We start from the raw sequence: 53778 nt of genomic DNA, 5'->3' as shown, positions 1-53778 counted from the left end.
CTGGTGTTTCCTCCTGAACTATTTGCAGGGCAGCCTGCAATTTTTCGGCATGAAACAATTCACGAATGGGTAAACCGGTTAAACGAAGGTACTCTGTGAACAGGAAATAGTCACTCGGGTTATCCTCCACCACCAAAATGCTCAACGGATGTGTTGAAGTGATCATAATAGGGATTTTGTAATGCTGGTTTGTGCTACTTCAAACCGGCATAAACGAAATTCGATTCATTCAGAGCCTTCGATTTAGGGGCGCCCATGGTTGCCGGGCATCACTGCTGTTAACCACAGCAGGCAAGGGACACGATGCAAAACTGACAAAATGAACGGTGCAGAACGTGCTAAACATGATCAAAAGTAACAGCGCATAGACAAAGAAAAGGTACTAAATCCTTTATTCAGAAAAAAATTAAGGCAATTTCTTTTTTTTTTTTTTTAGGTTATGGGCCCGGCTATTTTTGATGCCCGAAACCTTCTTTCTTTTACTGTTATTTTTTGCGGTTTTCATTTATGGCACAAGCACCCAAAAAAGTTATTGTGAGGCCGTTTGGGAGATGGAGCCTGGTAATGTGCATATTCATTACCATGACGATGAATATGGCTTCTCCATCGGGAGTGACAATGAATTGTTTGCCCGGCTTGTATTAGAGATCAATCAGGCTGGATTGAGCTGGCTTACAATCCTGAAAAAGAAGGGGAATTTCTATAAGGCTTTTGATGATTTTGATATTGATAAGGTGGCCAGGTACACGGATAAAAGAATAGCCAAGCTGCTACAGGACGAGGGCATCATACGCAACCGGCTAAAAATTAATGCCGCGATAGAAAATGCCAAACGCATTCGGCAGCTACAAAAGGAATTTGGGTCTTTTCAGCAATGGCTAGGGGCGCATCATCCGCAAACGAAGGAAGAATGGGTGAAGTTATTTAAAAAGACCTTCCTTTTACGGGAGGAGAGATCGTACATTCCTTCCTAATGAGCATTGGTTACCTTCCTGGTGCACATATTGAAGCTTGCCCCATTTATAAAAGATACTGAAAACAAAACCCGCCTGGCTGGGCAAATAGGAACAAGCACGCAAACCCATGTTGAACAAGCTCCGCATCATTACTCTTATTTTCCTTGCCTGGTTCTTTTTGCACTGTATATGGGTGGTAAAAGATGGGTTCCAGGAATTTACGGGTAAGGCAGGTATCGCCATTGTTTTTGGCAGTACGGCTTTTGCCGATGGCAGTTTATCGCCCTGGCTGCAGGGAAGGGTAGATGAAGGGCTAAGACTCTACCGCAATAAGCAAGTGAAAAAAATAATGGTTAGTGGAGGGATCGGCACTTCCGAATACCCGGAAGGAGATGCCATGCGGAATTACCTGTTGCAGCAAGGGGTTAGGGAGGAAGATATCTGGGTAGATAATGAAGGGGACAATAGTTACCTGACGGCAGTTAATTTCCTTTCTTTGAATCGATCTGCTGGATATAGGGCGGCTGTTGTTGTAAGTAGCTACTACCATATTACCCGGTGTAAATACATTGTTAAAAAGCTAGGATTTCCGGAGGTAGAAGGCGCCAGCTCTGGCTACAGGGCAATAAAAGACTGGTATGGACTTGTAAGAGAATTTCCCGCATTATATAAATACTGGTGGTTGTATTGATCGGCAGTGGTGAATCGGCAATGGAAGTGTCGAGAAACTTTGTACAGCTTTTGGTTGTCAAAGACGTTTGACCTCCTAATTCAATTGTACAGCCGGGAGACGGTAATGTTGGCCATCATAGATAAAGAGCTCATCAATTTCATAGCTCAATATTTATGAATGGGAGATTTAACGAGGTATTCTTCTATTTCTTCCTTGTTTTGGGCGGTAAAAGTGATCCATACACGCTGGGTTTCCATAGACACCACATACTGATCTATGATGCCCTTCTCTATTAAAGTATCAATGTACACACGGTGGGAGGGAACCAGGGACATGAATTCATCGTCCATTTCAAAATGTATCGTAACCTGGAATTTCTTCATACTATCCATTTCAAGTAACACATAACAATTCATAATTGTTTACAATCTGCAGTCGGTTACCTGGTTGGCATATTCGGCTCTGTAAGGCATGGTCACTTTAATATAGTTGTCGGTATAGCCTTCCATCATACCATTTTTTTCATGCCTTTCAAATAACACTTTACGTGTTTGACCAGCATGGAGTTGGGTAAAATACTGCATTTTCATATAGGATAAGTTACGCAGTGTTTTATTTCGATCATTCCGGATATTGACAGGAACAACAGGTTCTATTTCTAATGCCCTGGTATTATCTCTTTCTGAATACGTGAAAACATGGAGATAAGTTACGTCAAGGGCATGCAAAAGTCAAAACTTTCTTTGAAATGGTCATTTGACTCGCCGGGAAAGCCTACAATGACGTCCACACCTACTGCACAATGCGGCATGAGGGTCTTGATCAGGTTTACCCGATCGACATACAATTCGCGTTTATAACGCCTCCTCATGAGGCCTAGAATGTGGTTACTGCCACTTTGAAGGGGCATGTGGAAATGAGGCATGAATTTATCGCTATTAGCTACAAATTCTATGATCTCGTTGGTGAGGAGGTTGGGTTCTATCGAAGAAATACGGTAACGGTCAATGCCCTGCACTTTATCCAACTCCTTTATCAGATCCAGGAAGCTCTCTTTATAGGGCTTCTTTCCACCTTCGGCAATAGCCATTCCATCGTCCCCTTTGCCAAAATCGCCCAGATTTACCCCTGTTAAAACGATCTCCTTTACACCGGTGGTGGCCAACTCCTCTACATTGCACAACACATTGGTTATGGTATCGCTACGGCTTTTCCCCCTGGCCATGGGAATGGTACAAAAGGAACAATTGTAATCACAGCCATCCTGCACCTTTAGAAAAGTACGGGTTCTGTCATTAAGAGAATAAGAAGCATTGAACCCAGTGATGGTTTCGATATCGCAACTGCAAATTTTGGCTGAGTCGCCTTTGGCCAGTTCGCGGATATGTTGGGCAATATTGAATTTTTCAGCAGCTCCCAATACCAGGTCTACGCCTGGAATTTCGGCAATTTCCTGGGTTTTAACTGTGCATAACAACCTGTGATCACCACCAGGCTTTCGGGGAATTTGCGTTGAATACGGCGTACCAGGTGGCGGCACTCTTTATCGGCATTATCTGTTACGGAACAGGTGTTGATAACATACACATCTGCCTGATTATCAAAATCAGTCTTCTCAAAACCTTCATTCTCCAATAAACGGGAAAGGGTGGAGGTTTCTGAAAAATTAAGTTTACAACCGAGTGTATGAAATGCTACTGTTCTTTTTCTGCCATGTCGGGGCAAAGATACGGGGGATTAAGGATTTAGGGTTTAGGGGTGGGATTTAGAATTTGCTAAAGTGTATTTTGCAGCAAATTATGTTATGAAAAAGTCCCAGGGACCTGTTTCAATAGTCCTATTGGTTTTAGTAGTTGTGCTGGGTATCGTATTGAAAAACAATCGCTCACGCGAAAAGGAAGGCCAGAAACCACAGCAAGAGCAAACTGACCGGAGAGATACCGCCGTGCCTCGATCCAGGGAGGATAACCGCCGGAACAACCCGCCCAGTGATGGCCCTGGCCGGGAGGGTGGTTTTGACCGCCGGGTGGGTAAACTGATCTATACCAAACATGCCCGTTGCAGGATGGCCTGCCGTCAAATTGATGAAACGGAGGTGCAGGAGATCCTGGAGCAGGGAACGGTCAATGAGCGGAAAAGTGAACCTGCGGCCCGGCCCGATCCCAAATATGCACTGGAAGGACGTACGCATGATGGTCAGCAGGTACGCATCATCTTTGCCCCCTCCGACCGGGGAATGGTGGTTATTACGGTAATTGACCTGGGTAGGGATTGGAGCTGCGATTGCAAATAGGGTCGTGAAGGCGGAAAGTCTGAATGACGGTAAGAAAATCTTAATTGCTTACTGAGTTTCCGACTTCCGGACTTTCTGACTTTCGGACTTAATGCTTACTTTCCCCGATTCAAATTAGGAAACTGCCCCATGAAATATCTTTTTGCCCCATTCCGGTGGTTGTATTGTTGTTATGCATACCTGGTATTCATTGTCATAATGCTGCTGGTGGTTATTCCTGTTATCATAGCTTCTTTTTTTGGCAAACTCAAAGGAGGCAATTTTATTTATAAAATCTGTAGTTTTTGGGGAGACAGCTGGTTTTTCTCATTGGTATAAGGCATCGCAATATTTATGATGTGCCGCACGATAAAAACAGCAGTACATTTTTGTAGCAAACCATATCTCGTATCTTGATGCCCCGGTCATTGTGACTACCCTGCGGCAACCTGTGCGTGTATTGGGAAAGATAGAGATGTCGAAGATGCCCGTTTTTGGCCTTATTTATAAAAATGCGGTGGTAACGGTTGACAGGAGTAGTGCGGAAAACCGGGCGCGTAGTGTGCGGGTGTTGAAATCGGTCATCAAAAGGGTATCTCTATTTTTATATTCCCGGAAGGCACGTTCAATGAAACGTACCAACCCGTAAAGGATTTTTTTGATGGGGCCTTCCGTATTGCGATTGAAACGCAAACGCCCATCAAGCCGGTCCTGTTCCTGGATGCGTATACCCGGATGCACTATACAAGTATATTCTCACTTAACCCCGGTCGGTCGAGGTCGGTATTCCTGGCGCCTATTCCGGTAGAAGGGTTAACCAGTAAAGACCTGCCTGCGCTGAAACAACAGGTATATAGCATCATGGAAAAAGGCTGTTGGAATACAAAGCTGATTGGATTGATGGAAGGTACGAGGGGAAATAGGGTGATGGTAATAGCGTATCTTGCGCCTTAATTTTTTTGATTTGTTTGCAGAAATAATCATACCGCTGGCTTTGCCCAAGAACTATACCTGGGCGGTACCTGCCCATTTGCTGGAACAGGTAAAGGTGGGGGTACGGGTGGAAGTAGGGCTCAAACAAACGAAACGGTATGCGGGGGTTGTAAAAAGGCTGCACAATGAAAAACCGGAGTTTTTGAGGCCAAGGATATCCTTAATATACTGGATGCAGAGCCGATCGTATATCCTGAACAACTAAAACTCTGGGAATGGATTGCGGGATACTATATGTGCAGCGAAGGAGAGGTGATGGCTGCGGCATTGCCCTCGCATTTTAAGCTAAGCAGTGAAACGCAACTGGTGTTTAATGAGGAGTATGGAGACAATTTTGATCAATTGGACCATGACGAATACCTGGTGGGAGAGGCGCTGTTGTTGAAAAAGAATTGAAAATTGGGAAGTACAGCAATTGCTGGATAGTTCGCATGTATATCCTGTTATTAAAAGGCTCATTGATAAAAGGTTTGTTTTGTATGGGAGGCCTTGAAAGAAACGTATACGCCCAAAAAAAAGAGAGTTTTGTATTGTTGAATCCGATCTATGACAATGAGGATGAACTGGCCAGATTGCTGAATGAAGACAAAAAACTACAGAGGGCAGAAAAGCAGTTGGAGTTGTTATTGAGTTATCTGCACCTTATGAAGACGGAAGGAGAGGTAAGCAAGGCGCAACTGCTCAAAAAAGCAATGCATCGGATGCACAATTAAAGGGACTGGTAGATAAGAATATTCTTTTCCTGGAGAAAAGGCAGGTAGACCGGTTGATGTACCTGCCCCGGAATATCAATATTGATTTCACGCTTACACCGGCGCAGCAAACAGCGCTGGAACAAACGCTGACCTCGCTGACGGAAAAACCTGTTTGCCTGTTGCATGGTGTGACCTCCAGTGGTAAAACACAGGTATACATTAAGCTTATTGAGGAATATGTACGCAAGGGAAAACAGGTGCTTTACCTGTTGCCGGAAATAGCCCTTACTTCGCAGATCATCCGCCGCCTGCAAAGGCATTTTGGTGGGTATATAGGTATCTACCATAGTAAATTCAACCAAAACGAGCGGCTAGAAATATGGAATAAAGTAAAAACGGGGAGTTGAAGATCGTATTGGGCGCCCGCAGCTCGTTATTCCTGCCTTTTAGTGACCTTGGTTTGATCGTAGCAGACGAGGAGCATGATACCTCGTATAAGCAACAGGACCCCTCACCACGCTATCATGCAAGGGACGGAGGAGTATATTATGCCTCACTTTTTAATGCGCAAGTATTATTGGGCAGCGCCACGCCCTCGATAGAGAGTTATTACAATGCAAAAACCAACAAGTATGGGTTGGTAACGCTACAAGAGCGGTTTGGTGGGGTGCAACTGCCGGTGATCAATATCATTGATACAAAAAAATACTGCGCCCCGATAGGGATAAAGTGATTATTTCGCCCGAACTACGGGCAGCTATAGACCATTCATTGCAAAGGAATAAACAGGTGATCCTATTCCAAAATCGCCGTGGTTATTCACCTTACCAAATATGTCAGGCTTGTGGTTGGATACCGCAATGTAAATATTGCGATGTTTCGCTCACCTTTCACAAGAATACGAATAAGCTGCATTGTCATTATTGTGGTACAATCTACCCGCCGGTGTATACTTGTATGGCCTGCGGGAGTGACCGGTTCCTCACCCGCAATTTTGGTACGGAAAGATAGAGGAACAATTGGAGGAAATGTTCCCCAAATACCGGATCGCGCGTATGGATGTAGACAGTGTAAAAGGGAAAACAGCGCACGACAACCTCATTCAGCAGTTTGAACAACAAAAGCTGGATATGCTGGTAGGAACGCAAATGGTTGTGAAAGGGCTGGACTTTGAACATGTAGAACTGGTAGGGATTCTTGATGCGGACAGTCTTTTGAGCTTTGCCGATTTCAGGGTCAATGAACGGGCGTTTCAATTAATGGAACAGGTAAGCGGCCGGGCAGGCCGCAAAGACGAGCAGGGGCATGTAATGATACAGGTATCCAATACACGTCATCCGGTGTTGGGATATGTACAACAGCATGACTACCATTCTTTTTACCTGTATGAGATGGAAGGCCGGAAACAATTTGCTTATCCACCATTCTCGCGTTGTATCCTGCTTACATTTAAACACTATGTCAAAGATGCGGCAGAAGCAGCAGCGAATAGTATTGCAGCATCACTGAAAACTGAATTTGGGAATTACCTGGTGGGGCCGGCAGAACCCGTTGTAAACCGGGTACGCAACCAATATCTGATGGAGTTGCTGATTAAATTACCGAGGGAAGCCCGGATCATTCAACGCTGCAAACAACAAATACAAGAACAAATTGCGATCATGCACCAACACCAGCGGTTTAAGAAAGTAGTGGTGATTGTGGATGTAGATACGATGTAGGGGATGCACGAAATTTCCGTACTTTACTTTTTACTATTTTATGATTATTCTCAATAATTATTCCTTACTCGCTTTCAATACAATGGGTATTGATGTTAAGGCCAGGACATTTGCGTCTTTTTCGGATGCTGATGGATTGATTCAATTATTGGAAGGAGGGGCAGCAAACAATCAGCCATTGGTATTGGGTGGAGGCAGCAATATCCTTTTACGAAAGATTATGACGGGTGGGTATTGAAGAATGAGGTAAAGGGTATTGAAGTAGTAGCAGAAGATGACGATTATGTATATGTAAAAGCAGGGGCAGGGGAGAATTGGCAAGGCTTTGTCATGTATTGCCTGGAAAGGAATCTGGCTGGCGTAGAAAACCTATCGCTCATACCTGGCAACGTGGGTGCCAGTCCCATGCAAAATATCGGAGCTTACGGCGTGGAGATCAAAGATGTGTTCCAGGAGTTGGAAGCCTTTCACCTGCACGATAAAAGGTACAATTGTTCAGCCTGAATGATTGTGGATTTGGCTACCGGGAAAGTGTATTCAAACATCGGTACCGCAACCAGTTTGTAATACTCAACGTAACTTACCGCCTCTGTAAAAATCCCCGTTTCAATACTACCTACGGCGCTATTGAGCAAGAACTAGAGCGTATGGGAGTATCGCAACTAAGCATTCAAGCTATTTCACAGGCTGTGATCAATATACGTCGTTCAAAATTGCCCGATCCGCAAGAGATTGGGAATACGGGTAGCTTTTTCAAAAACCCATCTATAGAGACCTCCTTCTTTAAAGAATTGCAAGTAGCCTTTCCAGGAATTGTTGGTTACGGCAATGCAGATGGGTCTACTAAATTGGCGGCAGGATGGCTCATTGAACAATGTGGCTGGAAAGGAGTACGTAGGGGGATGCGGGCTGTCATGTAAAGCAGGCCCTGGTATTGGTGAACTATGGGCATGCTACGGGAAAAGAGATATACGACCTCAGTGAAGATATTGTGCAAAGTGTGAAAGCAAAATTTGGTGTAACACTGGAACGTGAAGTGAATATTGTCTGAACCATGATTCATTGGACTTTGAGGATGAAGAGGAAATAGCACGCAAGGAATAAACAGGGCATATAGTAAAAAGGCAGCTTGATCAGGCTGCCTTTTTGCATGATACTATACGGTAATAAAGTAAACTACATACTAAATAATCCATCAAATCCCCGGTTCAGGCAATTAATTAAAATCTTCTTCCCCTAACTCTTCATCGGAAAATGAGCTGGCATTACCCAGGTTGAGCATGGAACCCATAAGGTCTTTGAACTCCACCTTATTTTCCACGATCTTTTTACTGATCAAGGAGAAGGAGGCCAATCCATGAAGTACAAATTCCATTAATAAGGCGGCTTCTTTTTCATTGGCCTGTTTGAAGAACTTCTTTACCAGGGCATGCAGGCCATCTACACGATACAATTGCTGGATCTTTTCGGCATCGGTGGTATTGAACAGGATGTTCAGGGAATTGCCTTTATCGAACCAGGCCTGTATGGAACGGTAGGGGTTTTCATCAGGCTGTTGTTGGTTACGTTTCTTCTTTAGGGATTCGGGATTGGGAAAGTAATGAACAAACTGGGTGCGGATGGCTTTGTCCAGCAGGTTCATAGCTACCTGGTAAGGGCCTTCCTGTTCACCTTCATACACCAATTCGATCTTACCGGTAATGGAAGGGATAACACCAATCATATCACTGATCCAGACCTGGGTATCTTTTTCCTGGTTAATGATGACTCTTCTTTCAGCAGCACTGACAGCATTTTCAAATGCGGATATGCTTAACCGGGCTGATACACCGCTCTTCTTATCTACCAGCTCACTACTGCGTGCTTCAAAAGGTATTTGCTCGATGAGCCTTTTTATGAGGTCGCTGATGCGCACCTTTTCTTTTGTTCTGCCGGCACATCGGCCTCTTGTTCGGTAATGCTCAGTGCTGTTTCAATATTTTTCGGATAGTGTGTTAATATCTGGCTTTCAATGCGGTCCTTTAAAGGGGTTACAATGGAGCCCCGGTTGGTGTAATCTTCAGGATTGGCTGTAAATACGAACAGGATATCCAGGGGCATACGGAGCTTGAAACCCCGAATCTGTACGTCGCCTTCCTCCAGTATATTGAACAAGGCTACTTGTATGCGGGCTTGCAGGTCGGGAATTTCATTGATCACGAAGATGCCACGGTTACTGCGGGGGATGATACCATAATGGATCACTCTTTCATCAGCAAAATGGAGTTTGAGGTTGGCCGCTTTAATGGGATCGATATCTCCAATCAGATCGGCCACACTTACATCGGGAGTGGCCAATTTCTCTCCATATCGCTCGCTTCGATGCAGCCAGGTAATCGGGGTTTCGTCGCCCTTTTCCTCAATCAGGTCTTTTGCATAACGGGAAACTGGCAACAAGGGATCGTCATTGATCTCGCTGCCATAAACGACGGGAATGTATTCGTCCAATAGTTCTACCATTTGCCGGGCCATCCTGGTTTTAGCTTGCCCACGCAAGCCCAGGAAAAGGATATTGTGTTTGGAAAGAAGGGCTCTTTCTACATCGGGGATCACGGTTTCTTCATAACCCACAATACCATTGAAAGTATTTTCCTTCTTTTGCAAGGAACAGATCAGGTTTTTACGGATCTCTTCCTTCACCGACAAAGGTTTATAACCACTTTTCTTTAGTTCTCCTAAGGTTGCTGCTAATCTTTTAGTCATTATTATTTGTTCAGTTATGTTATTTAATTATCGGGGATATCCTCCATGCTGAAATTGTATAAATCCAGCTCTTTCATAGCGTCTATCAGCGTTTTAAAAACCGGATAACGTGTATCCTTTGGCGCCCTGATGATGAAATTCATACTAACCTTGGTTCCACCCAGGCTATTCTGACAATCAGCTATTACTTTCTTAATATTTTCTTTTGTTGCAGGCTTGATCTCCTCGGGGTCAGCAACTTTAATTAGATTGTCTATCTGCCAGCTTAAAGTTTTGTCTTGAATAGTGATGATGATCCCCTTCCTCCGAATACGGGAGGAGGAAGGTGCTATAGTCCGGGGTGATATGTTCACTACAGGTTCAGCAGTATCCTCACTATTCTGAATGCCAGGTTCATGCAGAATAACCCTTTTTTTCATTTTCTGTTAAGTCGATCAGTGCATATTTCTTTATGTCATTTACTGTCATTTCATCCAAAGCATCCACAGTGTTTTTATAAGTAGCATTGGGATGAGGTTTTATCAAAACCAGCATTGCATCTCCCAACTTGTTTTTAACATCCAACAATACAGTCCGAAGGCCTTTATAATCAACCCTTCTTACTACAGCCCGATCATTCAGAGGGCCTTTATAATAAAACACATTGTCGCGCGGAGCTAATATAAGCGTTAACACGCTGTCGGAATAAACGATGGAATCAGGGAGCTCTTTTTCGTCTTTGGGCAAGAACAGCTTTTGGGTTTTAACACTGAGTGAGTCATCCCCGCAAGCTGTCACCAGTATAATTGCCAACATAATACCAATAAAACCATTCATCAGGAGGGTTTGGTTAATAAACAGTTTTTCTCCGGCCACTTTCAAAATCCTTAAATATAAAGGCGCCCAGTTTGTCTAAGGAGGCGAAGAAAGCCTTACCATTATTCGTTTCTGTAAACTCCTGTACAAACCTTTGTAAATAAGGGTCTGTGGCAATCATGAATGTGGTAATGGGTATTTTAAGCTTTTGCATTGAGCTGCCAGGTTCAGGCAGCGGTTGGTAATCTTCCTGTCCAAGCCAAAACTGTTCTTATAATATCGCTTACCTATTTTGAGGCAGGTAGGTTTCCCATCAGTGATCATAAAGATCTGCTTATTGGGATTCTTGCGCCGGCGCAATAAGTCCATGGCCATTTCAAGCCTGCTACTGTATTGGTATGGTAAGGGCCTACCTGCAGGTAGGGCAGGTCTTTGATCTCCACTGGCCAGGCATCATTGCCAAATACCACAATGTCGAGGGTATCCTTGGGATACTTAGTGGTAATAAGCTCGCTGAGGGCCATAGCCACCTTTTTGCTGGTGTAATGCGGTCCTCCCCATACAGGATCATGGAATGGGAAATGTCGATCATAAGCACGGTAGAGGTCTGTGCTTTGAAATCGGTTTCCCGGATAGAAAGATCATCTTCCTGCATACTAAAACTCTCAATACCATGGTTGATCTGTGCATTGAGGATGGAGGTGGTAAAGTCTATCTGTTCCAGGGTATCTCAAACTGGTAGGGCCTTGTATCGGGACTGATCTCATCGCCCTGGCCTGGTTTAAAGGTATGGTGCTGGCCCTGTTTGGTCTTTTGAGCTTACCAAAAATCTCTTCCAGTGACTTCTTCCGAATGCCCTGCTCGGTCCTGGAAGTAATGGATATTTGCCCGTTCACCGGGTTTTCCTGTATATATCCCTTCTCGCGCAGATCTTCTATAAAATCGCCCATACCGTACTCATTGTCTGTGAGTTCGTATTCCTTGTCCAACTGGCTCATCCAGTTGAGGGCTTCATTAATATCGCCATTGGTATAAGCCAATAACTGCATCAGCACATCCAGCAACTGGTCAAACCGGCTCTTTCCTTCGCTATTGGGATCAAATTTTGTAAAATAATGACCTATCACAAATTATGTTTTATACTATATAAAGGGTTCTCTCAATTTAAGGATTATTGCCGACTATGGGTATAACAATCCCTATCAATTTCAATAACAAATTGTTAAGTGAAATTGTTGGCGTTCGAGGATAAGGTAGGGAGGCTACAGGGCAGCGAGAAACATAAGAAACGGTCACTCTTTCAGGAAACTTGTTGTTAGCCGGGTGTTGCCTGATTTAACGCGCAGTAAATACATACCCTGTTTGAGCCCACTTACATTGAAAGAGGTAATGAGGACATAACCAGCCGATTCTACATTCATTGTTCTCACATGTTTTCCTGAAGCGTCAATTATCTGTAAGGCTAGGTTTCCTTTCATACCGGCCGGTAGTTGTACTTGTAACAGGCTGTGAACAGGATTCGGGAACACCTGCAGCTTTGTATTGAGGTAATTGAGTTTGATGATGAGTATTTTGCTGTATTGTTTTTTACCATCTGCATCCTTTATAAGCAACCGGTAGTAATTGGTGACGGATGCGGGGTGGGCATCGGTAAAGGAATAAGACTTATTGAGTGCAGGGGTATTAAGCGGCGGCAGTGTTCCTATGGAAACATAGTTTTTCCATCTTCACTACGCTCTATCACAAACTGAGCCACATTTTGCTCATCGGTGGTTTTCCATTGCAATAGCACTTCATCATTACGTTTTTGGGCCGAAAACTGCGTTAACAGCAGGGGCAGGGCAGAAGCATCGTTTTGAAAAGCAGCCAGAGCAACATCCTGATTACCGCCTTGGGATATCCATCCGACAACATAGATGGTTTGGGCACTTAGCCTTACTTTACGGGCATTATCGTTTTGACCAAAAGCCAGGTCGGCTGTGGCAATGCCATCGCTATTAAAGGTTAGATCCAGGTCTCCATTGGTCAGGTAACGAACGAGGGTAAAATCGCCATTGTCGCTATTGCCAGCCAACAGGATCTTGCCATCATTCTGTATAGCAGCGCCAATTGCCTGGTCGTTGGTAATACCGGGGCCGATATTGGTAGTCACGATACCATCGCTGTTAAAAGTAACATCAGGAGTACCATTGGTATTTAATCGAATGGCAGCAAAATCATCCTGACCAGCCAAATCTGCCCATCCACCCAGGAGGATCTTACCATCGGCCTGCAATGCAGAGGCATAACAATGGTCATTGCCACCAATAGAAATGGTTACAATTCCTGTTCCACCACCAAATCCATTATCCAGTGTGCCATCGGTCATGTAGCGTACAGCAGCAAAGTCATACACCTGGCCGCCTGCACCACTGGAACCCGTTGCTACCAGTTTACCATCAGGCTGTAATAATAACCCGGAAATAAAATCTTCGGTACCTCCATTCAGGTCAGTAGTTACGATACCATCCCCTCCACCAAAAGCGGGATCAGGGGCCCCATTGGTAAGGTATCGCACCAATGCAAAATCGCCATTGCTGCCTGAATTCCGGTATCCACCCACCACGATCTTTGTATCGGGTTGGATCACTACATAGGAACCATGATCGTCAGACAGTGTACCAGTAATATCGGTAGTTACGATACCATCGCCATCAAAGGTTGGATCAAGGGAGCCGTTGATATTGTAACGCACTACACCAAAATCCTGGCTATTTGTAATTCCTACTGTGCCCACTACCACTATTTTTCCATCGGCTTGCAGTGCTACGCCAAATGCATCGTCATCACCCGGAGTAATATTGGTTGTTACTTTGCCTCCGGTACCAAAGCTATTATCCAGGGTACCGTTTGTATTGTACCGGACGACAGCAAAATCAAGATCGGTTCCATTAAAGCTATTACCCACGACGACTAATTTTCCGTCGGGTTGTAACACGAGATTTCTTCCAAAATCCTGACCAGCCCCGATGGGGGTAATAGCTACACCACCAGTACCAAATGCGGGGTTGAGAGCACCAATTTGAGCGTGAGAATAAATGCAGGAGAATAGTACGGCAAGGAGGCAAGCAAGCTTACTCATAACATTAGTTTTGAAAGGTGAAGAATTGAAATAGTCGGGGATAGTGGACTAGATTCCTAAGAAATTGGAGATTGTATGAGGCTCACAGGGTGGGTTAGGCTAACCTAATTTAATAAAAAAAAATCATGTATGAAAGTATTATGCCGCTTATTTTGACGAAAAGGGAGGTCGTTAACCAATGGCTAACAGAGAGGTAATAAAAAAAGCATCCATGATGCGATCTATGGATGCCTTTAGCAGGGTACGAATATGAATAACTTACTGGTCAACAGGTCATTATTCAGTTGAATAAGTACAGGGCGAAAATGACAGCTTTAGTTATAGCCGGGATTCTGTTGCAGAGCTCGCTGCTTGTCTCTTTCACCCTGTGGAATGGGGAAGAGGTCAAAAGGTGGGAGCATGCTTCGGCTGTAGAAACCAATAATGGTTGTCGATATCCAATTGCAGGGGCGCGAGCGGATACGCCATGAACGCAGGATTGAGCTGGCATTTGAAGGCCAACGATTCTGGGACATTAGAAGGTGGCGCATAGGCGGATTACCAGCTTCTACAGATGCTTATGGAATGGAGATCACTAAAACCGGCACCACTTTCAAGTTTGAAAAATTCCTGCTGGAAAAACGCGCTTACCAGCCACACCCAGATGAACAGATCTTGCACCAGGTCATCGGCCAGGTGGCGGTCATTGGTTTTCTGAAAGGCAGTTTGTAATAAGGAGGGTGCAAACCGGTAATACAATGCATCAAAAGCCCCTGATGGCGCTGCTGAACCAGCTGCCATTACTGTTCGCTATAGGCTTTCAGATCGTTCATGCGGGGCATTTACTAATGCAAGCTATATTACCTACGTTACGCGATTATTAAGAATGACCGATAACAATGTATCATTTTTTTATTGTTCGCCATGGAGTAATAGGCTAATTTAAATGAGCAAACTTTTGCGCAGGTAAGTACTGACGCTGTAGATAATGGCACTAAGAAACCCGTCCCGACAAAAGCCGGGACGGGTTTCTTATATAGCAGGATGAACCTGTTTATTTTTTGGTAGTATCCTTAGGTGCCGCGCCTTGAGAATCCTGTGTAGAGATATCCGAATTGGGATTATCGGTATTGCCGGCAGGTTTAGCACCTCCTTTGAATTGTTTTTCCCATTCACCCAGTTGCATCAGCATCTGGAAAGAGGAATAGATATCCTGGGCAAATACTTCCTGTGAACCTGCCAGGCTATGCCCCCTGTTATTGAGATAAGCCATAGCCTGCATGGCCAACTGTTCGTTGCTCATATCATCACCCAGGGTGCGGTAATAACGCATTTGCTGCTCCAGGTCGCGCTTCATGGAAGTGTTGACTTTAGCAGCCAAAGTCATATCGCCAGCCTCATAAGCTGCCAGCAGGAATGACATGGATACACGGTTATGGAAATTACCACGGTTGGAGGTCATGCCATAAGGCACATTACTTTCCAATACATTGTTGTCATAACGTTGCAGTACTTTTTGGCTGAATCTTTCAGGTTCAGGTTAGCCAGGTTTAACCCCAGGAGGGCATGAGCCTGACGGATGCTGTTGATATGACGACGGTTTTCTTCATCATAATATACACCACCTCTGTTGGCGCCACCATACTTAAACTTCTCCATCACCACTTTAAACATCACGTCGGTAGCAATATTGTTGGCATTTTCGATGGGTACGAGCCTGTAAGACAAACCTTCCATACGGGTGTACTTTTCCAGACCCAGGTTTTCCAACTCCTGTGTAGAAGTGAAATAGATAGGTCTTTTCCAGTTATTGGCGGCAATCAGGGCCAGTACAGCCAGGTCGTTCTTATCAATAGAATTGCGGTTAATATCCAATTTCAGTTCGCTTACGATAGTATCGCCTGGATTCAGTTTCAGGGTCTTTCTCACGGCTTCTACATCTACAGGAATACTGAATTTCTTCACTGGGAATACGCTTGGACGCTCTTCATCACCTTCCATGGGGGCCATTTTAGCCGGGTCTTCACTGGCTATTACATCTTTAAACACTTTGTATAGATCGTAATAATCAGTTTGGTTGTAGCCAGGCAGAGGATAGTAATAGATCCTGTCGCGCCGACCACCTTGTATCTGCTCAGGTGTTAAGATTACATCAGCAGGTTCGCTTTCGTTTACTTTATAGCGCAATTGGTTGATGTACCAATCAGTGCCCAATAAGCTATAGTTTACTACCCGCAGGTCTTTGCGTACACCTTCTACTTCCTGGGTATACCAAAGGGGATAGGTATCATTATCGCCAAATGAGATCAAGATGGCATTCTTCTCACAACTTTCCAGGTAATCGGAACCCAGGTCGCGGGCCAACAACTTTTGGCTACGGTCATGGTCATCCCATTCCTGTGTTGCCATTAAAACAGGCACGGCCAGTAAGGTAATACCAAAAGCAGCATAACCGGCCATGGCACCCTTAAGGTATTTACTCAGCAATTCCCTTACCCACAATACACCAATACCAATCCAGATAGCAAAAGCATAGAAAGAACCCACGTAAGCGTAGTCTCGCTCACGAGGCTGATAGCCTGCCTGGTTGAGGTAAATAACAATGGCAAAACCGGTAAAGAAGAACAAGGCGGAGGTAACCAGCCAGTCCCTGCGGTTGCGGTACTGGTAAATGAGACCGATCACTCCCAGTATCAGGGGCAGGAAGAAGAGCTTATTATTGGCTTTATTCTTTGAGCCGGCTGTTTCCGGTAATACATCCGGGGTACTGTGGCCAAAGAATTTATCTACAGGACTGATACCACTATTCCAGTTGCCATCGCGGCGATTACCGAAGCCTTGAGGTCGTTTTGTTTACCGGCAAAGTTCCACATAAAGTAGCGCCAGTACATCCAACGGAATTGGTAATTGAAGAAATAACGTATTTCAGAAGCCCTGGTAGGTTCTTCATCCTGTTCAAGGCCGCCAAAATTGCGGTATACCTGCTCTTGTTGCCTTTCGTTGTTGGGGTCCCAGGCGCGGGGAATAAGTGAGCGGTAGGCATGCTACCATAATCAATACCGCCATTTTTACCTGCTACTTCATACTTGTCTTTTCCTTTCACGTAGCGGTCGCCTGTAATGACAAAATTCTCTTGGGAGGGCTTATCAGAGAAATAAGGGCCGTAGAGAATGGGCCAATCGCCATATTGTTCGCGGCTTAGGTACCCTACAAGGCTCACAGGGTTGTCTACATTGTACATATCCACAGATGGGTTGGCTGAAGAACGTACCAACGTAGTGAAATAAGTAGAATAGCCCAGGATAACAAATATGGCCGACCAGATGCCGATCTTCAGGAAAGAAGAAACACCTGATTTATAGAAGTAACAAAGTGCGATCAAACCACCCAAACCAAGCAAGAGGATCACAAAGGAGCCTGGGGATTTGATAAAGGGAAACAGAATAATAAGATAATGGCAGAGAGCCATACAGGGAAAAGAGTAAATTTTTTGATCTGTGTTTCGCCAAAACGAAGGCCAATGATCAGCAAGGCTGCCAGTAAGATAAAATAGGTGGCAAAACCACTGAAGAAGGGCAGGCCAAAATCATTCACAAACAGGATATCAAATGCGCCGGCGCCCTTGATAGACCATTGTATGATGACCACTTGTACCAGGCCGGTGATCACGCAACCGAGCATGAAGGCAAAGAAAGTGCCCCAGGCAGTAACCTTATAGCGTTTGAAATAATATACCATTACAATGGCGGGAATGGTCAACAGGTTCAACAAGTGAACACCGATAGACAAGCCCATCATGAAGAAAATGAAGATGATCCAGCGGTCGGCGCGGGAAAACTTATGGCCGTCGGTCTGACTTTCCTTATCTACCTCGTGCTCCCATTTCAGGATAGCCCAGAAAACAATGGCTGTAAATAAGGAGGAGAGGGCATATACCTCACCTTCAACGGCGCTGTACCAGAATGAATCGGAGAAGGTATAGGCCAGGGCGCCCACCACACCAGCAGCCATTACGGCAAAAGTTTGTTCGCCAGTAAGTTCGGCGCCTTTTGCATCAGCTTACGGGCAAAGTGGGTAATGGTCCAGAAAAGGAATAATATAGTGAAGCCGCTGGCAATAGCATTCATAAAGTTTACACCCCTGGCTGCATTGGAGGGATCATCGCCAAAAAGAACAATGAAGAAACGGCCAAGTAATACGTACAAGGGGGCTCCAGGGGGTGGGGTATCTGTAACTTGTAGGCACTGGATACAAACTCGCCGCAGTCCCAAAAACTGCCGGTAGCTTCCATCGTGAGAACGTAAACAGTACAAGCAATCAAACAAACCAGCCAACCTACAATGTTATTGACACGGCTAAAATTCATATTGTATTGATTTTATTAAACTTGGCAAATATATAGAGTTTCGGGTTTCGTGTTACGGGTTTCCAATCTTTATATTCCAGGATTTCAGGCCACACATAAGAGCTTTTAATCATGTCTTTACAGTTGCCACAGGCCCGATTAGGGCTAATTACGTTCGATTATAGCAGAAGGTGGGGAAAACAGGAAAAGAAAAGACGAAAAGTTACGTAGAACAGCCTTCATTTTAGGCAGTTGGTGCAAGTCAATTACCCAAAATAGATTCGCACAGTTTGATAAAACAGGCGGTTTTGCATGTTCTGGGATTTTTCGGTAAATCCCTGGAGGCCAAAGAGGCCGGCGGCATTGCCCTTATTAATGGCAATTTCGAGGTATCCGGCAGCATTGAAAAGGGCCAATTTTTCGCCCTCGGGAACATCAGCATAGGTTTCGCTGATGGCAGCTATTACCTCATTGCGTTTGAAAACGATCTTAAAGCTCCTGCCTTTGCGCTGCTCCTCAAACTGGGCATGGGTAATATTGACTACTATATTCTCAAAATTGTCAATAAATATGATCTGGCCTTCAATCCAATTCTCATTTAATAGGGGGCGCAGGTGGTTGGTTTCGGTAAAATGTACATCAGGCGTACCTATATCGAGGAGGCTGGTACCTGCCTGTAAGGCCTGGACCGCATTGCCCATGATCCGCGCGCAATACAGGGTGTTCTTATTGGCGGTTTTGTCGAGGGGCAGTCCGATCACCATTTCGGGCTTGCCTTCCAGGATCATAGTTAGCAGGCCATTGTCGGCACAAAGAATATATTGTTCCTGGTGGTAGGCCAACAACAATTGCTCTGGCTTTTTTCAAAGAGGTTTACAAGCAGGAGGTGAAAGGTAAAGGGAGGGAAATTGTTAATGGCATTACGGCAAACATAGGCAGCCTGGGGATAGTTGAAAGGGGAGAGGGTATGGGAAATATCAATGAGTGTAAAAGCAGGATTGATCTGTAATAGCTGGCCTTTTAATGCCCCTACCAGGTAGTCCTGTTGTCCTATATCTGATGTCAGGGTTAATAATGCCATTCTATTTAACGAGTTCTCCATTTTTGAAGAAGAACTTATGTACCAGCTTATCGGTCCAGGAAGGGAAGAAACGGTTCATGAACACCGTTCTCTTACCGGTAAAAGTAAGTACGAGGGTGCGTTTCCTCAGTTCAATGGCTTTTACGATATGACTGGCCACTTCATCAGCAGTCATGAGTGAGCCTTCGTCCATGGGTGATTCGCCTTGTGGGTTGCCGTCTTTGTTGAGGGCAGCATTGCGTATATTGGAGGCTGTAAACCCGGGGCATACCCACATTACATTTACACCTGTTTGCAGCAATTCGGTACGCAAGGCTTCCATCCATCCTTGCAGGGCAAATTTTGAGGCTGAGTAACCGCTGCGGCCTGGCAGGCCTCTATAACCAGCAATGGAGGAAACACCTGCAATGGTTCCCTGACGTTCTATAATGGAATTGAGGGCATATTTGGTACAGTGGACTGATCCATAAAAATTAATGTCCATCACTTTTTTAATCACCTCCACATCGGTATCGCGGAATAGTGCCCGCATGCTTACACCGGCATTATTAATGAGAATATCGATACCGCCAAAGGTTTTGATGGTGGATTCAATAAAACGCCGGCAGTCCTGCTCCTTGCTAAGGTCGCAGGTCATCGTATGCAGCATCACGCTGCTATGTTGTAACTGAAGCGTGTAGAGTTTGTCATAATTCCGGGCGCAGGTGGCCACCTTAGCCCCGGCATCAATAAAAGCATTAACAAGCGCCTTTCCTATCCCTTCGGTACCACCAGTAACGACAACTACCTTATCTTTAAAAACGACATATCTGTTAATTATAATTGCAAAAATAATAAATGGGTGACGGATTTACGAAATAACCCTTACCCATTTCTAGCCAACAATGCAAATGCCGGAAAAATTCCGGCATTTGCATGACCCGCTACGGGGTAAAAGGCTTTTTCGGGTAGGTATGGCCTGGCCCTATGACGTTATTTAGGCGTGGTGATCCACCACACATTGCCAAAAGGATCATTCACCCCACTGGTTCTGCCATAGGACTGGTCAACCGGGGCCATAATGGAGGTAGCGCCTTCCGACAGGGCTTTTGATAGGTAGCATCTGCATCGGCCACATTAATGTATAGTCCGGCAGTAACGACAGGCCATTGGGGAGTACTATCACCAAACATGATGGTACTATCGCCAATCTGCACTTCTGCATGCATAATACCCGGGGCATCATCCCGTATTACCTTCCTCAATTCCTTTGCTTCAAAAACATTTTTCATGAATTGATCAAATAAGGCGGCATTGTCCACGATCAGGTAAGGCATTACGGTTTGATAATTTGCTGGCAAAGTGATTTTTTCATGGTGCTGTTGTTTATTTTTGGGTGTTAGCTGTTAGGTTTTACTGGCCGGTTATTGTCGGCCATGAAGCTGGATGTGGTTGTTATTGGGATCGCAGAAGCCGGCATAGAAGCCATGCCCTCCGTCGATGGCTGTTTTAGGAAAATCAATGCGTCCGCCGGCATGTACAATGGTGGCCAGGGTAGTATCAATATCCTCCACATCGATCACCACCTGTACCCCTTGCTTTTCAAGCGCAGGCTGCAGGGAGGGGTCCAGGCCGCCGCCGGAATTGGTATCCCCAATACGGAAGAAAGCATAATTATCACCCTGGCGTATGATTTCCCATTGAAACACTGTGGCATAAAATGCCATGGCAGCGGCCAGGTCGGGAGCCGGTATCTCAATATGGGTAATGGTTTGTTTGTTTTGCATGGCTATACTTTTAATAACCCAAAACTAATTACGTGCCGGGGGCCGGAATAGGAAAAATGCGACATTATTCCTTCACATACAAACTCCGGTAGTTCACCTACAATTACTCCCATTTTCTGGCCAGTGCCGCTATTTTGCAGTTAATTCCTATTCCAACCTTGAGTCCAATTCCTGTCATATAAAAACAATGGATATGCAACCTTTATACAAATGGATGCTGGTGATAACAGGTGTACTATTGCTCAATGTCACCATACTCCGTGCACAAAATGTTGGCATTGGCACTAACCAGCCGGATACCAGTGCTGCGCTTGATATTAGCAGTAATAACAAAGGATTGTTGATCCCAAGAGTGTCGTTGATTAGTAACCCTATTCAGTTTCCCGCTACTGGGTTGATGGTATTCAACCCCAACAATAGGTTTAGAGATGGTATGGGTATCTACATCAATATGGGGGTACCAGAACTGCCTTTATGGCGCCAATTGGTGTCTGAAAGTTCAGGCCTCTTTATCCGTAATCAAACCACACAACAACCAGGTAGTAATTTTAGTATTACAGGTAATGGGGCCATTGCAGGAAACCTCGACGCAGGCAGTGTAAGTATGAGGCCAGAAAATACAGGCACTTCTACCGTGTTTGGGGCCTGGAAGTTGCGGCATTTAGGCCCCAACAGTGCAGCGTCTGGTAGTTTTACCATCAGCATCATACCCAACACACCCGCCATCAGTATATTGCGCAATGGTTTTGTAGGCATCAACCGGGTGGATATGCCTACGGAGGCACTACAGGTAAATGGTAATATCAAAGCCTCGGGCAATGTGCTCATTGATGTGGAGTATGTGAGAAGGGATGCTACAATTGGCAGCCATTCCCGGCGGTCCTTTACATGGAATGCCCGGAGGGCAAAAAGGTTATTGGCGGCGGTGGCGGTCACCGTGATCTTAATACGGCGATGTATGATATACAGATACATTATTCAGGCCCCGATCCCAGTGCAGGAGGTAACCGTTGGCGCTTTTTTATACATAACACCAGTGGCGATAGCCGGGCTTTGTTGCTGTATTGCATATGCGCTAAGGTTCAATAGGAGGCCAGCTAGGGTGAAAGCGAGGGAAGGTCAGAGGCCAATAAATGGTTCCTTTTAAGATAATATAGGTGATGCAACAGTCACGCGTTTTTCTGGTCACCTGGAAAAATGATTCTGCGTATTATTTCTACCTGCTTCATATTTATAGTTTTATTAATTGCTGTTGGAGCTTGCTCCAAAGATGACAATAAGAAAACGGATGGTTGTTATCCTGGCGCCCCCACCGGCCGTGTGATTACAAACAAAAAAGCCACAGTCCATGTATCCGGCGGACTTAAAACAAGTACCTACTTGGTGGAAGACGGTACCGTTGATACTAAGTTAGTGCCCTGTAATCCACTGACCAGTGAATTTCTGCAAAATGACCTGAAAGTTTTTATTAGCGGCGAGGTTAAAGCTACCCCTTACACCTCCGGCGAACCCTGTTGTATATACAGCTTTGTGATTACAAGCATCACTAAACAATAGGATGATCTTGTTTACTGGAAAGGTCCGGAGGATCATCTTTTACCCAACCCTAGCAAACCACAACGCAGGTCGGGCAATTTTGAATAATTTTGCCGTATGAGCCATGATCGTTTCGCTTCACTGGACAACCCGGCCTGGTGGGCCCTTAATGGGGTACAGCAATCCTTCGCTATAGGCGCCCCGCATATCAAAAGATATCAACGCGGCATTTTACCCTTCGCTGCTTACGAATATGGAACAACAGAAAGTATCACAGCCTTAGATACGTGGCTGCAACCCAATGAGGTATTTTTCCTGATTGGAGATCTAACGTCACTGCCCGCACACTGGACTATACTGAATGAATTGCCCTGTGCCCAGATGATCAACCAGACAGCAGTCACTCCGCCTGCAGGCAATGTGATGATCGCTACACTAACAGATGACCACAGTGGGGACATGTACCACCTCATTCAAAAAGTGCAACCTGGATATTATGAACCCGATACCCATCGACTGGGCAGCTATTACGGCATCTGGCAGGAAGATAAGCTGGTAGCTGTTGCCGGCGAACGTATGCGTCTGGAAGAGTTATCAGAGCTCAGCGCCATCTGTACCGATCCTGCTTATACAGGCCGCCAATACGCACAGCACTTAATTGCACATCTTTGTAATACCAATCTTGACAAGGGTATTATTCCTTTTCTCCACGTACTGGAAACGAATGAGCGGGCCATCAGGCTATATGAATACATGGGCTTCACCCGGCGCAGGACCATCTCTTTTGGAAGCTGATCAAAACAGCCGATTAATACCTGACGCAATTATCCCCTTATTGTCGTACTCACACCCTCCGGAAGCAGGATGGATCAGCTAATTTGCAGGCAACAAAAATATACGCATGAAAAGGATTGTATGGTTTATGCATGTGTCGCTGGATGGTTTTGTAGCCGGACCAGCCGGGGAAATGGATTGGATTAAAGTCGATGATGATATGTTTGAATATGCACATATCCAAACCGAACAAGCTGATACCGCTTTGTATGCCAGGGTGACCTACGAGTTGATGGACAATTACTGGCCTACCGCCGCCGATCGGCCCAACGCCACAAAACACGACAAAGATCACAGCGCTTGGTATAATAAGGTCAATAAGATCATAATATCGAAAACGATGGAAGGGCAGCGCCTAACCAACGCAAGAATTATCAGCAACAATATTTCCGACGAGATCAAAAAGCTGAAGCAAGGACCAGGAAAGGGCATGGTGATATTTGGCAGCCCATCGCTGGGGCATATCCTTTCATCCGAAAACCTGATAGATGATTACTGGCTATTTGTGAACCCAATCATCCTTGGCCAGGGTATCCCTTTGTTCAAAGGTGCCAAAAACAGGACCAACCTGAAACTGGAATTATCGAAAACCTTTTCTTCTGGCGTGGTAGGGCTTCATTATGAAGTAATCCGGTAATCAAACTAGCCATGGCAACAACAAAGAAAAACCTAAGGAATAGTACGGTGGATTGTTTCCCATTATTGGAAAACCACTTGTTCCGTTTTGTACAATTTCAGGATTTTTCCGCAGGCTACTTTTGTATTCAATAACAAAATCACTGTTAAAGAAAACAAAACAAGTTATGAAGCCGATCAGTTTTTTCAATTTGCTGTTAAGTGTTACCCTGTCGCTGCTAGTATATAGCTGCGGTACATCCGATGCAAAACCAATCTCCAACCTGGAGGAAGCCAAAAAAAGCAATCGCCGCCAGCAATGCTATCTATTTTGAAGCTTTTGCAAAAGGTGATTCCTCGATATTCATTGACCGTTATACAGAAGACTGTTGTATTATGGCACCCGAAGCGCCACAGTTATGTGGGCCCATTGCACCGCTTGAATTTTTCAGGATCGCCTATTATGGAATAGGATTACGCAATGGTAAGTTTACCACCACAGCTGTTTATGGAGACGGCGTAGAGTATGTTACGGAAGAAGGATTATGGGAATCGTTCGATGCCAACGGAGTAAGGTTTGATAATGGAAAGTTCCTGGTATTATGGAAGAAAACAGCCAAAGGCTGGAAAATGTACCGGGATTCATTCAGTAGTAACAATAAAAAGCAATAATCGATTTCAGGGGTATAGCCATGAACACACACAGCCAGGGCTGTGCACATTCGACTTGCTCACCCGGCAGGTTATCTTACCTCAAAAGCATATGCACATGTTGCTTTTTGGGGTATTTTTTTGCAAACAATACAAGTATATGATCACTAAAAGGGGTTGAAAAATAAAAGCATTACAAAACAAATGTGAAAGCGAGTATGGATGAAGATCGTGCGTAGAACTACTTAAGGTAGGGGCAAAAAAAGGGCCAGCATAAAAATACAGCCCCGTTTTAAAATCCAATATCCTATGAAAAACCGAGGCAAAAGTAAGGGTTTCATGCAGACTACCAATACCCCTTTAGTGGTATTTTAAATAAAACTGTTAAAATGATGATGCAAATGGAATAAGGGGCTTAATAAGGAGTACTCATAAGGGTAAGTTTACATATATAATCTTCTTAATTTCTCCTACAGGTCTTGAGAATACAATCATCGATAATTACTTTATAATCTCCGTGAATGGGTGTAAATTCACCTAAGGGATATTGATATCCTCACCCAACCCCATGCTCATTTACACCACTGCCAGAAAAATAATTGGCCGTATATATTGAAACGATGGTCGGTATCCATCGCTTTCTTTTTGATCATTGTTGTGTATGATCAATTTTTCTCCAACAACTTTCTCGATATCACAGATACATTTTATTGATAGCTGTTGGTTTATTACTCATGCAATTTGTAGACCTCATCAGTAAGCCAAGGATCAAGAAAATAGTTATTGATGAAAATGCCAGGAATATTACCCAGTATTATCGAAGTCCATTTTCAGGTGAGGGAGAAAAAGTCCATAACCTGGATAAAGTACAGTTGTATGTAAAAAGCAAAGCATCAACTGGCGCCATCACCACTCAATCACTGGAGTTGTATAAAAGCTGGCGGCTAATATTGACCTGGATACAAAACACGATGGTTTTTCCGCAGCCACTTTACAGGAAATAAGGCAAGTACTGGAGCAGTTACTCGTTTCTGTAACCAGTACAAAATAAAAAAGCCTGCAAGGTATTGTTACCTTACAGGCTTGCAGGGTATAGACAACCACTTACCGTCTTTCATTAAACACGCCGAACTCTGCAATTTGCGGCGGAGCATCAAAGCCATCCAGTAAGATGCGCACACGTTCGCCATATACCCGTTCAAACCGATGTACTTTTATGCGACCTGTTTTTCTCCGGTAAGTAAGAGTTGCCATTTACCATTCTGGTAATACTCCAACCGGTATTTTTGAATGTGGGGTTTCCGCGATTCTGCAATAACCACCATATTAAATGGCCTTTCGCCTTTGAACAAAACTTCGAACCAGGGATTCTTAACAATGGGATTGGAAATCCAGGATTTACCAAAATCATCATCGGTAGCAAAGTCCATGATCCACATATCATCACTCCAACTAGCATTGGTCGCTTGAATTTGGCCAGGTTGGTAGAGATGATGGGCGCATCTGCAGCTGGTAATTTGGTTGTAGAGCCCTGGTGCTTCCAGGTTTGCCCAATTTGCTTCAGAGCAGCCAGGGCATTGTCGTCAATAAGTCCATCACGGTTAGGTGCCACATTTAATATAAAATTGCAATAGGCATTGTTGAATGGAATAATATTATCATTCACCAGGCTGTTTACATCTTTCACGGGCCGGGTAGGGAAGGAGGTTTTCCAGAACCAGGCATCATTGATGGGCAAGCAGGAAAGGGCCGGCAGTTGATTGCTTTCCTTTGAAATATGCTGGCCTGCTCCTTGTTCATAAGATTTGATATCGGTATAATATAATGCCTCTGCCGGATATTTGGCCGCATTGAGGTCCATCACCAAACAATTGGGCTGAATGGATTTTACCAATAGATACACTTCCTCAAAAGGAATATCATCGTAGGATATCCTGGACCAGGGCGCATCCCATCCATCAATAACCAGGGCGCTAATTTCACCATAGTTTGTGAGGAGTTCAGTAAGCTGAGCCTTCACCATGGCGATATGCTGGGGTGTGATATGGCCGGGCCTTAATTTGTGGTGGGTATCCAGGATGGAATAATACAACATGACCTTTAATCCATTGGCCCGGAAAGCATTGACGTATTCTTTCACCACATCTTTCTTATAGGGGCTGTTCATCACATTATAATCAGTGGTTTTGGTATCCCAGATCGCAAAACCACTGTGGTGCTTGGTGGTAAGACAACCATAGCTCATATTGGCCGATTTGGCAGCCTTGGCCCACTGATCACAATTCAGTTTGGCAGGGTTAAACAGGATTGGTGACGCATCAGGATCAGCCCAGTCCTGGTCCATAAAAGTAGGGATATTAAAATGGATAAACATCCCAAAGCGAAGGTCTACAAAGGCTTGCTGGAGAGACGCCAGATCCTGTTTAGATTTGCCTGTAGCCTGTGCCCCAGTCAATACTGGTAATAAAAGGGAAGTAGTAATTAATAGATAGCTGAATACATTCCTTGTTCTACTTAGTTGCCTCATGATTTTTGTTATGGGTTTAATTCAATGCAGCAACTAAATATATCAAATAATGTGATTAGCAAAAACGGTACTATGCAAACAGACCCGAATGTTACCCTTATATGGATGTCGGCCGGTATCGCTGTCGCATAGTACCGTAAGATCCTCAGAAGTAAGGAGGTTTTGACCGGGAGGTAAGGCATTTTTTAAGTACCGTAAAACGTAAGGAACCAAGGGCCTCCTTTTTATAATCTAACACCTTTCTCATAGGAATATGCAGTTTTTCCGCTATCTCGGAATTGTTCATGTCATGGAAAAATGAGCTTAAATACAGTTTTACAAAGGCCAGGCAGCCTTTCAATTTCATCATGGATCTCTTTCAGTACAAAGGTTTCGATCATAGCATGCTCCCCGTTTGTGGCAGATTCAGTTGACTGGAGCAGAAGGTGGGTATTATCAACAGGGAAGTTCCCGATAGGCTGCAGGTGGTCAGGTGAATGGTTTCTCATATACTAAGACCTACGAAAATAGATTTACCGGTAGATTTTGTTCTCTGCATTTACTTTTTATTATTGCTTTGAGTCAAGCAAGCATCTATTTTCTTTGATCTGTGACAAGGCATTTTTCCTTTTTAGATGATTTTTCCAATTAAACAGCGTAAAATAATAGAACAATCACGACCCATAATAGACAATTCACGAGTGCTGTTTCCGCAATTCGTAATAATTGCTGTAATTCCGGGATTATCTTTGCCACTCCAAAGCAAAAAAATGATAGAAAATCCATCCATAGGTGCTACCCCTGCCCTGGTGAACCAGTTGATCCGCACCCGGCGCAGTGTTTTTACCCAACAGTTTGAGCCCGGCAAGGCCATTCCCGATGAGGTCATCCGGCAGGTATTGAAAATGCCAATTGGGCGCCTACCCACAAGCATACAGAACCCTGGCGTTTTACTGTATTCAGCGGAGAAGGTCGCAGTAAATTAGCGCAGCAACAAGCGGCTATCTATAAAGAGTTTGCAGGCGCCAAGTTCAAGCAAGGTAAATATGAACAAATGCAAACAATGCCCTTGCTGGCCTCGCATATTATTGCCATTGGCATGAAACGGCACGCTGATATACCCGAAATGGAAGAAATAGCGGCAGTAGCCTGTGCTGTGCAAAACATGCACCTGACAGCCCATGCCTACGGTATTGGCGCTTACTGGAGTACAGGCGGCATTACATTCATAGAAGAAGCTAAAGCCTTGTTCAACCTGGGGCCAGATGATAAACTCATGGGATTCTTTTACCTGGGTTATATCCGGGTACCTTCTACCGAAGGCCGAAGAGGTAGCATGGAAGAAAAAGTGAATTGGGTAAAATAAATAGGTATATAGACCCCGGTCTTAATACTTTAATATCCACCCAATCCATTGAATCCTTTAAATCAGGGCCCAGACGTTATTATATATTGTGGCCCTTCCGTTACCAACGGTATGGAAACAGCCTCATTGATTACTGGTAAGTCAATTCTCGTCCCTTCTTCCTTTCCAATGGCCATGGTTACCAGGGTTGCTTTGGCGGCCTTGCCAACGTTCACTTTATAGTTTGCTGAAGTAGAACCATCATAGGTACCCCGGCATACATAGTATACTTTTAGCCGGGGATTGGTAGTATGATCATACCGGGTTATAGTTACACCCGTACTATCACCATTTTTCATCATGGTTGACCAGCCTCTATAATCATGTAATACATTCATCCGCGTGGCATACCACCACCAGATGGGCATCCTGTGTGATCCCTGGTATACATAAGTAGTGGGATCAAATAGTTCCTTCACCATGTACATACTGCCAAATACGCCCGATCCATCGGAGGTATGGAAATAATTATACACCACTTCCAGTCCATTGGGTACAGCCGCTGCACGCTCCAGGGTACGCACCATGAAATTAGCAGCCACTACCGTATCTGGAATTCCAGGCACTGATCTTACGTTGTAGTCACTATTGCCAACAGCGTAGCCAATCTCCGTCCACCGTAGCCCCTTGCCCGGAAAATACCGGTCGCGGAAACGGCTGTAGGCCGCTACCTGTTCCGTTACCTGGAATTGTTCAGGACTTACCGCATCGGCATCCGTATTGTGGCTTTGGCCGCCATAGCGGTTACTGATATATTGGTTAAAACAAAGGCCGTCGGCAGGGAAAGGTTGACCGGGATACAACCAATAATTCAGAAAATACAGGGCTTTCCATTGTACCGTATCAGCGCTCAGCAGGGCACCCAGATATACCTTGGCAGATGGATCAACCGATTTGATGGAGTCCCAGGCTACTTTCAGTTTTTGTAACAACACAGTGGGGGAGTGGTAACCCGTAGTTCCCATCCAGTTCTTGTCATCTTCATTGCCTATTTCAAATGCTTTGATCTTATCCTGGCCTGGGGTGAGATTGGGATGTGAGCTGCCATATACACGGTAGCTGGCTGGCAAAACCGACCGGTAGTTATTGGCCCACAAATGCGCGATCACTTTCCACAGGCGGCCATGATTTTTGGTCCAGGGTTCATAAGCCGTACTGTCAGACCCTGAGGGAATATCTTTGAAAGCATTGCTTTGGGTCATCGCATTATAATCATCCGTACTTTTCAGGCTACTCACGGTTTTAATATTGGCGCCATTTATATAAAGCATAACAGGTGTGCCCATTTTCTTTTGAAAGCTGAGCATACTTTTATCGAAATCGCCATATTTATCGATCTCAAAAGCCTGCTGATCGATAGGAGCATTCAGGTCATGTACCCAGTGAAATACATTGCTGGGCGAACGGAAGGAACCATACAACGGCAAGCCGCTGCTCAATTTCATATAATTAACATCCTTGCCGCCAATTGCCGATCCACCCTGAAACCAATGCCCGGATCGGGCAAGTACCGGATAGTTTGGGCCGGTACCAGGGGCAAACATTTTGCTACGCCATGGCCATAGATGCGCAGTTCCCGTACATCAGACGAAGGATCGGTCGATTGGAAACGGATAAAACGGATGGGGTTGCTAAGTGTACTTAAATTTCCCTGTAACAGGTCCCAGCGATTGCTGCCACCGGTAATTTTATATTCCCCTTTCTGCACCCGGTTACTATCGTATACTGTAATGGTCCAGTTGCTGGCCCCATAACCATGGAAGTAGTCAATGGATAGTTTATCATAGCAGCTATCACCCAGAGATATATAGAACACCATGGGTTTAGCATAATCATTGTTCATAAAGTATTCCTGGTCCATCTTATTCCCTTCCGCAACACTTCTGTCGAACAACAATTCGGGGTTCTTCCTGCCGGTGGTATTCCAGAGATCCCGCCCTGGCGAAATAGAGATCAGGTAGGTACCGGCGGGGGATTCGGTTATCGGCTGATTCAGCGGCACAGCCAGCTATAGTAACCAGGAGGATAAGACAAAACAATCTGTACTTCATTAATTAATATTAATTATATGTCCAATGTATGGAGGGCGGTTCCGGACAAATATAATCCAAGTTTTTCCCCCTGCCAGTCCCCAATCTTTTAGGTATTGGGTATCAGTTAACCCAATAGTTTAAAATCAGGCATTCAAATCTCACATTTCACGTCTCACATCTCACTCCATTTCATCGGCACAATTGCTCCCCTTGCCGCAAATTAGCGCCTGCTTGTCTGTATTCCCTTGTAACTGCCTTGAAAAGGGTATTTTTGTTGTTACGCTATGCAAATATCACGCAAACGATTGGTGAATATCCTCTTACATGTACTGTTTACTACGTTGATAGTAATGGTGCCTATTTTTCTGATGCCCTTAAAAGATAACCAGGAGGGTTCAACCAGGAGTTTCTATAACATACCTGTTTTCATTATGACAGGTATGGCTACTATTTCCTGTTATGTCAGTGCTTACTGGCTCTATCCCAGTTTTTATTAAGGAAAAAGCTCATGCTCTACCTCACCATCACGTTACTTATCAGCCTGTTTGTGGCTATCGTAGCTGGTTATGTAACCAACCTGTTTTCCGCCATGCCTGGCCCCATCATCTGGGCGCATATCGCCACCAAATTCTTTGTGGTGCTTTTTGTGATGGGAACGGGTACAGCTTACCGATTTATCATGGATGTGATGAAGCAGGAGTATAAACAAAAGGAAAGTATGACTATGGAACTATCCTTTCTGCGGTCGCAGGTGAGCCCCCACTTCATGTTCAATACCCTTAATAGTATGGTGGCCCTGGCCCGCAAGAAAAGTGATAAGTTGGAGCCTGCATTAATTGAGCTCAGCAACCTCATGCACTATATGCTGTATGAATCGGATCAGGAGAAGGTCAACCTTTCGAAGGAGATAGACTATATCCAAAGTTATATTGATCTGCAAACCCTTCGCTTTGGCTATAATGTAAAGATCCAGTTTTCGGTAAACCGGCCATTGCCTTCCGATCCCTGCATAGAACCCATGCTACTGATCCCAATAATTGAAAATGCTTTCAAACATGGCATTGGCCTCATCAACGATCCCGAAATTGATATCCGGCTCCACGTTGAAAAAGGGCAGGTACAATTATCTGTTCAGAATAAATACAATGATAAACTACTTGAAACAAGAGATAAAACATCCGGCATTGGGTTGGTGAACCTGGAACGGCGGCTCAAGCTGTTGTATCCACATAATCACACCATGAGTGTGTCGAAGAACGGTGCTTATTTCAAAGCTTCACTTAAACTTAATTTGCATGATTCGGTGTTTGGCTGTTGATGATGAAATGTTGTCGCTGGAATTGCTGGAAGACAATATCCGACGCATACCGTTCCTGCATCTGGTGGGCCGTTGCACCAATGCCATTGAGGCCCTGGATGTATTGCGCCTGGAACCGGTAGACCTTATTTTCCTTGATATTCAGATGGGGGCATTACGGGCACGCAATTCCTGCAAAGCCTGTCGGGTATGAACAATAGACCCATGGTGATCTTTGTAACGGCCTATAAGAAATATGCACTGGATGGTTTTGAACTGGATGTATTGGATTACCTCGTAAAACCGGTGGCCTTTGAACGGTTCCTGAAAGCCGTTAACAAAGCTGCTGAATACCATGCATTGCGCACTACTCCTGTTGCTGCAACAAATGCCGGGATAACTTCGGCCCCTGCCGCCGCCGTGGCAGATTACTTCTTCGTGAACGTTGAATACAACCTGGTAAAGATTACCATCAGCCATATTTACTTCATTGAAGGGTTAAAAGATTATATAAAGATCTATCTCCAGGGTACGGATAAACCAGTGATCACCCGCCTGCCCATGAAAGCTGTTGCCGAAAAACTACCGGGAAACCGGTTCATACGCATACACAAATCTTATATCGTATGTATCGACAAGATAACTTCCATTCGTAAGAATCGCATCTATATACAACAGCATATTATTCCCATCAGTGATTCTTATCGTGAAGATCTCTTCCGCATTATTGACCCGCAGAAGTTAATGTAAACACGAGCTGCGGGTTTCAACACATAGACTACAGTCCATATACCTACCACCAGTGATGTGTGTTATTTTTCTATGAAAGAATGCCTGCAACATACTTTCATAGCAAGAGGCTTTGCTCGAAGCTTTTAAATGATCTCCATCTTAAATTCTAAATTCAGATAGGGGTAACCTTCATTCACGTTGTCTACACATACAGTAGACACGTCGCATAGTTTCAGACACTGGTATACTTCGTTTTTACATTCAGTAGAGAGGAGGCAATTTTATACCAGTAATACAACCTACATTATGAAATATTCACTTATTGTGATGCTGCTATTCATTAGTGGCCTTTACTCTTACGCTCAAAACAATTCGCAAACGGTAACCGGTACCGTTATTGATAAAGCATCGGAAAGGCCCCTGGCCAATGTATCCGTAAGTATTGTGGGCACACGCATTGGCGCCACCACCGATTCCCTTGGTCGTTTTGTACTACCAGTTGTACCACTGGGCCGTCACCATGTATCCTTTACCTATATCGGATACAAAACTGTCACCATTCCTGAAGTACTGGTTACCTCCGGCAAGCAGGTGATTTTGGATGTGCCACTTGATCAACAGATTGCCGCCCTGAACGCGGTAACCATCACCGCTGGCAGAACCAGAAAAGGCATGGCTTCCAATGAATTTGCCGGTAGCAGTTCCCGCTCCTTCAGTATGGATGATGTAACGCGGTATGCCGGTGGGCGTAATGACCCAGCCAAGCTAGCCAGCAACTTTGCGGGCGTGGCAAACACCAACGATTCGCGTAATGATATCGTGGTACGCGGCAATTCGCCCACGGCTGTATTGTGGCGCATGGAAGGCATCCCCATTCCCAACCCCAATCACTTCTCTACCATGGGAACTACCGGCGGTCCTGTGAGTGCTTTAAATACCAATGCCCTGAAGACCTCCGACTTTTATACAGGAGCCTTCCCGGCAGAATTTGGTAATGCTACCGGTGCCGTTTTTGATATTGGATTGCGTAATGGAAATAAAGACAAGTTTGAAAAGACCATTCAATTGAATATGTTCAGCGGCCTGGAAGCCATGCTTGAAGGTCCATTAAATAAAAGCAAGAATGGGTCATCCTTCCTCATCGGTTACCGCTATTCCTTTGCACAAATTGGCCAATCACTGGGATTTGATATCGGTACAAAAGCAGTACCAAAATACCAAGACATTATTTTCCACATCAATTTCGCCAAATCCAAATGGGGCAAGTTCAGCATCTTTGGAATGGGTGGTACCAGCAGTATCGATATGGTAGGCGCTGACCTAGATTCCTCTGACCTCTTCGCCAATAGAGATGAAGACAATTATTTCAAATCAAATATTGGTGTGCTCGGCCTCAAACACACGCTTGATCTGGGTCGCAACAGCTACCTCCGTACGATGGTATCTTATTCTTATGTCAGCAATGAAGGAACCGGTTACCAGCATTTTGATTCCCTGCCCGCACGCGTGTTCATGTCGGAGCAGTCTACCAAGAACACCGGATGGCGCTTCTCATCCTTCATTAATTCCAAAATAAATACCCGCTTCACCATGCGCAGTGGTATTCTGGCCGAACTGAATGGTATAGATACCTGGCTGCGCACCCGCGAAGACAAGCCTGATTGGGAAACCATTCGCGATTATGATGGCAGCGCCTGGTTAATACAGCCCTATGCACAAGGTAAATATAGGTTTACCGATAAATTATCACTCAATGCCGGACTCCATGGCATATACTATGGATTGAACGATAAGGCAGCTGTGGAACCACGTGCCTCCTTGAGTTATGCGATTGCCGGGAATCAAACGCTTACTTTCAGCTATGGAATGCACCATCAGCAACAACCATTGCCCGTATATCTTTACCAGGAAAAATTGCCGAATGGCAGTTATGACCAGTCCAATCGCGATCTCGATTTCACCAGGGCACACCATTATGTTATTGGATACGATTGGTTCTTTGCCCGCGATTGGCGACTAAAAGCGGAGGTTTACCACCAATCCATTTCACATGCGCCAGTTGAACGGAAGGCCAGCGGCTTCTCCGTTCTCAACAGCGGGGCCGATTTCACCTTCCCCGAAAAAGCAGGACTGGTAAGTAATGGTACAGGCTCCAATACCGGTATTGAGCTCACCATAGAGAAGTTCTTCAGCAAAGGATATTACCTACTTACCACGGCTTCTATTTTCGATGCCAAATACAAAGGCAGTGATGGTATAGAAAGAAATTCCACGTTCAATAATAAAGCCGTGGTGAATGTACTGGCAGGCAGGGAATGGAAAATGGGACGTGATGGGCGTAATGCTTTTACCATCGACATCAAATTCACCCAGTCGGGCGGTCGATATTATACACCGGTTGACATAGCAGCTTCCAATGCATCGGGCTATGAGCAATTGGATGAGAACCGGTACAATGAACTCCAGTTTTCCAACTACCTGCGTTTTGATACCCGTTTTGGTATCCGGCTCAACAGCGCCAAACGCAAACTGTCGCACACTTTTTACCTCGATATACAGAACGTAACCAATAGAGACAATGTATTCATTCAGCGATACAATCGCCAAAGGAAAGAGGTAGGCGCAGTAAACCAGGTAGGCTTTTTCCCGGACATACTGTACCGGTTACAGTTTTAAGAAGCTAAGGCTGCATATGGCTGACATGGCGGCATTGGACTAAGGAAGGACAGAAGAACCACAAAGCCCGGGTAGGACCTTTTAGCTGGAGTTGATTCAAAGGTTAGGGTTAACCAGGTTTCCTGGTCTCCGGGCTTTTTAAAAAAGTGACGATGAAAAGTATTCCTTTTTATATCGGTGTACTGTTGATCATTCCGGTAGTGATGCAACCCGATAAGCACAAAAAATTACTCAATGGATATGGCGTAGGCGCCCTCCTGCACAGTGATCAGGCCATTCTTCATGAAGGCATTAAAGATGACATCCGTCAGCAGGCGATGTTGGTTTGGGTGGATGGACAAGGGAAGCAGCGCAGTAATGCACCGTCGCCCATCCTGGAAAGCATCATGGATCAAATAAGGTATGTTTCTATTGAAAATACCTGGTTTAAGATCATAAAGGAAGTAAGTAAAATCAGCTTACTACAAAAATCAATAGCCGGCACAGGTGCTGTGGTTAAGTACAAGGGGAGTAGTTTGGTCAAAGATGCATTAAGATTAGGTATGCATTCCGATCATGATACAGCACCTGTTGCCGGCACCGATTTACCAGGTTTTGTCATTAGTGCAAGCGGGAAAGTAGTTGTAACGGTTTTTGCCGGTTCTCCTGGTTTATTACAGGAGGATAAAAACTCCCAATCAGGTCAGCAAGAATGGGCCCTGGTGATAGAACGGTACCAATCCCTGTAGCGATTGAAACTCCAGCATAAAGGTTCAAATCAGTTCATATGCATTTTTTGTTTTACCACCGCCCCGTTTCTACGGGGCGCTTGTTTTTAGGCCATTGGGCCCAACCGGTCACAATTCTTATCGTTTTCTAATGTCAATGCTGTGAAATAGGGGTTATTTTTGCACCTTCTAAACAGGCGCCCATGAAAGTGTTATTGGTTGAAGATGAAGCAACTGTATCGGCTATGATCCGTAAAGGATTGAGCGAAAGCGGATATTCCGTTTCCGTGGCTCCCGATGGCAAGGCAGGATTGGACATGGGTACGGGCCACAGTTTTGACGTAATGATCCTGGATATCATGCTGCCCGGTATCAATGGCCTGAACTGTGCAAAGGCTGCGCCGGGAAGGTATTGATACACCCATACTCATGCTTACCGCCCTGGGCACCACCGAAAACATTGTTGCAGGGCTGGACAATGGCGCCGATGATTACCTGGTAAAACCTTTCAAATTTGCCGAACTGGAAGCGCGGCTGCGCACCCTAAGTCGCCGGAAATCAAGTACTGCTGCCCGGGCAATCGATCTATTACAGATTGGCGATATCACTGTCAATACAGCTGCCAAACACGTCATCCGGGATGGACGTGAAATAGCCCTTACTTCTACTGAATACCGTTTATTAGAATTCCTGGTTCGTAACCGTGGCCGGGTTTTGTCGCGTATTGAACTGCTGGAAAATGTGTGGGGCATCGACTTCAATATGGGTACTAATGTAGTGGACGTATATGTAAACTACCTTCGCAAAAAACTGGGTAATGATCATGACCGTAAACTGATCCATACAGTGATTGGCATGGGCTATATTATTAAAGAACAATAGGCATGAAGATCCAGGTAAAAACTGCCTTGCTTTTTACAGCTGTCACAGCGGGCATTATTTTATTCCTTAGCCTGGCAGTGTACTATTTTGCCAGCCGGTTTACCTTCAATGACTTTCTCAAAAGGCTGGAGTTACGGGCCAAGATATCGGCCCGCATACATTTTGAAGATGACGAAACCTCTACGGCTGCCTTTAATGAATTACGGGAACAATACCTGACCGCTTTGCCCAAGGAAAAAGTATATATCCTGGAATATGATAGCCTGGCCAGAAAACTAAAAACGACACGGGTCCTAAACTGCCTCAAACCTTTTACAATTCGATCATACTGCAAAATGGGAAAACAGTTTTTACAGCTGTCAAGCATACCCAATATGCCGGCATCCTGTATCGGAATGCACACAATAGGCAATTTCTGGTGATCAGTTCGGCTGTCAATGTATATGGCGATCAAGTTGTAAAAATCTTGGTAATGTATTGATAATCACTTTTATCATGTCAATTATCGCTATTTTTACTGTTGGTACATTTCTTTCCCGGAGCATCTTTGCACCAGTAAGAGAGATCACGCGCCGGGTGGAAGACATCAGTGCCCATAACCTGCACCTGCGCTTGCAAGAGGGGATTGGTAAAGATGAGATCACAGCCCTGGCGCAAACCTTCAATAATATGCTGGACCGGCTAGAGACCTCCTTTGAGACCCAGAACAATTTTGTAAGCAATGCCTCCCATGAACTACGCACTCCGCTAACTACCATTATAGGAGAAGCCGAAATTGCCCTGTCAAAAGCCCGTTCTGAACAGGAATACCAACAATCTCTCCAGGTCATTCTGCGCGAGGCAGCCCGGCTGCAACACCTGACCGCCAGTTTACTCAAACTGGCCCAGGCCGGATTTGACGGCCGAAAGCAGGAGTGGGGCATCCTGCGAATGGATGAGTCCTTGATGAACGTTAAAAACAGTGGATGAAATAGAGCCCAATAACAGGGTCAGGGTCAGCCTCCACCTACCTGAAGATGAACGTTTGGTTTCCGTTCAGGGCAACGATCAGCTCCTGCATCTAGCCTTAAGCAATATTGTATTAAATGCTTGCAAATACTCTGATAATAAATCAGTTTTACTTTCCTTAGCCGCTGCTGAAAAGAAGATCATTATTGCAGTAGTGGATGAAGGGATTGGCATTCCGGCTGCTGAAGTGAAGTATATTTTCGATCCTTTTTCCGGGCCTCCAATACCTTTGATTATGAAGGATATGGCATTGGACTGCCCTTAACCCATACCATCATCCGGCTGCACAAAGGTGATATCCGGATCAATTCGCAGGTAGGGAAAGGGACCACCGTGCTGGTGAGTTTACCCGTTGCTAGGTTAAGTTGAATTCTCTTATCGTATTCTTATTTCATTTATCAGTTTCTAATCATCATCTCACTGGATTCTAATCTGTGCCTTAAACCAGGCTAATGGGCGCGGGCCAATTTTGTATCCGATAATCAATTAATGATACAAAAAAGAACCCATGAGAAATGTATTGATCCCTACAGATTTTTCTGTGGCCTCACTGGAACTGGCTGATAAAACAGCACAGTCATTGGAAGGAGAGTCGCTTAACATTATCCTGTTCCATGCTTTTGAGATCCCGTTTTTGTAAGTGATGTATTCGACATCCGGGGTAAGTTGCCTTATGCAGAGCTGGTTACAGAAGCATTTCGGAATGCCTGTAAACGGGTAAAACTACAACACCCCAAAACCATCCGCAGCATTGTGATCCGCCACCAGTATGGCGATACGGCAGCCGTTTTCCGGAATTTTGTGGACGCCAATGATATTGACCTCATCGTGTGTCCCGATCATTATGTATTTCATTCAGTACACACGGGCAGTGTAAACCCTGTGCCTTTGTTCAATAAAGGCGGCGTGCCTATGATGAAGGAATTTAAGCTCAAAAGGAAGCAGGCAGAAGCAGAAACGCCTGTACAGGAGCTGGAAATTTCGAGGAAGAGAACCAATGAAACATTAGTCACAAAAGAAAAAAATTATGCTGTTAAAGAAGAATATCCCATTCCGTTACATATTCGGCAAGATACAGTATGAGTTACTGATCATCCTGCTGTATACCACAGTTATAGCCATTTTGCATGAAACTAACCGGGTGTTACCCATTTCGATTCCTTTGGCCATCCCTGCCTTGCTGGGTACAGTGATCTCGCTGTTGTTGGGATTCCGCAGCAACCAGGCCTATGACCGGTGGTGGGAGGCAAGGCATATCTGGGGGCCATAGTCAATGAATCGCGCACGCTGGCCCGGCAGGTGCTTAGTTTTACAGATAACAGGGATGAAGACGATGATGTATATTTTTTCAGGGAGCGGGTCATCCGCCGGCAAATAGCCTGGAATTACAGCCTGGGGCAAAACCTGCGTGGCACACCGGCCACACAGGGACTTGACAGGTACCTGAGCAAACGAGAGCTGGAAATGGTGAGCCAATACAGCAATGTGCCGGCAGCTTTGCTGGAGCAGCATGGCCGTGACCTGAAACGGGCGCTGGAAAACGGCTGGGTAAACCGCTACCAGCAAGTAGAGCTGGACCGTACCATATCCCGGCTTTGTGAAGCCATGGGAAAGTGCGAACGCATCAAGAATACTGTGTTTCCGCACACTTACAGTCTGTACATTCATTTTTCGTTGTTGCTGTTCATCGCTCTGTTGCCCTTCGGCGTCATTGAGTATTTTGGGTTCTTGAAATCCCGCTGGTGATGGCCGTTTCAGCATCGTTCCTGCTGATCGAGAAAATGGCCATCCATTTACAGGATCCTTTTGAAAATAAGCCCACGGATACACCCATGACCACCATAGCCCGCAACATTGAGAGGGACCTGCGGCAAATGCTGCGCGACCAGGAATTCCTGGAATATGAAAGGCCAGCGAAGGCGTTCTACGTGCTGTAAAACGGAATAAGAATTCGATAGGGAGCTTACGGCTGCTGTCTGCGGGCCAACAAAGTTGGTGTTTTATACGTTGTAAAATAAGTCGCTTTTAGGCTGTGAAATTTAATACGCTTAGCATCTTATTTGAATGTAACCTCCAGTTGGTTTGAGTTAATAGTTTAGCTCAAACCAACTGGAGGTTCTCTTATAATTGATATTATGTTAAATATAAGTAGACACTAAAAGGGCAACTTTTGCCCCCTGCTTTTGCAAATTTTTCCCCTACTGATTATTCTAAATTTCAAACATATAACCGATACTGGACAACGACCGATATTCCCTTTTCAGTCGCTTTGTCAGGATCCTATTTCAAAGAACTACACACAATATACGACTAAAAGCATAAAAATCAATGGAGTAAGGCCGTTTTAACAAATGTAAATGGGTACATTAAAAAAGCTAATTAGCCTGAAGAATAGACCTTACCAATAAATCAACTTAGACGATACAAATTCGCAAATTATCAACTCCGTTTCAGTCTCGATAAAAACAATGGTATACTTCTTTTTATAGGGAAGACATTTATACCCTAAAATTGCACGTGGAGCATCTCTGCAGACATGGTAAGATTTCCGATTGTCTGCCATTTTAATAAAAAGTCATAAACACGATCTACCCACTTTTCTGCTGTCGCAATAAGTCCCTGACTTTCGATGAACCAGGCTACAGTTGCGATGGATTCAGCAGCAGACTCCTTTACTACGACTTTGCGCTTGCCCATTTTCGGATCAACTTTTTACTGTAAGATCGGGCATCTTCAACGCTAAGTACCTTTTCTGTCTTTGCTTTCAAAGCAGCCTTTTTCTGTAAAGCCTCATATTCCTTTAAAGGAATTAAAGCATATTTCTTTTTGTCAATTTCGATCTGTGTCATGATTTCTAATTTATAGGCAAAATTACATTTTCTAGCTTAATCCTATTTTTCGCCCCTAAGATTTCCCTTACGAAACATTCCCCTGGAAGCATCTACTTCGCCAAGCACTGTATTATATACACTCCCCGTATTACGCATCACACGAGCGTTAATTTGTTGTATAAACTCTACTGTTATTACTTGCTTTTTCTGGGCAGATTTTAATACAAACTTCAACGCCTCATAATGATCCTTTACCATTAAGCTGTGCATTAGCGGCTTGCCCTTAGGGGTTATATCTTCTTCCAGGAGTAGCCGGGTTTCAACCTCCGTCAGGGTACTACCCTCGATACTGGTCGAATGGTGGATTATCAGGTACTGATTAAAACGGTCATAGTCCAGCACTTCGTGCAGGTTGAAGCTCTTGTACTGGCTAATTAAGCTATCAAGGTGGGAAGAATACAAAACTTAGGAATTTTAAGTGCCGAAATTAGCTCAATTCTCCTACTTCAAGGGATTTTTAGGACAACACAACTGGCAGTCAAATGCACAGGGCATTCTAGTAGACTAGCTACCCTTTGCATAGACCTCTGATCTGCCTTACACTCCTGCTTTTAGCGCCCTTAGCCCAAACCTTAGGGCAATAAAAAAGGCAAAGCTGAGACTTTGCCTTTTCTAAAAAGTTTTCGGTGTAATTATTCCAGTTTGTTGATTCCTTCGTAAATCCCTTGTCCTAAGCCGGAGAATCGGATAATGTTGGCCTGGTTTCAAGCCCCGCCTCACTTTTATCCTGTATGTCCTTATACACCCTCAGTTCACCCGATTTCTCACCACTGCGGTAGCCCATCCAATACGTAAAACAAGGCACCGTGACGAGAATAAACACAATTAGCAGCAAATCGTTGTAGGTAGACATGTCGCACGTTGATTTAAAGGTTAGAATCTGCTTAAAAATAAAAAAATCCCCGTAATAACGAGGGATTCTTTTATAATATTCTGAACAAGTTGCTGCTAAATCGCAACCCTGTTTCAGGCTACAAGCAGGTTTTGTTTAGTGCTTGCGGTCAACGTTGTTGAACTTCTCCGTGTAAACGGTCGTTTTATCCTGCAGCTTTTTGATCTCGGCTTCATACTGTTTCATTTCTGCAGTGGCCTTTTTGGTTTCCGCAGCATTACGCTTTGTTTCCAACTGGCTGGTCTTTTCTTCATTGATGGTGATCAACAGATCCAGTGCATTTTCAGGATGTCTTTGTCATCCATTTTCAGCTTAGCTTGCTTGTCCAGCAGCTCATCTACCTTTTCAAAATAAGGAGTGGCTTCGTCAAATTTCTTCACTACTTCATGGCGCAGTTCTTCCTTCTTCTTCAGTTGGTCAGGCGTCAATTTGGTACCACCTGATGGACGGATGGCCTTGTTCTCTGTATTGATGTCTACACCCTGGTTATACAGGATCTGACCCATTACCATATTGGCATTGGCGTAATCAGGCTTCTTTTCCAGGGTACGCTTCATCATTTCAGCTGCTTTGTTGATCAGCTCTTTTGAATTGGCCGGACGCTTGGTCACATCTTCCTGGTAACCTTCTTTGTACAATTCAACCGCATAGTTGAACAGGAAGATATGGTTATCGGGATTTTCCTTGATCACTTCTTCATATTTCTTGAACAGGTCGGGCTTGGTACCTTTATCGCTCAGCATTTCCAGGTCGAAGCCGGTCCAGAATGGATCCTGGGGATATACTTCTTTACCCAGAGCAGAGAACTTTTGAGCGGTAGCGATATCATTCTTCTGACGATAATGGTCGGCCAACCACTTGTAGATCTCAACAAAACCCTCACTCTTGGCTTTGGCTTCGGCTATTTTAGAATAGTATACAGCTGCTTCATCGGGTTTGCTGGCTTTTTCGGCAGAGATACCGGCATATAAAGTGGTAGTGGTATCCATTTTCATGGGAACGATACCCCTTTCGGCCAATACATCAAATACTTCCAGTGTCTTCTTAAAATTGGTGAGGGCATCATTGTAGTTACCGGCATTGTAGAAAGCGGCACCATCTTTTGAATACCCGGTATACACATCAACCAGGGGTTGATTGCCATCAAAGGTGAGCAGCAGGTACCTTTTGTTGGCATCCTTTTCTTTTCCTTCCAGTTCCAGGTATTTTTTGAGGGACTGGAAAGCAACTTCACGGGCGTCTGGTACCGTTCCTTTCAGACTGGAATCCTTATTGATGGCTATGTAAATTTTAGCCTTTTGGTAATAAGGTTCAGAAAGAGCCTGGTTTTTATCAATAGCCAGTACGCCGTCTATTTCGGTTTTTGCTTCAGTTAGTTTCTTTTTACCTAGTAGATCTTTGGCTTTGTCCAGTTTCTGCGCATACAAGCCAAAACCTGTGGCGGCCAGCAATACGGTCAGCAATACCTTTTTCATTGTTTGCTTATTAGTTTTAAAGTGATAGTTGGTTTTATGATGGGTTTGTTTCTTCTCCAGATGCGGTTTCCGCGTCTCCGGTTGGCTCTTCACCAGCATTTAATCCTTCTTCGTCAGCCGCTGTTTCCTCAATAATGGGTTCTGTACCACCTTCAGCAATTACTACAGCTTCGGTTTCCTCATCGTCCTCATCCAGCTTGGTAATAGCGGCAATCTCATCGCCGTCATTGAGGCGAATGAGCTTTACGCCCTGAGTAGCACGACCTTGTTCACTAACGCCCTTGATCGGCATCCGGATGGTAACACCACTCCTACAGGTGATCATCAGGTCTTCTTTTTCGGTTACATCCAGTATACCTACCAGCGGACCAGTCTTATCGGTTACAGTGATGGTCTTAACCCCTTTACCGCCCCGGTTGGTGATCCGGTATTCATCGATCTGTGTCCGTTTTCCATATCCTTTTTCACTCACTACCAGAACAGTACGCGATTTATCTTCCTTTCCGACACATATCATGCCAATCACTTCGTCATTAGCATCATCTACTTCAATACCGCCTACACCAATGGCGCCCCGGCCGGTTGCTCTTACTTTTTCTTCGGGGAAACGGATAGCGCGGCCACTTTTACAGCCAGCATGATCTCACAATTACCATCGGTCATCCTGGCTTCCAACAGTTCATCACCTTCCTGGATAGTGATGGCATTGACACCTGTTTTGCGGGGATTGCTGAAATCTTCCAGTTCAGTTTTCTTCAGCACGCCTTTCTTGGTGCAAAGTACAATATTATGGCTCTTGACAAAGTCTTTGTCTTCCAGGTCCCTCACATCAATGATGGCGCGCACCTTATCATCCGGCGGTATCTGGATCATATTCTGTATGGCCCTTCCCTTACTGGTCTTCTCACCCTCAGGTATCTGGTAAACATTGAGCCAGAAGCAACGGCCTTTTTCAGTAAAGAACAGCATGGTATGGTGGGTGGAAGCTACAAAGAGGTGTTCGATAAAGTCTTCCTCCCTGGTACGGCCGCCGATCACACCCCTGCCGCCTCTTTTCTGGGCGCGGTATTCGTTGGCAGAAGTACGCTTGATATATCCCAGGTGAGATATGGTGATCACCACATCTTCTTCTTTGATCAGGTCTTTGATGCTTACTTCATCATCGAGGTAAGTGATCTCTGATTTACGGGCGTCACCATACTTATCCTTGATCTCGATCAGTTCCTTTTGATCACATCATAACGCATGCCTTCGTTGCCCAGCAATTCCTGCAGGTAGGCGATCAACTTCATCAGTTCATCATATTCTTCCTTGATCTTCTCACGTTCCATGCCGGTTAAGCGTTGGAGACGTAATTCCAGGATGGCTTTGGCTTGTATTTCATCCAATCCCCAGCCTGCGTTGACCAGGTTTTCTTTGGCTACTTCGGGTGTTGAAGAAGCGCGGATCATAGCAATCACTTCATCCAGGTGGTCCAGGGCAATGAGGTAGCCTTGCAGGATATGTGCTTTCTTCTGTGCTTCTTTCAGTTCAAACTCGGTACGGCGTACCACCACTTCATGACGAAACTCTACAAACTCAGTGATCATATCCCGTACGCTCAGGATCCTGGGGCGGCCTTTTACCAGCGCCACATTGTTGATACCGTAGGAGGTTTGAAGTTCGGTATATTTATAAAGTTGGTTGACCACCACATTGGCAATAGCATCCCTTTTCAGATCGACCACGATGCGGGTGCCTTCTTTTTCGTTGGATTCGTTGTTTACATGGGCGATGCCTTCTACGATCTTTTCATTGACCAGTTGGCCAATACGGTCGCACAAAGCATCCCGGTTTACCTGGTATGGTACTTCGGTAATGATGATCTGTTCACGACCGCTGGGTTTGGCATCCAAGGTAACCCTGCCACGCAGCACCACCCGGCCACGACCGGTAGCCATACCAGCTTTCACGCCTTCCATACCGTAGATGATACCGCCGGTTGGGAAATCGGGCGCCTTCACGTAAGCCATCATTTCTTCGATGGTGATATCGCGCTTGTCGATGTAGGCAATACAACCGTCGATCACCTCCGACAGGTTGTGCGGCATAATATTGGTTGCCATACCTACGGCGATACCACTGGAACCATTCAATAAGAGGTTGGGAATGCGGGAAGGCAATACTGTAGGCTCTTTTAAGGAGTCATCGAAGTTGAGTTGGAAATCAACTGTTTCTTTGTCGATATCTTCCAGCATGGCTTCGGCCATCTTTTCAAGACGCACCTCCGTATAACGCATGGCCGCCGGGCCATCGCCATCCTGGCTACCGAAGTTACCCTGACTATCAACCAGGGTATAGCGCATGCTCCAGTCTTGCGCCATACGAACCATGGCGTCGTAAACGGAACTATCACCGTGTGGGTGGTATTTACCGAGTACGTCCCCTACGATACGGGCTGACTTTTTAAATGGTTTATTGTGAGTAACCCCCATTTCATTCATGGCAAACAGGATGCGCCGGTGAACCGGCTTCAATCCATCCCGCACGTCGGGTAAGGCGCGACCTACAATGACCGACATGGAATAGTCGATGTAGGCTGTTTTCATCTGCTCTTCAATGTTCACGGGAACGATCCGATTCTGATCATTCGTTTCTGATGGTGTGAGATTCTCTTCCATAGCTGTATTTAGCTGATTTTATCCATTTTATGTCCGCCAGGATGACGGATCGCGATGGGTGGCAAATCTACCCTATTTGGGGCGGAAAACCCGTTATAAACCAGTGTTTTTGACCTCATTTTTCCACTTTTGTGGAGAAAGAAGAAGTCGGCAGCTTGAGGTCAGAAATCCAGGATTTTCATTCCGTTATAAGCAGCTTTTCAGACTTCCTATTTCAGACTCCGGACCTTATTGCCCCTTTAGTGAGCAGCAACTATTTTAACCCTCCAATCAGGTCCGCTGTTGATGTGAAAAGAATCGGCAAAGCTGCGCATATTGAGGGCCAGTGAAAAGTTCATCAAGCTGTTCATATAAGCCAATGCCTGCCCTTCAGGAACAGCACCAAAGGTGGTCACTACCGGCACCTCCTGGTTAAAGAAGGTCACCCCTCCCCTGTCGATAATTATTTTTACTTTTTTATCAGTCAACAGTTGTAATTTATTGAAAATCGAATCATTAATATTCGTCCAAACATTACCATACTGAACATCCAGAACAGGGATACCGCCTATCAATGTATCGCCATTCAAGACCGGTTTTGGATAGGTAATCCGAACTACTGTATCAGGCAGAAGCTTCCCGACCTCCTCAAAACTGATCACACCAGCCGCCAGGCGGGCGCCGGTATAGGCGTATACATCCCGGCCATGAAATGTGTAAGAAGCTTGGGAGTTTTTTCTTCTATTTAATACCTCATTAATCTCTCTCACAGATTCTATACCAATTGATTCAGCAATAAGTGTAAGGGTGCCATTATCAGGCGTTACGAAGTATTGTCCATTCCGTGTCTTGGCCACTATTGACTTCCTGCTGGTGCCTACACCAGGGTCGACCACAGAAACGAATACGGTACCCCCTGGCCAATAAGGAGCCGTTTGCTGCAGCCTGTAAGCCGCTTCCCAGATATTATAAGCGGGTATTTCGTGGGTAAGGTCATACAGCTTGAGTTCAGGAGATACACCTGTAGCTACTCCTTTCATGGCGCTTACGGCGCCATCCTTTACACCAAAGTCGGTTTGGAAAACCAGCGCCGCTTTGGGGGCGGGCCGTTGACAGGAAGTAATGTCGGCCAATAATAGGAATAAGGTCCATCGAATTGCTTTCATAATCTTTTCTATCTTGTACCCATGCCGGGGAATAAAACGCTGTTTTCTGGCAAATCCCGGGCCATGATGATAACGGTTAAATGTAAAAGTACAACAAGATGACTCCCCAAAAACGCCTGCGCCGTATCCGCGCCATGATCCTCTTTTTTGTGATCATGCTGGTATTAAGCGGCATTACTGCTTTCCCTGTTTACACGCAACTCAAATGGGCCATGGACCACGAAGTATTGTCGCGTGATTCACTGATCGGCGCCTTCTTATACCAGGTATGGCTGGGCGTAAAGGCTGCCAATGACCAATACCCCTTCCTGTTCTATGGGTTCGACTGGCTGGCTTTTGCCCACATTGTGATCGGGATGGCATTTATTGGCCCCTATCGGGATCCAGTTCGAAATATCTGGGTTATTGAATGGGCCATGCTGGCCTGTGTAGTGGTATTTCCGCTGGCGCTTATTGCCGGTCCCATCCGGGGCATTCCCTGGTTCCATATCCTGATCGATTGCTGTTTTGGGGTGTTTGGATTGATCCCTTTATGGATTACCCGGAAATGGATAAAGCAACTGGCCGCCCAAACACAACCGGCCAACCCTTAGAAAGTGCGCTTTAACGCCCTACCTTAAGACAACCTTAAGGCTACCTTAAGCGAACCTTTAGACAGGGAGACTAATCAAGGTGGTCCCTCCTATTGGCGGGACTGAAAAGGCGACTCATGTGGGTAAAATGCACCTTCGGGCCCCATGTTGCGTAGTTTCCACTAACCACCAATTGATTTAAACACTAATTTCACGCCCAAAGTATTCCCCTTGAAGCTGTTGAAATCATCTTTCTGGTTACATTCTATCTTTTATACCCTCTTACAACGTTTTTCGCTTTTCTTCTTTGGAGCGATTTCTTTTATGATCCTGGTCAGGGATTTTCCAAACAGGAACATGGTGTTGAAACAAATGGTGTATGGGCCATGTACCTCACCATCCTGGCCTTGTTTGAAACCATCAAGCAGGGCTTGCTGCGCAATCCTACCATCAAGTTCCTGGGCCTTTCGGAGTTCGCTAATAAAAAGAAAGAAGTGCAATCTTCATCTTTGGTTATCAATATTTCATGTTCTTTACTTGTTATTTTATTGTTTACTATCGGAGGTGCCTGGTTATCCCATATTTTGAAGATGACAGACCTGGTACCCATGTTAACCTGGAGTGTGGTATTTGTGGTGTTGCTGATTCCTTATAACCACTATGAAGTATTGTTACAGGCACACTACCAGTTCTCCAGAATCTTCTGGGCCTACTTTGTACGCCAGGGCATTTTCTTTATAGGAGTGATCCTGCTTAGTTTTGTTTTTAGTGGATACCTGACCTTGATTAACCTGGTACTATTGCAGATCGTGGCATTGCTGGCCGGGGTGGCGATCTTGTTCAGGGCAACAGCCCCTATCGCCTGCGTGGTTTTCATTTCGACGGGCATACGATGCGCAAGATGTTCCATTTTGGCAAATACATTTTTGGTACCAACCTGTTTTCCAATATGGCCCGGACCTTTGACCACTTTGTAACGGCTTCGTTGCTAAGCCCGGCCATGGGCAAACAGTATGTATCGTATTACAATATTGTGGCGCGGATCAACAATATGATCGATGTACCCTCTCTGGCAGCAGCCGACGTATTGTTTCCCAAAAATGTGGAGACGTTGGAAACTGATGGACTTGGTAAGGTAAAATATTACTTCGAACGGATGATGGGTACCATCCTGGCTTTGATCGTGCCCCTTTCCTTATTCATCTTTGCTTTCCCCGGCTGATCATTTATTTATTGGCTGGCCCCGATTATATGCCAGCTGCTCCCATCCTGCAATTGACTATTCTGTTCAGCCTGGTTCGTCCTTTGGGTTTCCAGTTTGGCTCAACGCTGGACGCCATTGGCAAGCCACAGGCCAATTTTTATGTAAGTGTATGCCTCACGCTGTTTAACCTGGTAGCCACCTATGCCGGTTTGTATTGGTTTAAGGGCATGGGCGCCGCCTATGCTACGGTGGCATTTAATATCGTGTCGGGCATTGTACTGATCGTGATCCTCAAGAAATATGTGCATGTGGAAGTACGCAATATCTTCAAATACATGATCCAGGCTTATAAGGACTTGTTTAGCTTTGCCCGTAAGAAATTAATCAAGACGAGTGGATCTTAAAAACGCCCTACTGGAGAAGCATTCCAAAGACCAGACTGACCAGATCGTGCAATATGTAGGGCACGATAAAAAGAGGTTTGATGCCCTGATGAAGGTTTTCCTGGAAGGTGATAAACTGGTGCAGCAAAGGGGTGGCTGGCCATTGAGCTATTGTGCACAGCGTAACCCCTCTTTTGTAATGCCCTACCTGGGCAAACTGTTGAAATTGCTGGAAAGAAAAGATGTGCACAATGCCGTCACCCGCAACATCCTGCGGCTATTGCAGGATATTACTATTCCCACACGATACCAGGGACAGGTGATGAATATCTGCTTTGAGTTCATTACCGCCCCACAGCAGCCTGCTGCTATCAAAGCATTTTCGTTGACTGTGCTGGAACACCTGGCTGATAGCTATCCCGATATTATTCCCGAAATAAAACTGATCATTGAAGAACGCTGGCCGCATGAATTGCCCTCCTTCCACTCCCGGGCCAGGAAGCTGCTGAAGAAATATGGATAAGTATCAGGTATTAGCTGTTAGCGCATATTGAACGCCCCAAAGGCTAGCAGCTTTTTCCTCACCTATTGCATTTTAAACGCATAGATCATACCCATATCGGGGATGGCCTGGGTAGGCCGTGGAAATACCACACTGCTAAAACCATTGGCGGTGAGCAGTTTTACGAGCGGGTGATATCCCTTGAAGTGCCACTCGATCTTGATCACCTTGATCTTTGGTAGCAGGCCGCTTTCATTCAGTTTGTCGAGGATCTCGTATTCAGCGCCCTCGCAATCGAGCTTCAGGAGGAGTGCATCACCTGGGTGATTGGCAAATATCTCCTGTACCACTTCACGAATGTCTTTAATCTTTACAGTAATGGAGTTGGATTGATCGGTATCGATCTGTTGCAGGAAGAAGTCGGTCGTACTTTTGGTGGCACTGTCTACATTACTGATGGGGATCACCAGGTCGGCAGTGCTGCCACCGACGCCGAGGTTATAGGGAACGATCTTCTTAGAAAGTGCGGGATTGAGGGCAAAGTTGGCCAAACCTGCTTCATAGGTTTCGGGGAAAGGCTCAAAGCTGTAGACCTTCTGCACATTCTTCATGTTGGCAAAATACAGGGAGGCCACACCTACATTCATACCCACATCGCATACTACCAGGTTTTTATCGTAATGCAGGCTATAGAGTCCTTCAATGAAGAGCTCACTGGCCACGTAAAAGTTTTCAAATGTAGCGGCTTTGATCTTTACCTGCTCCCAGGTGAGGTAGACTTCTTTACCGGCATTGTCGATCTTTACTTTATCGTGGGTAGCAATGTTGAGGAAGAGATCAAAACTGGCAGCACAGGGCGCTATTTGTTCCAGGGTAAAAGCCTGACCGGTTTTATTGACAACGACCTTCCCATCTCGGATAGAGATCTCGTTAACCCTTTCCAGCGGAAAGCTATCCTTGGCCAGGAAATGGGCGATACGGTAACTCTTAAACTTCAGGAAAAAATAGAACAGGTTGATGGCTTTAATGAGCTTCTTCATGAATATGAAATATTTCTATCGTATTCAGGTTGACTGACAATATAGATAAATTATCAGTGTACTGCAAGAATACCTTCCTATACCGTCGTTTTTCTATTATCTTTCGGCCGATTTTGTTAGTCGGAAAAGTCTGAAAGTCCGGAAGACCGGAAGCCGATTGTTGAGAGGAGTAGTATAAATAATAAATGGAACATGAAGATCGCTTTTACAATATGTACCAATAGCTTCCTTTCCCTGGCGCGGGTAGTAGGCAAATCGTTGAAAGCACATAACCCGGATTATGCCTTTTTCATCGGCCTTTGCGACAAACGCGAGGTGGACCTGTCTAACTGGTATGATGGTTTTAACGTAATTCCCTGTGATGAAGCTGGCATTGAAGACCTGATGGGGATGGCTATCCATTATGGGGTGAGTGATATCAAAAATGCGCTGAAACCTTTTTACCTGGAATATTTTGCCCGGAAATACCCGCAAGCCGAGCATATCCTGTTCATCGACCCGGATATGGTGATCTACGAAAAGCTGGATGAAATTACCCAACTGCACCAACAAGGCGATATCCTGCTTTTCCCTCACCTATTGCAGCCGCAGCCATTTGACGGCAAAACACCCAATGAAATATCCTACCTGGCCACCGGTACTTATAACCTGGGCCTGATCTCGGTTACCGTAAATGAAAATACCCTGCGCTTCATTACCTGGTGGCGGGACCGCCTGAGGCATTATAGTTATGTAGACTGGAAAGCGGGACTTTTCTACGACCAGAAATGGATCATCCTGGCGCCGGTATTCTTCGACAAGGTAGTGGTGGTAAAACACCCCGGTTACAATGTGGGCTATTGGAACCTGATGGAACGCAGTATTACCCGTATTAATAATAAAGTGATGGTCAACAACAGTTATGGACTGGCCATTTACCATTATAGTAACGTAAACATATCGGGTAATAAGCTTTTCACTGATCAGCAGGACCGGTACCAGGACAGTGACTTCTCGATTTTAGTTGAACTGTTCCAGGAATACCGTAAGGACCTGGTGGCAGAAGGTTATGAGACCACTCGAAAGAAGGTATGTTATTACGCCAATATGCACGAAAACCACTACCGGCAACTGGCACGCAGCACCACCAAGGGCAAGATCAAACTCTGGATCAAAGACAATTTCCCAAAGTCGATAAAGAATCAACTAAGGAAGGCCTTGTCGGGATTTATGAGTAAGTAATTGTAAGGTAGTAGGACGGCCAGGAAACAACAAGTTTATTGGATTATTCCAATGGACTAAATATGATAACACAGGTAATAGCTATTTCCTCGGCAATACGTAGGTCTCAACATCCTCCTTTACGATCGTTTTACCCGACAGGATAATCAATCGCTCAACTACATTGCGCAATTCACGGATATTACCGGTCCAGTTGTGGTGTTTGAGGGCAGCCAGGGCATCGGCTTCGATACCTTTCTTCGCAATGCCATAATCAGCACAGATATCTCCCAGGAATTTATCTACCAGTAAGGGAATATCGTCCCGGCGATCGTTGAGGGAAGGCACATGGATGATGATCACACTAAGGCGGTGGTATAGATCGAGCCGGAAATTCTTATCGTCCACTTCCTGCAGCAGGTCTTTATTGGTAGCCGCAATCACCCGCACATCCACACTAATGTCTTTATCCCCTCCTACCCGGGTAATCTTTCCTTCCTGCAGCGCTCTCAATACCTTGGCCTGTGCGCTAAGGCTCATATCTCCAATTTCGTCCAGGAACAAAGTGCCGCCATGGGCTTGCTCAAACTTGCCAATACGTTGTTTGACGGCCGAGGTAAATGAACCTTTTTCATGACCGAAGAGTTCACTTTCTATCAGCTCACTGGGAATAGCAGCGCAGTTCACTTCAATCAAGGGGCCGGATACGCGGTTGCTTTTTCATGTACCCAGCGGGCTACCAGTTCCTTTCCCACTCCATTTTCGCCCGTTACGAGTATGCGGGCATCGGTAGGAGCTACTTTTTCAATGGTTTCTTTGATCCGGGCAATTGGGCCGGACTCACCGATCATTTCTTCTACCTTACTCACCTTACGCTTGAGTACCTTGGTTTCCGCCACCAGGTTGGTTTTATCCATGGCATTGCGGATGGTGATCAGCAGGCGGTTCAGATCGGGTGGTTTGGAAATATAATCATAGGCTCCTTTCTTAACAGCTTCTACCGCCGTTTCGATGGTGCCGTGGCCGGAGATCATGATCACAGGCACATCGGGATTGGCTTCCCGGGCTTTATCCAGAAACTCAATGCCATCCAGTTTGGGCATTTTGATATCACACAGTACAACGTCATAACTTTTCTCTTTGAACCGTTTCAACCCCTCTTCTCCATCCCCTGCCTCGTCGATCTTGTACCCTTCATAGGATAGGATTTCGCTCAATGTTTTACGGATCGCCTTTTCGTCGTCGATAATTAAAATGTTTGACATATACTTAACAGTCTTTTGCTATGGAAAAATAAATCCTGCTTATCTCATCTAATTAAATCCAAAAATAATGAACTGTATCGACCGCAGGGCTGCTAATTTTTCTATCCTCCTCCTGTCAATTATCCTGCCGTTTTTGAGCGGTTGCCAGGAAATGGCCGCCCAGCCAGGCGCCAATTCCGGCACTACGGGTTCCCCACCCTTACTAAAAGTGAGTGATATAGCCCTGCCGGCCGGCTATAGCCGAATGGATGGCCGGGATGCAGACTTTGCCCGTTGGCTCCGGCAGGTATCCCTGAAAGCCGATAATAAGGTATATCTCTTTGACGGGCGTTTGAAACCTTTCCAGGGGGCGCAATATGCGGTACTGGATATACCGGTTGGTAAAAAGACCTGCAACAGTGTGCCGATGCCGTGATGCGCCTGCGGGCGGAATTCTTTTACCGGCGTGGCCTGTACAGCCGCAGCTGGTTTTCGGATAATAATGGGAAGAAATACAGCTGCCCCGCCGGCGCCGATCAAAACAAGTTT

At 45.2% G+C, this 53778-nt stretch carries 77 protein-coding genes and 8 pseudogenes (2 of these 85 cut by a window edge); 46 read left to right on the top strand and 39 right to left on the bottom strand.

Annotated elements, in window-relative coordinates:
• On the bottom strand, positions 1-166 hold the start of the coding sequence (locus RS881_RS29680) for a response regulator (protein ID WP_315814042.1). 590 nt of this gene lie to the left of the window's left edge; only the first 166 of its 756 coding nucleotides appear in the window; the start codon lies at positions 164-166; its stop codon lies off the left edge, out of view.
• A gap of 385 nt (positions 167-551) precedes the next feature.
• Here RS881_RS29680 and RS881_RS29675 point away from each other — a divergent pair, with 385 nt between their 5' ends.
• Both RS881_RS29675 and RS881_RS29670 read left to right on the top strand, forming a co-directional pair.
• Entirely contained in the window at positions 552-974 is a 423-nt protein-coding gene (locus RS881_RS29675; protein ID WP_315814041.1) for a DNA-3-methyladenine glycosylase I, read from the top strand.
• A gap of 109 nt (positions 975-1083) precedes the next feature.
• Positions 1084-1647: a YdcF family protein gene (locus RS881_RS29670; RefSeq protein WP_315814040.1), complete on the top strand. Its 564-nt coding sequence runs from the start codon at positions 1084-1086 to the stop codon at positions 1645-1647.
• Positions 1648-1793: 146 nt separating this feature from the next.
• On the opposite strand, the gene RS881_RS29665 is transcribed toward RS881_RS29670, so the two are convergent.
• Genes RS881_RS29665 through RS881_RS29650 form a run of 4 tightly spaced genes read right to left on the bottom strand, consistent with a single transcriptional unit; the run spans position 1794 to position 3354 of the window.
• Positions 1794-2033, bottom strand: coding sequence for a hypothetical protein (locus RS881_RS29665; RefSeq protein ID WP_315814039.1), 240 nt, complete (start codon positions 2031-2033; stop codon positions 1794-1796).
• A gap of 18 nt (positions 2034-2051) precedes the next feature.
• Complete coding sequence (locus RS881_RS29660; RefSeq protein ID WP_315814038.1) at positions 2052-2357, bottom strand: hypothetical protein; 306 nt, start codon at positions 2355-2357, stop codon at positions 2052-2054.
• Complete coding sequence (locus tag RS881_RS29655) at positions 2339-3106, bottom strand: radical SAM protein (protein ID WP_315814037.1); 768 nt, start codon at positions 3104-3106, stop codon at positions 2339-2341. Before RS881_RS29655 ends, RS881_RS29660 begins: the two co-directional genes overlap by 19 nt.
• Entirely contained in the window at positions 3058-3354 is a 297-nt protein-coding gene (locus RS881_RS29650) for a hypothetical protein (RefSeq protein ID WP_315814036.1), read from the bottom strand. The genes RS881_RS29655 and RS881_RS29650 overlap by 49 nt, the downstream gene beginning before the upstream one ends.
• Positions 3355-3433: 79 nt before the next feature.
• Here RS881_RS29650 and RS881_RS29645 point away from each other — a divergent pair, with 79 nt between their 5' ends.
• From RS881_RS29645 to RS881_RS60120, 13 genes and pseudogenes are all read left to right on the top strand, one after another.
• A complete protein-coding gene (locus tag RS881_RS29645) occupies positions 3434-3922 on the top strand; it encodes a DUF4258 domain-containing protein (RefSeq protein ID WP_315814035.1) in 489 nt (162 codons plus the stop codon).
• A 409-nt stretch (positions 3923-4331) separates the two neighbouring features.
• Positions 4332-4555: pseudogene (locus RS881_RS29640) on the top strand (lysophospholipid acyltransferase family protein); the annotation flags it as partial.
• 81 nt (positions 4556-4636) lie between these two features.
• Positions 4637-4855 (top strand): hypothetical protein, encoded by a 219-nt coding sequence (locus tag RS881_RS29635; protein ID WP_315814033.1) that lies wholly within the window; start codon positions 4637-4639, stop codon positions 4853-4855.
• Between the two features lie 10 nt (positions 4856-4865).
• Entirely contained in the window at positions 4866-5099 is a 234-nt protein-coding gene (locus RS881_RS29630; RefSeq protein WP_315814032.1) for a primosomal protein N' family DNA-binding protein, read from the top strand.
• Entirely contained in the window at positions 5051-5290 is a 240-nt protein-coding gene (locus RS881_RS29625; protein WP_315824651.1) for a primosomal protein N' family DNA-binding protein, read from the top strand. Before RS881_RS29630 ends, RS881_RS29625 begins: the two co-directional genes overlap by 49 nt.
• Positions 5287-5607, top strand: coding sequence for a hypothetical protein (locus RS881_RS29620; protein WP_315814031.1), 321 nt, complete (start codon positions 5287-5289; stop codon positions 5605-5607). The genes RS881_RS29625 and RS881_RS29620 overlap by 4 nt, the downstream gene beginning before the upstream one ends.
• A 56-nt stretch (positions 5608-5663) precedes the next feature.
• Positions 5664-5996, top strand: a complete 333-nt coding sequence (locus RS881_RS29615) for a DEAD/DEAH box helicase (RefSeq protein WP_315824650.1) — start codon at positions 5664-5666, stop codon at positions 5994-5996.
• A complete protein-coding gene (locus RS881_RS29610) occupies positions 5993-6322 on the top strand; it encodes a hypothetical protein (RefSeq protein ID WP_315814030.1) in 330 nt (109 codons plus the stop codon). The genes RS881_RS29615 and RS881_RS29610 overlap by 4 nt, the downstream gene beginning before the upstream one ends.
• Entirely contained in the window at positions 6319-6600 is a 282-nt protein-coding gene (locus tag RS881_RS29605; RefSeq protein ID WP_315814029.1) for a hypothetical protein, read from the top strand. The genes RS881_RS29610 and RS881_RS29605 overlap by 4 nt, the downstream gene beginning before the upstream one ends.
• A gap of 17 nt (positions 6601-6617) precedes the next feature.
• Positions 6618-7310 carry a helicase-related protein gene (locus RS881_RS29600; RefSeq protein WP_315814028.1) on the top strand — a complete coding sequence of 231 codons (693 nt, stop codon included), beginning with the start codon at positions 6618-6620 and terminating at the stop codon, positions 7308-7310.
• A 40-nt stretch (positions 7311-7350) separates the two neighbouring features.
• Positions 7351-7548 carry a hypothetical protein gene (locus tag RS881_RS29595; protein WP_315814027.1) on the top strand — a complete coding sequence of 66 codons (198 nt, stop codon included), beginning with the start codon at positions 7351-7353 and terminating at the stop codon, positions 7546-7548.
• Entirely contained in the window at positions 7545-7814 is a 270-nt protein-coding gene (locus RS881_RS29590) for an FAD-binding protein (RefSeq protein ID WP_315814026.1), read from the top strand. The genes RS881_RS29595 and RS881_RS29590 overlap by 4 nt, the downstream gene beginning before the upstream one ends.
• A gap of 143 nt (positions 7815-7957) precedes the next feature.
• Positions 7958-8361 (top strand): annotated as a pseudogene (locus RS881_RS60120) (hypothetical protein).
• A 165-nt stretch (positions 8362-8526) separates the two neighbouring features.
• Here RS881_RS60120 and RS881_RS29575 read toward each other — a convergent pair.
• The 8 genes from RS881_RS29575 to RS881_RS29535 all read right to left on the bottom strand — a co-directional run bounded on the left by RS881_RS29575 (position 8527) and on the right by RS881_RS29535 (position 13968).
• Positions 8527-9225: a hypothetical protein gene (locus RS881_RS29575; RefSeq protein WP_315814023.1), complete on the bottom strand. Its 699-nt coding sequence runs from the start codon at positions 9223-9225 to the stop codon at positions 8527-8529.
• Positions 9204-10052, bottom strand: coding sequence for a sigma 54-interacting transcriptional regulator (locus tag RS881_RS29570; RefSeq protein ID WP_315814022.1), 849 nt, complete (start codon positions 10050-10052; stop codon positions 9204-9206). The genes RS881_RS29575 and RS881_RS29570 overlap by 22 nt, the downstream gene beginning before the upstream one ends.
• 23 nt (positions 10053-10075) lie before the next feature.
• Positions 10076-10471, bottom strand: a complete 396-nt coding sequence (locus RS881_RS29565) for a hypothetical protein (protein ID WP_315814021.1) — start codon at positions 10469-10471, stop codon at positions 10076-10078.
• Complete coding sequence (locus RS881_RS29560) at positions 10446-10868, bottom strand: hypothetical protein (RefSeq protein WP_315814020.1); 423 nt, start codon at positions 10866-10868, stop codon at positions 10446-10448. The genes RS881_RS29565 and RS881_RS29560 overlap by 26 nt, the downstream gene beginning before the upstream one ends.
• 13 nt (positions 10869-10881) lie before the next feature.
• Positions 10882-11061 carry a hypothetical protein gene (locus tag RS881_RS29555; protein ID WP_315814019.1) on the bottom strand — a complete coding sequence of 60 codons (180 nt, stop codon included), beginning with the start codon at positions 11059-11061 and terminating at the stop codon, positions 10882-10884.
• A 106-nt stretch (positions 11062-11167) separates the two neighbouring features.
• Positions 11168-11371, bottom strand: a complete 204-nt coding sequence (locus tag RS881_RS29550) for a hypothetical protein (RefSeq protein ID WP_315814018.1) — start codon at positions 11369-11371, stop codon at positions 11168-11170.
• A gap of 768 nt (positions 11372-12139) precedes the next feature.
• The gene (locus RS881_RS29540) at positions 12140-12460 is read right to left on the bottom strand and encodes a T9SS type A sorting domain-containing protein (protein ID WP_315814016.1); all 321 of its coding nucleotides are present in this window, start codon (positions 12458-12460) and stop codon (positions 12140-12142) included.
• An 89-nt stretch (positions 12461-12549) separates the two neighbouring features.
• Complete coding sequence (locus tag RS881_RS29535; RefSeq protein ID WP_315814015.1) at positions 12550-13968, bottom strand: delta-60 repeat domain-containing protein; 1419 nt, start codon at positions 13966-13968, stop codon at positions 12550-12552.
• 423 nt (positions 13969-14391) lie between these two features.
• On the opposite strand from RS881_RS29535, the gene RS881_RS29530 reads away from it, so the two are divergent.
• The gene (locus RS881_RS29530) at positions 14392-14679 is read left to right on the top strand and encodes a RagB/SusD family nutrient uptake outer membrane protein (RefSeq protein ID WP_315814014.1); all 288 of its coding nucleotides are present in this window, start codon (positions 14392-14394) and stop codon (positions 14677-14679) included.
• A 322-nt stretch (positions 14680-15001) separates the two neighbouring features.
• On the opposite strand, the gene RS881_RS29525 is transcribed toward RS881_RS29530, so the two are convergent.
• The 9 genes and pseudogenes from RS881_RS29525 to RS881_RS29485 all read right to left on the bottom strand — a co-directional run bounded on the left by RS881_RS29525 (position 15002) and on the right by RS881_RS29485 (position 21139).
• Entirely contained in the window at positions 15002-15433 is a 432-nt protein-coding gene (locus tag RS881_RS29525) for a hypothetical protein (protein ID WP_315814013.1), read from the bottom strand.
• Positions 15406-16632, bottom strand: coding sequence for a hypothetical protein (locus RS881_RS29520; RefSeq protein WP_315814012.1), 1227 nt, complete (start codon positions 16630-16632; stop codon positions 15406-15408). The genes RS881_RS29525 and RS881_RS29520 overlap by 28 nt, the downstream gene beginning before the upstream one ends.
• A 142-nt stretch (positions 16633-16774) precedes the next feature.
• On the bottom strand, positions 16775-17356 hold the full coding sequence (locus RS881_RS29515; RefSeq protein ID WP_315814011.1) for a hypothetical protein: 582 nt from the start codon (positions 17354-17356) through the stop codon (positions 16775-16777).
• Positions 17353-18152, bottom strand: a pseudogene (locus tag RS881_RS29510) (protein O-mannosyl-transferase family). Before RS881_RS29510 ends, RS881_RS29515 begins: the two are co-directional and overlap by 4 nt.
• A gap of 406 nt (positions 18153-18558) precedes the next feature.
• Positions 18559-19140: an SAM hydrolase/SAM-dependent halogenase family protein gene (locus tag RS881_RS29505; RefSeq protein ID WP_315814010.1), complete on the bottom strand. Its 582-nt coding sequence runs from the start codon at positions 19138-19140 to the stop codon at positions 18559-18561.
• The gene (locus RS881_RS29500) at positions 19083-19373 is read right to left on the bottom strand and encodes an SAM-dependent chlorinase/fluorinase (RefSeq protein ID WP_315814009.1); all 291 of its coding nucleotides are present in this window, start codon (positions 19371-19373) and stop codon (positions 19083-19085) included. Before RS881_RS29500 ends, RS881_RS29505 begins: the two co-directional genes overlap by 58 nt.
• 1 nt (position 19374) lies before the next feature.
• Entirely contained in the window at positions 19375-20190 is an 816-nt protein-coding gene (locus tag RS881_RS29495; RefSeq protein ID WP_315824649.1) for an SDR family oxidoreductase, read from the bottom strand.
• Between the two features lie 199 nt (positions 20191-20389).
• Positions 20390-20713 (bottom strand): VOC family protein, encoded by a 324-nt coding sequence (locus RS881_RS29490; protein WP_315814008.1) that lies wholly within the window; start codon positions 20711-20713, stop codon positions 20390-20392.
• 63 nt (positions 20714-20776) lie between these two features.
• Entirely contained in the window at positions 20777-21139 is a 363-nt protein-coding gene (locus tag RS881_RS29485; RefSeq protein ID WP_315814007.1) for a VOC family protein, read from the bottom strand.
• A gap of 193 nt (positions 21140-21332) precedes the next feature.
• Here RS881_RS29485 and RS881_RS29480 point away from each other — a divergent pair, with 193 nt between their 5' ends.
• The 6 genes from RS881_RS29480 (at position 21333) to RS881_RS29455 (ending at position 25779) form a co-directional block, all read left to right on the top strand.
• The gene (locus RS881_RS29480) at positions 21333-22286 is read left to right on the top strand and encodes a phage tail-like protein (protein ID WP_315814006.1); all 954 of its coding nucleotides are present in this window, start codon (positions 21333-21335) and stop codon (positions 22284-22286) included.
• A 50-nt stretch (positions 22287-22336) separates the two neighbouring features.
• Positions 22337-22696 (top strand): hypothetical protein, encoded by a 360-nt coding sequence (locus RS881_RS29475; RefSeq protein ID WP_315814005.1) that lies wholly within the window; start codon positions 22337-22339, stop codon positions 22694-22696.
• Between the two features lie 96 nt (positions 22697-22792).
• Positions 22793-23470 carry a GNAT family N-acetyltransferase gene (locus RS881_RS29470; protein ID WP_315814004.1) on the top strand — a complete coding sequence of 226 codons (678 nt, stop codon included), beginning with the start codon at positions 22793-22795 and terminating at the stop codon, positions 23468-23470.
• A gap of 106 nt (positions 23471-23576) precedes the next feature.
• Positions 23577-24146, top strand: a complete 570-nt coding sequence (locus tag RS881_RS29465) for a dihydrofolate reductase family protein (protein ID WP_315814003.1) — start codon at positions 23577-23579, stop codon at positions 24144-24146.
• Between the two features lie 242 nt (positions 24147-24388).
• Positions 24389-24796: a YybH family protein gene (locus RS881_RS29460; protein ID WP_315814002.1), complete on the top strand. Its 408-nt coding sequence runs from the start codon at positions 24389-24391 to the stop codon at positions 24794-24796.
• Positions 24797-25485: 689 nt separating this feature from the next.
• Positions 25486-25779, top strand: a complete 294-nt coding sequence (locus tag RS881_RS29455; RefSeq protein ID WP_315814001.1) for a hypothetical protein — start codon at positions 25486-25488, stop codon at positions 25777-25779.
• A 194-nt stretch (positions 25780-25973) separates the two neighbouring features.
• Here the strand turns inward: RS881_RS29455 and RS881_RS29450 are convergent, their stop codons facing one another.
• On the bottom strand, positions 25974-27302 hold the full coding sequence (locus RS881_RS29450; protein WP_315814000.1) for an alpha-L-fucosidase: 1329 nt from the start codon (positions 27300-27302) through the stop codon (positions 25974-25976).
• Between the two features lie 749 nt (positions 27303-28051).
• On the opposite strand from RS881_RS29450, the gene RS881_RS29445 reads away from it, so the two are divergent.
• Both RS881_RS29445 and RS881_RS29440 read left to right on the top strand, forming a co-directional pair.
• Complete coding sequence (locus RS881_RS29445; RefSeq protein WP_315813999.1) at positions 28052-28267, top strand: hypothetical protein; 216 nt, start codon at positions 28052-28054, stop codon at positions 28265-28267.
• The gene (locus tag RS881_RS29440) at positions 28180-28647 is read left to right on the top strand and encodes a nitroreductase family protein (RefSeq protein ID WP_315824648.1); all 468 of its coding nucleotides are present in this window, start codon (positions 28180-28182) and stop codon (positions 28645-28647) included. The genes RS881_RS29445 and RS881_RS29440 overlap by 88 nt, the downstream gene beginning before the upstream one ends.
• 62 nt (positions 28648-28709) lie before the next feature.
• Here RS881_RS29440 and RS881_RS29435 read toward each other — a convergent pair whose 3' ends face one another.
• Positions 28710-30125 carry a hypothetical protein gene (locus RS881_RS29435; protein ID WP_315813998.1) on the bottom strand — a complete coding sequence of 472 codons (1416 nt, stop codon included), beginning with the start codon at positions 30123-30125 and terminating at the stop codon, positions 28710-28712.
• 2 nt (positions 30126-30127) lie between these two features.
• Positions 30128-30688, bottom strand: coding sequence for a hypothetical protein (locus tag RS881_RS29430; RefSeq protein ID WP_315813997.1), 561 nt, complete (start codon positions 30686-30688; stop codon positions 30128-30130).
• A 339-nt stretch (positions 30689-31027) separates the two neighbouring features.
• Here RS881_RS29430 and RS881_RS29425 point away from each other — a divergent pair, with 339 nt between their 5' ends.
• From RS881_RS29425 to RS881_RS29355, 14 genes and pseudogenes are all read left to right on the top strand, one after another.
• Complete coding sequence (locus RS881_RS29425; protein ID WP_315813996.1) at positions 31028-31216, top strand: hypothetical protein; 189 nt, start codon at positions 31028-31030, stop codon at positions 31214-31216.
• 11 nt (positions 31217-31227) lie between these two features.
• On the top strand, positions 31228-32037 hold the full coding sequence (locus tag RS881_RS29420; protein WP_315813995.1) for a sensor histidine kinase: 810 nt from the start codon (positions 31228-31230) through the stop codon (positions 32035-32037).
• Positions 32027-32230, top strand: coding sequence for a LytR/AlgR family response regulator transcription factor (locus tag RS881_RS29415; protein ID WP_315813994.1), 204 nt, complete (start codon positions 32027-32029; stop codon positions 32228-32230). The genes RS881_RS29420 and RS881_RS29415 overlap by 11 nt, the downstream gene beginning before the upstream one ends.
• Positions 32227-32766: a LytR/AlgR family response regulator transcription factor gene (locus RS881_RS29410; protein ID WP_315813993.1), complete on the top strand. Its 540-nt coding sequence runs from the start codon at positions 32227-32229 to the stop codon at positions 32764-32766. Before RS881_RS29415 ends, RS881_RS29410 begins: the two co-directional genes overlap by 4 nt.
• Positions 32767-33054: 288 nt before the next feature.
• Positions 33055-35424, top strand: coding sequence for a TonB-dependent receptor (locus RS881_RS29405; RefSeq protein ID WP_315813992.1), 2370 nt, complete (start codon positions 33055-33057; stop codon positions 35422-35424).
• A gap of 152 nt (positions 35425-35576) precedes the next feature.
• On the top strand, positions 35577-36152 hold the full coding sequence (locus tag RS881_RS29400; protein ID WP_315813991.1) for a hypothetical protein: 576 nt from the start codon (positions 35577-35579) through the stop codon (positions 36150-36152).
• A 182-nt stretch (positions 36153-36334) separates the two neighbouring features.
• Positions 36335-36608, top strand: a pseudogene (locus RS881_RS29395) (response regulator); the annotation flags it as partial.
• Positions 36591-37013 (top strand): winged helix-turn-helix domain-containing protein, encoded by a 423-nt coding sequence (locus tag RS881_RS29390; protein ID WP_350340261.1) that lies wholly within the window; start codon positions 36591-36593, stop codon positions 37011-37013. The pseudogene RS881_RS29395 and the gene RS881_RS29390, both read left to right, overlap by 18 nt.
• A 2-nt stretch (positions 37014-37015) precedes the next feature.
• Positions 37016-37435: a hypothetical protein gene (locus RS881_RS29385; RefSeq protein WP_315813988.1), complete on the top strand. Its 420-nt coding sequence runs from the start codon at positions 37016-37018 to the stop codon at positions 37433-37435.
• A 73-nt stretch (positions 37436-37508) separates the two neighbouring features.
• The gene (locus RS881_RS29380) at positions 37509-37982 is read left to right on the top strand and encodes a histidine kinase dimerization/phospho-acceptor domain-containing protein (protein WP_315813987.1); all 474 of its coding nucleotides are present in this window, start codon (positions 37509-37511) and stop codon (positions 37980-37982) included.
• Positions 37975-38390, top strand: a pseudogene (locus RS881_RS29375) (sensor histidine kinase). Before RS881_RS29380 ends, RS881_RS29375 begins: the two are co-directional and overlap by 8 nt.
• A gap of 139 nt (positions 38391-38529) precedes the next feature.
• Entirely contained in the window at positions 38530-38661 is a 132-nt protein-coding gene (locus tag RS881_RS29370; protein ID WP_315813985.1) for a putative universal stress family protein, read from the top strand.
• Between the two features lie 26 nt (positions 38662-38687).
• Entirely contained in the window at positions 38688-39104 is a 417-nt protein-coding gene (locus tag RS881_RS29365; protein WP_315813984.1) for a hypothetical protein, read from the top strand.
• Positions 39049-39958 (top strand): annotated as a pseudogene (locus RS881_RS29355) (bestrophin family protein). The gene RS881_RS29365 and the pseudogene RS881_RS29355 overlap by 56 nt, the downstream one beginning before the upstream one ends.
• A gap of 568 nt (positions 39959-40526) precedes the next feature.
• Here RS881_RS29355 and RS881_RS29345 read toward each other — a convergent pair.
• From RS881_RS29345 to RS881_RS29295, 11 genes and pseudogenes are all read right to left on the bottom strand, one after another.
• On the bottom strand, positions 40527-40718 hold the full coding sequence (locus tag RS881_RS29345; protein ID WP_315813980.1) for a hypothetical protein: 192 nt from the start codon (positions 40716-40718) through the stop codon (positions 40527-40529).
• A complete protein-coding gene (locus RS881_RS29340) occupies positions 40697-40870 on the bottom strand; it encodes a hypothetical protein (protein ID WP_315813979.1) in 174 nt (57 codons plus the stop codon). The genes RS881_RS29345 and RS881_RS29340 overlap by 22 nt, the downstream gene beginning before the upstream one ends.
• Before the next feature lie 42 nt (positions 40871-40912).
• Complete coding sequence (locus tag RS881_RS29335) at positions 40913-41314, bottom strand: Fic family protein (RefSeq protein WP_315813978.1); 402 nt, start codon at positions 41312-41314, stop codon at positions 40913-40915.
• A 268-nt stretch (positions 41315-41582) separates the two neighbouring features.
• Positions 41583-41765 (bottom strand): hypothetical protein, encoded by a 183-nt coding sequence (locus tag RS881_RS29330; protein WP_315813977.1) that lies wholly within the window; start codon positions 41763-41765, stop codon positions 41583-41585.
• A gap of 135 nt (positions 41766-41900) precedes the next feature.
• Positions 41901-42071, bottom strand: coding sequence for a hypothetical protein (locus tag RS881_RS29325; protein ID WP_315813976.1), 171 nt, complete (start codon positions 42069-42071; stop codon positions 41901-41903).
• Positions 42068-43279 (bottom strand): tetratricopeptide repeat protein, encoded by a 1212-nt coding sequence (locus RS881_RS29320; protein ID WP_315813975.1) that lies wholly within the window; start codon positions 43277-43279, stop codon positions 42068-42070. The genes RS881_RS29325 and RS881_RS29320 overlap by 4 nt, the downstream gene beginning before the upstream one ends.
• 34 nt (positions 43280-43313) lie before the next feature.
• Entirely contained in the window at positions 43314-43796 is a 483-nt protein-coding gene (locus tag RS881_RS29315) for a DNA gyrase C-terminal beta-propeller domain-containing protein (RefSeq protein WP_315813974.1), read from the bottom strand.
• A 42-nt stretch (positions 43797-43838) separates the two neighbouring features.
• Positions 43839-43892: pseudogene (locus tag RS881_RS29310) on the bottom strand (hypothetical protein); the annotation flags it as partial.
• Positions 43868-44401 (bottom strand): DNA gyrase C-terminal beta-propeller domain-containing protein, encoded by a 534-nt coding sequence (locus RS881_RS29305; RefSeq protein ID WP_315813973.1) that lies wholly within the window; start codon positions 44399-44401, stop codon positions 43868-43870. The gene RS881_RS29305 and the pseudogene RS881_RS29310, both read right to left, overlap by 25 nt.
• A gap of 95 nt (positions 44402-44496) precedes the next feature.
• The gene (locus tag RS881_RS29300) at positions 44497-45939 is read right to left on the bottom strand and encodes a DNA gyrase/topoisomerase IV subunit A (protein WP_315813972.1); all 1443 of its coding nucleotides are present in this window, start codon (positions 45937-45939) and stop codon (positions 44497-44499) included.
• 239 nt (positions 45940-46178) lie between these two features.
• The gene (locus RS881_RS29295) at positions 46179-47084 is read right to left on the bottom strand and encodes an SAM hydrolase/SAM-dependent halogenase family protein (RefSeq protein WP_315813971.1); all 906 of its coding nucleotides are present in this window, start codon (positions 47082-47084) and stop codon (positions 46179-46181) included.
• 98 nt (positions 47085-47182) lie between these two features.
• On the opposite strand from RS881_RS29295, the gene RS881_RS29290 reads away from it, so the two are divergent.
• From RS881_RS29290 to RS881_RS29270, 5 genes are all read left to right on the top strand, one after another.
• The gene (locus RS881_RS29290) at positions 47183-47677 is read left to right on the top strand and encodes a hypothetical protein (RefSeq protein ID WP_315813970.1); all 495 of its coding nucleotides are present in this window, start codon (positions 47183-47185) and stop codon (positions 47675-47677) included.
• Between the two features lie 365 nt (positions 47678-48042).
• Positions 48043-48633, top strand: coding sequence for a hypothetical protein (locus RS881_RS29285; RefSeq protein ID WP_315813969.1), 591 nt, complete (start codon positions 48043-48045; stop codon positions 48631-48633).
• Positions 48549-48878: an oligosaccharide flippase family protein gene (locus RS881_RS29280; protein ID WP_315813968.1), complete on the top strand. Its 330-nt coding sequence runs from the start codon at positions 48549-48551 to the stop codon at positions 48876-48878. The genes RS881_RS29285 and RS881_RS29280 overlap by 85 nt, the downstream gene beginning before the upstream one ends.
• A gap of 11 nt (positions 48879-48889) precedes the next feature.
• Entirely contained in the window at positions 48890-49264 is a 375-nt protein-coding gene (locus RS881_RS29275) for an MATE family efflux transporter (protein WP_315813967.1), read from the top strand.
• Positions 49254-49766, top strand: coding sequence for a HEAT-like fold family protein (locus tag RS881_RS29270; protein ID WP_315813966.1), 513 nt, complete (start codon positions 49254-49256; stop codon positions 49764-49766). The genes RS881_RS29275 and RS881_RS29270 overlap by 11 nt, the downstream gene beginning before the upstream one ends.
• A 62-nt stretch (positions 49767-49828) precedes the next feature.
• On the opposite strand, the gene RS881_RS29265 is transcribed toward RS881_RS29270, so the two are convergent.
• Positions 49829-50785, bottom strand: coding sequence for an FkbM family methyltransferase (locus RS881_RS29265; protein WP_315813965.1), 957 nt, complete (start codon positions 50783-50785; stop codon positions 49829-49831).
• Between the two features lie 192 nt (positions 50786-50977).
• On the opposite strand from RS881_RS29265, the gene RS881_RS29260 reads away from it, so the two are divergent.
• On the top strand, positions 50978-52006 hold the full coding sequence (locus RS881_RS29260) for a hypothetical protein (protein WP_315813964.1): 1029 nt from the start codon (positions 50978-50980) through the stop codon (positions 52004-52006).
• 81 nt (positions 52007-52087) lie between these two features.
• On the opposite strand, the gene RS881_RS62345 is transcribed toward RS881_RS29260, so the two are convergent.
• Positions 52088-52333 (bottom strand): AAA-type ATPase lid domain-containing protein, encoded by a 246-nt coding sequence (locus tag RS881_RS62345; protein WP_484557638.1) that lies wholly within the window; start codon positions 52331-52333, stop codon positions 52088-52090.
• Positions 52334-52381: 48 nt separating this feature from the next.
• Positions 52382-53250 (bottom strand): annotated as a pseudogene (locus RS881_RS62340) (sigma-54-dependent transcriptional regulator); the annotation flags it as partial.
• A 67-nt stretch (positions 53251-53317) separates the two neighbouring features.
• On the opposite strand from RS881_RS62340, the gene RS881_RS29250 reads away from it, so the two are divergent.
• Both RS881_RS29250 and RS881_RS29245 read left to right on the top strand, forming a co-directional pair.
• Positions 53318-53665, top strand: a complete 348-nt coding sequence (locus RS881_RS29250; protein ID WP_315824358.1) for a DUF4846 domain-containing protein — start codon at positions 53318-53320, stop codon at positions 53663-53665.
• On the top strand, positions 53662-53778 hold the 5' portion of the coding sequence (locus RS881_RS29245; protein ID WP_315824357.1) for a hypothetical protein. 105 nt of this gene lie beyond the right edge of the window; only the first 117 of its 222 coding nucleotides appear in the window; it begins with the start codon at positions 53662-53664; its stop codon lies beyond the right edge, outside the window. Before RS881_RS29250 ends, RS881_RS29245 begins: the two co-directional genes overlap by 4 nt.

Source organism: Paraflavitalea speifideaquila (genome assembly GCF_032395985.1).
Lineage (GTDB): Bacteria > Bacteroidota > Bacteroidia > Chitinophagales > Chitinophagaceae > Paraflavitalea > Paraflavitalea speifideaquila.
This window is presented reverse-complemented; position numbering and strand designations above follow the sequence as displayed.

Coding starts and splice junctions, on each gene's coding strand:
- RS881_RS29535 (WP_315814015.1), bottom strand. CDS start 13,968: ATGAGTAAGCTTGCTTGCCTCCTTGCCGTACTATTCTCCTGCATTTAT.
- RS881_RS29250 (WP_315824358.1), top strand. CDS start 53,318: ATGAACTGTATCGACCGCAGGGCTGCTAATTTTTCTATCCTCCTCCTG.
- RS881_RS29330 (WP_315813977.1), bottom strand. CDS start 41,765: ATGTCTACCTACAACGATTTGCTGCTAATTGTGTTTATTCTCGTCACG.
- RS881_RS29470 (WP_315814004.1), top strand. CDS start 22,793: ATGAGCCATGATCGTTTCGCTTCACTGGACAACCCGGCCTGGTGGGCC.
- RS881_RS29600 (WP_315814028.1), top strand. CDS start 6,618: ATGTTCCCCAAATACCGGATCGCGCGTATGGATGTAGACAGTGTAAAA.
- RS881_RS29570 (WP_315814022.1), bottom strand. CDS start 10,052: ATGACTAAAAGATTAGCAGCAACCTTAGGAGAACTAAAGAAAAGTGGT.
- RS881_RS29380 (WP_315813987.1), top strand. CDS start 37,509: ATGTCAATTATCGCTATTTTTACTGTTGGTACATTTCTTTCCCGGAGC.
- RS881_RS29280 (WP_315813968.1), top strand. CDS start 48,549: ATGCGCAAGATGTTCCATTTTGGCAAATACATTTTTGGTACCAACCTG.
- RS881_RS29445 (WP_315813999.1), top strand. CDS start 28,052: ATGATAGAAAATCCATCCATAGGTGCTACCCCTGCCCTGGTGAACCAG.
- RS881_RS29450 (WP_315814000.1), bottom strand. CDS start 27,302: ATGAGGCAACTAAGTAGAACAAGGAATGTATTCAGCTATCTATTAATT.
- RS881_RS29560 (WP_315814020.1), bottom strand. CDS start 10,868: ATGAATGGTTTTATTGGTATTATGTTGGCAATTATACTGGTGACAGCT.
- RS881_RS29550 (WP_315814018.1), bottom strand. CDS start 11,371: ATGGCCCTCAGCGAGCTTATTACCACTAAGTATCCCAAGGATACCCTC.
- RS881_RS29285 (WP_315813969.1), top strand. CDS start 48,043: ATGTACCTCACCATCCTGGCCTTGTTTGAAACCATCAAGCAGGGCTTG.
- RS881_RS29485 (WP_315814007.1), bottom strand. CDS start 21,139: ATGCAAAACAAACAAACCATTACCCATATTGAGATACCGGCTCCCGAC.
- RS881_RS29595 (WP_315814027.1), top strand. CDS start 7,351: ATGATTATTCTCAATAATTATTCCTTACTCGCTTTCAATACAATGGGT.
- RS881_RS29295 (WP_315813971.1), bottom strand. CDS start 47,084: ATGAAAGCAATTCGATGGACCTTATTCCTATTATTGGCCGACATTACT.
- RS881_RS29530 (WP_315814014.1), top strand. CDS start 14,392: ATGGTTGTCGATATCCAATTGCAGGGGCGCGAGCGGATACGCCATGAA.
- RS881_RS29670 (WP_315814040.1), top strand. CDS start 1,084: ATGTTGAACAAGCTCCGCATCATTACTCTTATTTTCCTTGCCTGGTTC.
- RS881_RS29385 (WP_315813988.1), top strand. CDS start 37,016: ATGAAGATCCAGGTAAAAACTGCCTTGCTTTTTACAGCTGTCACAGCG.
- RS881_RS29370 (WP_315813985.1), top strand. CDS start 38,530: ATGAGAAATGTATTGATCCCTACAGATTTTTCTGTGGCCTCACTGGAA.
- RS881_RS29320 (WP_315813975.1), bottom strand. CDS start 43,279: ATGAAAAAGGTATTGCTGACCGTATTGCTGGCCGCCACAGGTTTTGGC.
- RS881_RS29480 (WP_315814006.1), top strand. CDS start 21,333: ATGCAACCTTTATACAAATGGATGCTGGTGATAACAGGTGTACTATTG.
- RS881_RS29265 (WP_315813965.1), bottom strand. CDS start 50,785: ATGAAGAAGCTCATTAAAGCCATCAACCTGTTCTATTTTTTCCTGAAG.
- RS881_RS29260 (WP_315813964.1), top strand. CDS start 50,978: ATGAAGATCGCTTTTACAATATGTACCAATAGCTTCCTTTCCCTGGCG.
- RS881_RS29405 (WP_315813992.1), top strand. CDS start 33,055: ATGAAATATTCACTTATTGTGATGCTGCTATTCATTAGTGGCCTTTAC.
- RS881_RS29465 (WP_315814003.1), top strand. CDS start 23,577: ATGAAAAGGATTGTATGGTTTATGCATGTGTCGCTGGATGGTTTTGTA.
- RS881_RS29555 (WP_315814019.1), bottom strand. CDS start 11,061: ATGCAAAAGCTTAAAATACCCATTACCACATTCATGATTGCCACAGAC.
- RS881_RS29315 (WP_315813974.1), bottom strand. CDS start 43,796: ATGATATGTGTCGGAAAGGAAGATAAATCGCGTACTGTTCTGGTAGTG.
- RS881_RS29635 (WP_315814033.1), top strand. CDS start 4,637: ATGCACTATACAAGTATATTCTCACTTAACCCCGGTCGGTCGAGGTCG.
- RS881_RS29300 (WP_315813972.1), bottom strand. CDS start 45,939: ATGGAAGAGAATCTCACACCATCAGAAACGAATGATCAGAATCGGATC.
- RS881_RS29340 (WP_315813979.1), bottom strand. CDS start 40,870: ATGACACAGATCGAAATTGACAAAAAGAAATATGCTTTAATTCCTTTA.
- RS881_RS29290 (WP_315813970.1), top strand. CDS start 47,183: ATGACTCCCCAAAAACGCCTGCGCCGTATCCGCGCCATGATCCTCTTT.
- RS881_RS29410 (WP_315813993.1), top strand. CDS start 32,227: ATGAACAATAGACCCATGGTGATCTTTGTAACGGCCTATAAGAAATAT.
- RS881_RS29420 (WP_315813995.1), top strand. CDS start 31,228: ATGCTCTACCTCACCATCACGTTACTTATCAGCCTGTTTGTGGCTATC.
- RS881_RS29345 (WP_315813980.1), bottom strand. CDS start 40,718: ATGGGCAAGCGCAAAGTCGTAGTAAAGGAGTCTGCTGCTGAATCCATC.
- RS881_RS29675 (WP_315814041.1), top strand. CDS start 552: ATGGAGCCTGGTAATGTGCATATTCATTACCATGACGATGAATATGGC.
- RS881_RS29460 (WP_315814002.1), top strand. CDS start 24,389: ATGCAAAACCAATCTCCAACCTGGAGGAAGCCAAAAAAAGCAATCGCC.
- RS881_RS29500 (WP_315814009.1), bottom strand. CDS start 19,373: ATGGCATTATTAACCCTGACATCAGATATAGGACAACAGGACTACCTG.
- RS881_RS29475 (WP_315814005.1), top strand. CDS start 22,337: ATGATTCTGCGTATTATTTCTACCTGCTTCATATTTATAGTTTTATTA.
- RS881_RS29565 (WP_315814021.1), bottom strand. CDS start 10,471: ATGAAAAAAAGGGTTATTCTGCATGAACCTGGCATTCAGAATAGTGAG.
- RS881_RS29400 (WP_315813991.1), top strand. CDS start 35,577: ATGAAAAGTATTCCTTTTTATATCGGTGTACTGTTGATCATTCCGGTA.
- RS881_RS29645 (WP_315814035.1), top strand. CDS start 3,434: ATGAAAAAGTCCCAGGGACCTGTTTCAATAGTCCTATTGGTTTTAGTA.
- RS881_RS29615 (WP_315824650.1), top strand. CDS start 5,664: ATGTACCTGCCCCGGAATATCAATATTGATTTCACGCTTACACCGGCG.